The organism is Kitasatospora sp. NPDC096204 (assembly GCF_044763205.1).
In the GTDB taxonomy this organism is placed as follows: Bacteria; Actinomycetota; Actinomycetes; order Streptomycetales; family Streptomycetaceae; genus Kitasatospora.
In genome coordinates, this window is record NZ_JBIWFT010000014.1 from 147,207 (window position 1) to 203,776 (window position 56,570).

Here is a 56,570-nt window from a genome sequence, read left to right on the forward strand (position 1 = left end):
GGGTGCCGGACCCCTTCCGACTGTGGAGCGCCAGGCCCGGGTTGCACGGACTCTTCCTACTGAAAGTAGGACGTGCTCTGGTAGCACCGCTGACGCCTGACGAGAGATCATCTCTCTCGCGACATCAGGAACATTAGCAGGTCAGAGCCCGTGTGCCGAATCGGGGCTGTCAGGCGTCGAACTCGCCGGCGCGGATGGCGGCCACGAGGTCCCGCCACTCGCTGACATCGAGTTGGGCGATGGCCTCGGGGCGAAGGCTGCTGCGGACGTAGACGGCGTCGGAGGTGATGGATACCTCCGGGCAGTTGCCTGCGTTGGAGCATGCGCTGGGCCGGATCCAGGAGCGGTTCTCCATCGGCTATATCTCCTTCTTGATTTTCGCGATCAGATCGCGGGAGCCCTCAACCGAAAGAGACCTATCAGCCATCTGTTCAACGACCGCGCGGTACTCCTCCAGGTGGTCGGTCCGGTGGAGGAAGATCGGTCCCTCCATGGAGTCGTAACTGACGGTGTCGAGCCTGGGTACGGGCCCGTTCGCGTAGTAGATCGCCTGGCCAGGTCCCTTGAAGCCTCCAGCCCCGAAGCTGATCACCCGAAGCGTGACATGTGGCAGCTGGGACAACTCCAGCATCCAATCCAGTTGTTCCCGAGCCACGTCGCGTCCGCCGAACTGCATTCGGAGGGCCGCCTCGTGGACGATCGCCGTGTATGGATGGGTGCCTTTCGCCATCAACATCTCGGATCGCAGCATCCGCTGTTCGACACGCGTCTCCACCACACGCGGAGTCAGCTGAACCTGATTGTCCTGGAAGATGGCGCGACTGTAGCGCTCAGATTGCATCGGGCCTGGCGGATGACAGATCTGGTAGGAGTACATCCCCTTTGCGTGGTGCTCGAACTCGCAGATGTCGAGGAAGCCCTGCGGGACCGACCCGCGGTACTCCTCCCACCAGCCCTTGGTCTTGTCGCCGGCCATCGCCGCGAGCGCTTCGATGTACTCGGAGTCGGCTTCTCCGTACTTGTGAGCAAGCGCGACCACTCGTTCAGGAGGCACCGAGTAGCTCCCCTGCTCGATGAGAGTGATCTTCGTTCGATCCACGCCGAAGACTTTGGCTGCCTCTGTGGTGGTCGTACCGGAGGCATCGCGCATCTTCCTCAGCTCGATGCCAACCCGCTGCTTGCGTGCACTTTGGATCGGTGGCATGTGCTCAAGCATCCACCGGGGCGCTACAGCGAGTCCAGCCGCATTAGGGGTACATGTGTGAGAAGTGGTCGCACATGTACTGCCTCATGCCCTACAGTCTGTGATGCACCGATCACCGAACGGATCGTCAGTAACGCCGCTCGGGCACCGCAGAACACCCATGTCCAGTGGGTTCGTTCACGGCGACGCATCCGCCGGTCTCACCCATCCCCCTCCGGGAGACGCTGTGCGCAACCTCAACTCCCCCTCCCTCACCCTCTCCCGCGACGCCCTCCGCGACGGGATGGCCAGCGCCGGCTGGCCGCCCTCCCTCATCGCGGACGCCGAACTCGCGATGGTCGAACTCATCGTCAACGCCTGGCGCCACGGCGAGACGACCTCCCCGGTCATCCTGATCCACCACCGCGCCAACACCCTTCGCGTCGCGGTCTCCGACCGCAGTCCGCTCCCCCCGGAGAAGGGCCCCCTCTCCCTCCTCTCCGAGACCGGCCGGGGTCTCCAGCTCGTCGCCGGCCTCACCCACCGCTGGGGCGTCGACCCCCAGTACCTCGGCAAAACCGTCTGGTTCGAGCTTCACCAGGAGGGTGCTCTGTGAGCGCCCACCACCCCATCCACCCCGCCGACCCGGCGCTTCTCCACCTCACCTCGCGCCAGGTCACCGAGCTGATCGTCGAACTCCGCACCGAGGGCCGCGAGTTCGGCCTCCTCTGGCCCTCCGCGTCCCCAGGTGGAGCCAACCTCCACGGCCGCCCCCTCGTCGACATCGGCAACGTCCCGGCGAGCCAATGCCGCGGAGTTAGGGTTCGCGCAGGTCCGTCAAGAGAGTGATACCGGCCTGGACTGCATACATGAGGACGGGACCTCCCGTATAGCAAGTGATCGACCAAGATCTGTTTGCTGAAGAGGTCCCGTTGGCTCACCAGTCTGCCATCGCCCGGCCGGATTGCCTTGCAAGAGACAGAGATTCCGTTCTTGCGCCAGGTCATCTGGGCGAGCTCACCCGCTACCTTCCCGTCGAACTCGTTGACGCGGTGCTCGAAGAGAACCGCGTCGTGGAGCATCGCCGACGACTTCTGCCTTCTCGTGTCGGGGTGTACTTCGTGCTGGCCATGTCGCTGTTCCCCGCTCTGGGTTATCTGCGGGTCTGGGACAAGCTGACGGCCGGACCCGCTGGGCTGGGCGTCGCCCGCCCCAGCGAAAAGGCCTTGAGATGCCTGCGGCGGCGCATGGGCCCCGCCCCGTTCAAGGCATTGTTCGAGGTGGTTGCCGGACCGCTCGCCCAACCCACCACGCCCGGCGTGTGCTACCGGCGTTGGCGGACCGTGGCCTTCGACGGATGCGCCTCGGTGAAGGTGCCCGACTCTGAGCGCAATCGGACCTGGCTCGGCAGGATCCAGACACAGTGGGGCTTGGCCGGGTACCCGGTCCTGCGGCTGATGACGCTCTGCGAGACCGGTACCCGTGGCCTGCTCGGGGCGGTGTTCGGGCCAACGGCGGAGTATGAAACCGCCTACGCGCGGCGCCTCCTGCCGCTGGTGAACGCTGACATGCTCGTGCTTGCCGACCGGGGCTTCGACGGGGACGCCTTCCTGTCGGATATCGCAGCCACCGGGGCCCAGTTCGTCATCCGCGTCGGCGCCCACCGTCGCCCGGCCGTCCTCGCCCTGCTTACGGACGGCTCGTATCTCACCCGACTGGGCGGACTCAAGGTACGCGTCATCGACGCGATGATCACGATGACCGCCGACAACGGACAGGTGCTCCGCGAGCGCTACCGCATCGCGACCACCTTGCTCGATCCTCGCAGTGATCCCGCCGAAACGCTGGTCCGCCTCTACCACGAGCGCTGGGAGATCGAGTCCGCCTACTACGCACTACGACACACACTTCAGAACGGCCGCGTGCTCAGGTCACAGGACCGGACGGGCCTGGAACAGGAACTGTGGGCACAGTTGATCGTCTATCAACTTCTGCGGACCGCGATGGTCGACGCCGTGGAGTCGCGTCCGGGCACCGACCCGGACCGCGCCAGCTTCACCATTGCCCTGGAAACCGCACGTGACCAGATCGTCCTCGTCGGCACGACCACAGGAGAGGGCGCTCACGACGCACTGGTCGCCACCATCGGCCTGGCGGTGCTGGGCGGCCTCCTGCCGGCGAGACGGCCGCGCACCAGTGCCCGCTCGGCCAAGATCGGACGGACCCGATACGCGCACGGCTCGGCAGACCCCCGCCCGCGGCAACCCAAGACGATCACCAGCCTCGCCGTGACGCTCCGCCCGGCTCCGCGGACCCCGCCCCTGCCATCAGACGGCCACGAGAACCAGCGCAAGGCCGTCGCCGGGAGCGGGTCCACGCGCACCGGCCTGCGAAACCGAGTCCTCCAACTCATGGCAGCCGAGCCCGAACGATCCTGGCGGCCCCGCGAAGCGTCCACCGCTCTGGGCATCCAAAATCACGCGAGCTTCGCGAGCCAAATGACCATGTGGGCCAACGAAGGCCTCCTCAAGAAGATTGCCTACGGGACCTACACGCTCGCTGACGCATGGAAACAGACCACGTTGACAAGCATGGACAGCGCCTAACTCCGCGGCATTGCCCGGCGAGCACCCTGATCAACCTCCTCGCGCTCATCCGCGAGTTCAGGCGCAACCGCGACGTCCACCATCGGGCGGAGGCTACGTAGAGCCACCGACCGCACCCGGGCCTGCGACCTCGGATGGCCTCGCTCCCGGAAGGGTGCTTGCATGGAATTCGGGCGATCCGGACCCCGACGACTTCGGCGCGACCGAAGGGAACCGTTCCCATGGCCACGTACTCCAAGAGCTCCGGCCGTACGTCCGAGATCCTCTTCATCGGGAGCCTGGAGGTCATCGGTGATCTCAGGTGCTGGGTAAGTGACGGCCCGCTCAGGTCACCGGCCCGGCATAGGTGTTGAACCGCAGGTACAGCCCGATGTGCGCGGGAACCCCCGGCGCGATGGTGCGGTAGCTGCACAGCTCCTGCGCGCCGGTGTCGCCCTCCTCGGCTCCCGCCGCCAGCTGCCTCAGCGCCTCGGTGTGCGGGCGCGGGTCGATACCCTCGATCCGCATCAGCTCCGCGATCCGCGCGGCCGCCTCGGCATCGCTCCGGGCGTTCCCCGGCAGTCGCAGGTAGACGTTGGCCTCCTTGGGCCCCGTCCCGCCCTCGCGGAACGCCAGGCAGGTCATCGGCTCGTTGTCCACCGTGCCGCCGTCTCGCCCGTAGATCACGGCATGCGCCCGTGCTGCCCGCACCGGGTCGTGGCGGTGCGACAGCGCCGCCACCGTGTCCAACTCGTCCATCGTCATGGGAAGATGGCGGAAGTAGACCTTCACCCGGGAGGCGCTTCCGCCGTCCAGATCAAGTGCGAAGAACTCCATCTCGTGCCCGCGCAGCGCGAGTTCCTCGCACCGCCGCCCCACCGGCTCCCAGGCCTTCGCCAGGCCCAGTCGGTGCATGGCCTCCGCCATGACCTCGTGCGTCCGGTCCAGGCCGTGCGCCTGGGGGTTGAGGTAGACCTTGTAGTGCGGCCGCTCGCCGGGCTGCCAGGCCAGGGGGTGCCAGATGGTGGGCCGGTAGTGATCGGGAGTGGTCGTGACGAACAGGTCCTCGACGTCGAGGTACCGCTCGATGCTCACCCCGGTCGGTCGCGAAGCAGCGGGCTGGTCAATGGCCCGACTGGTTGGGCTCGTTCAGCTGGACCACGACCGACTGGTTGGGCTCGTTCAGCTGGCCGGCGACGGTGGTGACCGAGGTGCCGCCGAGCAGGGCCGCACCGGTGGCGATCCCAACTGCCAGCGCTGCCAATGCCGTACGCATCATTGCCCCTCTCCATGATCAATGATCAGATCGATCATAGTCACGAGATCATTGCCAAAGGTATGCACCTCTCGAACGTGCCTTTGGCTTGATCCACCCTCTGCCCCACCGCCGCAGCCCCGGGAGTCGCCATGTCCGCACCGCAGCAGCCCGCCGACCCGTACGCGGCGACCGGCGTCGTGGGTCCGGCCCCGGAAGGGGTGGTCCTGCCGCTGCCGCCGGTCTTCGACACCGTCGAGGAGGAACGCCAGTACCGGAAGGAGCAACTGGCCGCGGGCTTCCGCCTGTTCGGACGGTTCGGCTTCTCCGAGGGCGTCGCCGGGCACATCACCGTCCGCGACCCGGAGAACCCGAACTGGTTCTGGGTGAACCCGTTCGGCATGAGCTTCAACCAGATCAAGGCCTCCGACCTGGTCCTGGTCGACCACGACGGCGCTCTGCTGCACGGCACCCGGCCCGTGAACCGGGCCGCGTTCGCGATCCACTCCCAGGTGCACGCGGCCCGCCCGGACGCCGTCGCCGCCGCGCACTCCCACTCGCTGTACGGCAAGGCCTTCTCCAGCCTCGGCATCCTGCTCGACCCGATCACCCAGGACGCCTGCGCCTTCTTCGAGGACCACGGGCTGTACAGCGACTACCGGGGCGTGGTGACCGAGGCCGAGGAGGGCAAGCGGGTCGCCGCCGCGCTGGCCGACCACAAGGCCGTGATCCTGCAGAACCACGGCCTGCTGACGGTCGGCGGAACGGTGGCCGAGGCGGTCTGGTGGTTCATCACCATGGAGCGCTCCTGCCAGGCGCAGCTGCTCGCGATGGCGGCCGGCACGCCGAAGCTGATCGACCGGGAGACCGCGCTGAAGACCCGCGACCAGCTCGGGAGTTCGCTGGCCGGCTGGTTCCAGGCCCGCCCGCTGTGGGACCAGATCACCCTCTCCGACCCCGACCTCTTCGACTGACCGACCGGCCCCGCACCCCTCCTCGTCCTCGTCCTCGTCTTCGTGGCCGTCCTCGTCCTCGCTCTCGCTCTGGAGCCGCCCCGTGCCCATCGCCCCCGCCCAGCGCAGGCTCCGGATCGCCGTGTTCGGCGCCGGGTCCATCGGCTGCCACCTCGGCGGCATGCTCGCCTCGACCGCCGAGGTCACCCTGATCGGCCGCCCCGCCGCGATGGCGGCGATCGACGCGGACGGGCTGACCCTCACCGGCCCGGGCGAGGCCCGCCGCGAGGTACGGGAGCTGATCGCCGCCGCCGGCCCGGAGGCCGTGGCCGGCGCCGACTACGTCCTGGTCACGGTGAAGTCCGCCGACACCGAGACCGCCGCCCGGGACCTCGCCCCGCACCTGGGCCCCGACACGGTGGTGGTCAGCTTCCAGAACGGACTGCGCAACACCGAGGCGCTCGCGGCGGCGCTGCCGTCCCACCGGGTGCTGGCCGGCATGGTCCCTTACAACGTGGTGCGGACCGGCCCCGCCGCCTTCCACCAGGGCAGCGGCGGGTCGCTGATGCTGGCGGGGGAGGAGGGCGCGGACGCCCTCGCCGAGGTGGCCGGGGAGAGCGGTCTGCTGCTGGAGCTGCGGTCGGACATGCCGGCCGTCCAGGCGGCGAAGCTGCTGATGAACCTGAACAACGCCGTCAACGCGCTCTCCGGGCTGCCGCTGCGCGAGCAGGTCGGGCAGTTGGCGTACCGGCGGTGCGTGGCGTGCTGCCAGCTGGAGGCGCTGGCGGTGTTCCGGGCCGCCGGGGTGGAGCCGGCCCAGCTCGGCCCGGTGCCACCGGAGGTGATGCCGCAGGTGCTCGAACTGTCGGACGCGCAGTTCCACGAGCTGGCCGGGGCCAGCCTGCAGATCGACGCCACCGCCCGCTCCTCGATGTGGGAGGACCTCCAGCGCGGACGCCCCACCGAGATCGACTCGCTCCAGGGCGAGATCGTCGCTCTTGCCGAGCGACACGGCCTCACCGCCCCCGCCAACGCCCGCCTGATCACCCTCGTCCGCGAGGCCGAGGCGGCCGCCCCCGGCGCGGCACCCGGCTGGGCTGGCCCCGCCCTCCTCGCCGAAGTCGCCCCGGCCGGCTGACGGCCCCGGCCGCGCGGGCCACCGTGACGGCCGCCGGTCACCCCGCGAGGGGCCGGCCGGCGGTCGGACGTCGAAGGTGAGCCCGTCAGGTCAGCGGCCGGTAGAACGGGCGGTCCGGGGCGAAGTTGTGGGAGTGCGTGACGTCCTCGCCCCTGAGGTACGCCGGTATTCAGTCGCCGAACGTCGACTCGTAGGACACGAACTCCAGCGTGTCCGTCTCCAGCACGCCCACGCCCCACGGCATCGAGGGCTCTTCGGGCACCCGCGGGAAGACGAACTCGCCCGTGGTGGCCGTGGCGACCGGCAGCAGTTCGCCGGGGCCCGACCCCGCCGGGGCCGGAAGGGTCGAAGGCTACGGCCCGCCACTGACACGCGGGGTCGGCGCCCCGCGCGGGAAGTCGGCTGGGGCCGAATCCTGACGCGCGGCCTCGCGCTCCCGTCTAGGCTTCCATCCGCCCTGGCCGGGGGACGCGCCTCCGGTATGACCGGGCGTCAACCATCGCGAGGAGCCGTCGTGATACTGGAGCTGCGCACCTACCGCCTCAAGCCGGGCACGCGCGCCGACTTCGTCCGGGTGATGGGCGAGGAGGCCGTCCCGCTGCTGCGGGCGGCCGGCATCCGGGTCGTCGACCACGGGGCGTCGCTCGTGGACGAGGACGGGCACGAGGAGGCGTACCTGATCCGGGCGTTCGACTCGATCGAGCAGCACCGGGCGCAGGAGGACGCCTTCTACGGCAGCGAGGTCTGGCGGCAGGGCCCGCGGGAGGCGATCGTCTCCCGCATCGAGAGCCTGCACTCGATCGTGGTCGAGGTCGCCGACGACGCGGCCGAGGTCTTCAAGCGCTCCTGACCGCTCCTGGGCGGCGCTCCCGGGCGTCCCTGGCCGCTCCCGGCACCCTCAACCCCGGGGCCAGGGGCGGCCGTCGATCCGTTCGATGCCGGTGTTGAAGCGGCGCAGGTACGCCGCGAAGGTGGCTATGTCCTCCTCCGGCCAGTCCGCCATCACCAGGTCGAGCGCCCGGACGTGCGCCTCGCGCTCGTCGTCCAGTCGGCGCCGGCCCTCCTCGGTCAGGCGGAACTTCCGGGCGATGCCGCCGTCCGGGTCCGGGATGCGGTCGAGGAGCCCGGCGGAGGTGAGCGCCGCCGTCTGGCGGTTGAGCGTGGAGACGTCCAGCCCGAAGGCGTCGCTGAGCTGCCCGATCGACATGGGGCCCTGGGCCGCGACGCGGCTGAGCAGGATGTAGGCGCTGCGTTCGAGCTGGCTGCCCTCGGGGCGGCGGTCGTCGACCTGGTTGAGGTCGCGGTGCCGGGCGAACACCAGGAATTCGAGGGCTACCTCGTGTGTGGGGCCGGCCATGTCGAAGTCCCTTCATCACCGCGTTGACCTGCGGGTTCTTCGTCGATCGCGTCCAGTATGCCAGAGATGTGCGCATCTCACACGATGTGCACGGCGCACATCATGTGTAGCCTGAGCAGACTGTGCTATCTGCACATGGTGTGCGAACTGCACACACCTGCATCCCCCGAATGCCCGAGGAGGCCCGTCATCAACGGCCCCGCCCCCACCGCCCGCACCGGTCCGATCGTGGCGACGCTCGCCTTCACCGGCACCGTCGCCGCGATCATGCAGACCCTGGTCACCCCGCTGATCAGCGAACTCCCGCAACTCCTGCACACCACCGCGTCCAACGCCTCCTGGGTCATCACCGCGACCCTGCTCTCCGCCGCCGTCTTCGTCCCGATCAGCGGCCGCCTCGGCGACCTGCTGGGCAAGCGGACGATGCTCGTCGCCTCCTGCGTCCCGCTGCTGCTCGGCTCGGTGCTGTGCGCGGTGGCCGACTCCGTGCTGCCGATGATCACCGGCCGGGCGCTGCAGGGCATGGGCATGGGCCTGGTGCCGATCGGCATCAGCCTGCTGCGTGACGTCCTGCCGCCCGAGCGGCTCGGCTCGGCGATCGCGCTGGTCAGCGCCTCCATGGGGATCGGCGGCGGCCTCGGCCTGCCGATCGCGGCCGGCGTCGCCGACTACGCCAGCTGGCGCGTGCTGTTCTGGGGCACCGCCGTGCTGACCGTCGTCATCATCGGCATGCTCTGGACCGTCATCCCGGCCCCGGCGGCCTCGCCCACCGCGGACGGCCGAGCCGCGGACGGCCGAGCCGCCGGTGGCCGCTCCGTCGGCCGTCGGTTCGACTTCGTCGGCGCGATCGGCCTGAGCGTCGGCCTGGTCTGCCTGCTGCTGCCCGTCTCCAAGGGCGGCGACTGGGGCTGGGGCAGCACCCGCACCCTCGGCCTGTTCACCGCCTCCGCCGTGATCCTGATGCTCTGGGCCCGCTGGGAGCTGCGCGTGACCGAGCCGCTGGTCGACCTGCGGGTCACCGCGCGCCCGCGGGTGCTGCTGACCAACGCCGCCTCCGTGCTGGTCGGCTTCGGCATGTACGCCCAGGCGCTGATCATCCCGCAGCTGCTCCAGCTGCCGAAGGCCACCGGCTACGGGCTGGGGCAGTCGATGCTGGCGATGGGCCTGTGGATGGCACCCGGCGGGCTGATGATGATGGTCGTCTCCCCGCTCGGCGGCAAGCTGTCGGCCGCCCGCGGACCCAAGTTCACCCTGGTCGCCGGGGCGCTGACGATGGCCGTGGGGTACGGGCTGGCGCTGCCGCTGATGGGCTCCACCTGGGGCGTGCTGGTCGTGACGATCGTCTGCAACAGCGGTGTGGGCCTGGCCTACGGCGCGATGCCCGCGCTGATCATGAGCGCGGTGCCGCTCACCGCGACGGCCTCGGCGAACAGCTTCAACACCCTGATGCGCTCGCTGGGCACCTCGGTGTCCGCCGCCGTGATGGGCGTGGTGCTCTCGCAGCTGACCGTCACCCTCGGCGGGCACACCCTGCCCTCGGAGGGCGGCTTCCGGGTCGGCCTGGTGATCGGCTGCGCCGTCGCGCTGATCGCGGCCGCCGTCGCCGCCGTCATCCCCGCGCCGCCGGGGCCGCGGCTGCGCGCCGTCCCCGCCCAGGAGGCGGTGGGCGCCGATGCGGTGGGCACCGACGTGGTGGGCACCGACGTGGTGGGCACCGACGTGGGGAAGCCGGCCACCGCCTGAGCCCCGCCCTCGGGGGCCTGTCCGGGCCCGGCCGGGTCTCGGACGGCCTCGGTCGGGCCGCCTCCGCGCGGGCGGCCCACTCGGACGGGTCAGGAGCTGTCGCTGTGGAGCGGGATGTTGCCAAGCATGGGGACGTACGGGCCCCTCGGCCGCCGAACACCGACCAGGAGAGGGATCCTCGGTGCGTGAACTCCACAGTCCCCCCAGCCCCGGCCGAACCGGCCACCGTCCGCCGCCCGGCCGTCGCGCGGGCGGTGACGGGCGAGCGGGCCGGAGCTGGACACCGCAGCGCACGGTCGCGCTGATCGTGGCCGCGTCCGGCGCCGTCGTGCTCGCGGCCTGCGGCAGCAGCCCGTCAGGCACGACGGCCGGCTCGCCGACGGCCACCCCGTCCAACGCGAGCGCCTTCTCCGGCGAGCCGCACTCCGCCATCGCCTCCGCCGCGGAGTCGCTGCTGGCCTCGGCGTCGGCTGGGGCCGCCTCGGCCTCGGCGGCCGCCTCCGAGGCCGCCGCCTCGCTCTCCGCGAGGGCGTCCGCCTTCGGGGCGTCCGTGTCGGCCCAGCAGTCGGCGACCCAGGAGAAGGCCGCCTCGGTGCTCAGCGGGGTGACGGACGGCGGCAACGCGCAGGGCGACATCACCATCACCGGAGTCCCGCGGCAGAACACCGGGGGCCTGCACGCCGTGGTCGTCACGATCCAGAACCCGGGGCCCAACGCCGCCTCCTACGCGGTCCAGGTCGACTTCACCGACGCCAGTGGCAAGGCCGTGGACAGCGCCATCGTCGGAGCCGAGAACGTCCCCGCGAACGGCAAGGCCCAGCCCGTCGCCTTCAGCCGGCAGCCGGCCGACATGACCCTGATCCCGGTGGTGGTCAAGGCCGTCCGCTACTGAGGCGGGCCCGCCGGCCGTCCGCCGCGCGTCGTCCGCACCCGGCTGCGGTCGTCGCGCGGCGGACGACCGAGCACCTCCCGCACGGTGCCGGTCGCCCGCTCGGCGTCGAACACCCTCCAGTCGGACGCCCGCGATCCCGTCCACGCCTGCGATCCCGCCGCCCACGCCCGGGTTACGTCACGCCGTTGCCGGGTTACGTGACGCCGGCGGCCCGCTGCTCAGGTGACGCGTCCGCCTGTTCCCGCCGACGGGTCCGGTAGGCGCGGGAGCGGCAGCGGGGCGAGCAGTAGCGGGGCGGTCGGCCGCCCGGGTGCCGGCCGTCGGGGGAGGGGGCGGGCGCCGGCAGCGGTCCGTCGCAGGCGGGGCAGGCCGCCGTCGGTGCGGGCTCGGTCGGGCCGGGAGTCCCAGGTGCGGGCGTCTCCGGTGCGGGAGCCCCAGGTACGGGCGTCCCAGGTGCGGGCTCGTCGGTCCCGGCGGTGGGGGAGGCGGGCGCCGGGTGCGAGGTCAGGCCCAGTCGCTCCGCGACCACGCCGGCCTCGAAGCGGCTGTGGGCGCCGAGGCTGTCCAGCAGGTCCGAGACGTGGCGGCGGCAGGTGCGCAGGGAGATGCCGAGGCGGCGGGCGATGGACTCGTCCTTGAGGCCCTTCGCGAGCAGCACCAGGATGCTCTGCTTCATCGTCTTGGTGACGTCGTGCGCGGCCTGCGGGCCGCTGGCGAACGGGGTCGCGTTCTCCCAGTCCCGCTCGAAGACCGACAGCAGGTAGCTGATCAGGTCGGGCTCCCGGATGATCAGCGCGCCGCCGGAGCTGGCGGGCAGCAGGGCCAGCGTGCCGTCGACGATGATCAGCTGCGGCAGCACCTCCGGCAGCGTCCGGATCTCCGCGCCGGCCTCGATGAGCTGCTCCGCGTGCACCCGGGTGGGCTGGTCGAAGCGGGTCGCGTGCTGGTAGAGGCTCCGCATCCGGACGCCCCGGTCGAGCAGCTCCAGGTCGCGCGGCAGGGCCTCGCGCAGTGCGGCGGGGGAGAACGCGCCGCCGTGCTTGGAGACCAGCACCTCGCTGCGGCAGGAGTCGATCACGTCGGCGAGCATCGAGCGCACCGCGAACTTGTCCGGCAGTCGGTCGATGGTGCCCTGCGGAAAGGCGTGTTGGCGGGCCTGGAGGTAGACGGGCACCAGCGCCGCGAGGCCGTCGCGCTGCTGCTGGACGAGCCGCCGCTGCTCGCGCAGGGCCTCCTCCCGGGCGCGCAGGGCGGTGTCACGGGCGGAGAGCAGCTGCGCTGTCGCGGCCTGGGGGCTGACGGGCCGCCAGGCGATCGGGCCGCCGCAGGCGGGCGCCTCGCCCGAGGGGGCCCCGCCCGAGGGCGCCTCGCCCGCGGGGCCGTCGGGTGAGCGCAGCTCCTGGAAGAGGCAGGCCCCGGTGAGTTGCCGGACGGCCGCCTCGCACTCCGCCGGGCTCAGGTCGGTCTCCGATGCCGCCTGTGCCAGGGTCGCCGGGGTGAGCTGCCCGTTCACCACCGTCCAGCGGTAGAGGGTGACGGCGGTGCTGTCGAGTGCGGGTACGTCGACGGTCGGTTGGGGGCCGGTCTCGGGGTCCATCGCATGCCTCCTAAAGCTGCCAGGCAGGCTCATGATCCCTTGCGGGGGATGCCGTGGCCATCCGCCGCCTGGCAGGGTGGCGAGCACGGGCCGGGCGCTGCGGCGGGAACCGCGCAGAGGCCCGGAACGTGTGGAACTGTCCCCGAGGTGATGGGAGTTGTCGGCATGCGAGGAATCGTGACGCGGACTCTGGCCGTGGTCGCGCTGGGCGCCGCCGCCTGGTTGGGCGGGGTGTCCCCGGCCGGTGCCTCCGTGTTCGACGATGCGACGCCGACGGGCTCGGGTGCGAGCTACGGGCAGGGCGGCCACAGCTGCGTCGCGACGACGGCCTGGGGCGACGCCTGGTGCCCCGGCAAGCCGCTGAGCTGACCGGCCGCGGCGCGACTTCCGTCTCCTCGGCCCCTTCTCCTCGGTCCCTCCCTCCGGAAAGGAATCCTGTCATGCACATGGCCTTGAAGCGTTCCGTCCGTACCGCCACCACCGCCACCGGCCGGGCCGGCTCGGCTGCCTCCTCCGCCGCGTCCTCCGCCGCGTCCTCCGCCGGGCCCGCCGCCGGGGCGGCGAGCCGCTCCGGCCGCTGAGCCTCCCGGCGACGTGGCGCGCCCTGCACGGGAAGTCGGCAGAGTCGACTTCCCGTGCAGGGCGCGTTGCCGATTCCGGCGGTCCGTCCGTCCGTCCGTCCGCCTGCCTGCCTGCCGGCCCGCCTGCCCGCGCGCTCAGCGCAGTCGCGAGGAGGACAGGATCGACGCCAGGTGCGCGACCACCATGCCCCAGGTGATCACCGTGATGCCCGCGAGCGTCCACCGCGTTGCGTCCAGGTTGCCGAGCCCCGCGTCCACCACGGCCGCCGCCAGCAGCACCAGCGAGGCCTCGATGCCGTTCGTCACCCGGTGGATCTTGAACACCGAGGCGAGCCTGCGGGCCGTCGCGATGCCCTGGGAACGCGGCTGCGTCGACTCCTCGGTCGCCGGGAGCTGCCCGCTGCGGGCCCGGGCCACGTCCACCAGGTCGGTCGAGGCCTTGAGCAGCACCACGCCCAGCGCGGCCGCCAGCCCCGCCGACACCCACAGCTCAGAGCCGCCGCGCGCCGCCCGTACGCCCGCGCCGATCATCAGCGCGGCGTCCGCCAGGTAGGCGCCGAGCCGGTCCACGTACACCCCGGCCATGCTGAACTGGCGCTTCCAACGCGCCACTTCGCCGTCCACGCAGTCGAACAGCAGGAACAGCTGGAACAGCACGGCGGCCAGCACCGCACCGGTCAGGCCCGGGATCAGCAGGGCCGCGCCGCCGCCGACCCCGCACACCACCATCACCCAGGTGAGGGTGTTCGGCGACACCGAGGTGCGCACCAGCTGCCGGGTCGTCCGCAACGAGATCGCCCGCATGTACATCCGGCCCGCCCAGTGCTCGCCGTTGCGGCTCTGAAGCTTGGCCTGCGGCTGGCACACCTCGCGCAGCTCGGCGAGCGCCGGAGCAGCCACCATGACGACTTCCCTCCACCTGTCCTGAAACGATCACCACAGGCTACGGCCTCCGGGGGAACGCCCCGACCGGGTGGGGCGCCGGTGGTGGTACGGGAGGTGTCCGCCGGTGGAACGTCTGTCGCGGACGGCTGCCGGAGGGGGCGCGGGGCGGTCCGGGCGGCGGCCTGAACAGCGGCCTGAACAGCGGCCTGAACAGCGGTGTGTACGGCGGTCTGTACGGCGGTGAAAACCGGTGGGCCGCCCGGGCGGGCCGGGCTAGGCTGCGCGGGTTCGCCGGAACCCGAAGCCCCGGGACCGACCGCTCGCTCCCGACCGCCCGCGCCCGCATGCCCGCGCCCGCACACCGCAGCATGCCCGCATGCCCGCAGGCCGGTCGACGCGGTCCGCGCGGTCCCGGAGCAGAACGAGGAGCGCAGATCCATGGTGACCACGGGCGGCCCGTCCCAGAGCCCCGACCTGGCCCGACTGCTGGCGGACCACCGCCCGCACGGGCCGGTGGAGACCGCCGACCACGAGCGGGTCCGCCGGCTCCTCGACGTCGCCGACGCCTGGAACAGGGGTACCTTCCCGCTCCACTTCACCGCCTCCGCACTGATCGTCCACCCGCCCACCCGCCGCGTCCTGCTGCGCTGGCACGTCCGCCAGCAGGCCTGGCTGCACGTCGGCGGCCACGGTGACCCGGGGGAGACCCGGCCGCTGGACATCGCCCTGCGCGAGGGCCTGGAGGAGACCGGTCTGACCGACCTCACCCCCTGGCCCGGCCCGGCCCTCGTCCATCTCGCCGTGGTGCCCGTCCCCGCCTCGCCCGCCGAACCCGCGCATCACCACGCCGACCTGCGCTTCCTGCTGGCCACCGGCACCCCGGAGTCGGCCCGGCCGGAGAACCCGGCGTCCCCGCTGGAGTGGCTCACCGTCGAGGAGGCCGGGCGGCGGACCACCGAGGAGAACCTCCGTGAGACCCTCGACCGCGCCGCCCGCCTGCTGCCGCCCGCCTGACCGACTCCCGCCGCCGGCCGGCCCCCACCACCGGCCGGCCCCCGCCGCCCGAACGATCCTTGCTGCCGCCCGACCGACGTCCCCTGGAGACCACCGGATGCACACCGACCAGACCCTGATCTTCGACGCCGACGACACCCTCTGGGAGAACAACGTCCTCTTCGAGCGGGTCATCGACGGCTTCCTGGACTGGGTCGCCGCCCCGGCCGAGCATGTGCGCACCAGGGCCCTGCTGAACGAGATCGAGGCCGCGAACTCCGCCACCCTCGGCTACGGCGCCACCGTCTTCCGGCAGAGCCTCGCCGACTGCCTGCAGCAGCTCAACAGCCGTACCCCCACGGCCGACGAGCAGGCCCGCATCGACGACCTGCTCACCCCGCTGACCAGTCGCGACGTCGAACTGATCCCCGGCGTCGCCGACACCCTGGCCGCCCTCGCCGACCGCCACCACCTGCTCCTGCTCACCAAGGGCGACCAGGACGAACAGCGGCGCAAGGTGACCGAGTCCACCATCGACCACCACTTCTGGGGCATCCACATCGTCGCCGAGAAGTCGGTCGACACCTACCGGGAGCTCACCGTGGACCTCGGCCTCGATCCGGGCCGGACCTGGATGATCGGCAACTCGCCCAAGTCCGACATCGCCCCCGCCCGCCGGGCCGGCCTGCGCACCGTCTTCATTCCGCACGAGCACACCTGGGTGCTGGAGCACACGGAACTCGGCCCCGACGAGGCGACGCTGCAGCTCGGGACCTTCCCCGAGCTGCTGCGCCACTTCTGACGGAACGTCAGCTCATCATCGCGGCTGCCGGGACGGGCGTCCCGTCCCGGTACAGCCACGCCCGCTCGGCGGCCGACCAGACGCCGGTGGTCAACAGGTAGAGCACGGCGGCCACCGGCACCAGCGCCGCGAACAGCACCGACCCGAACGAAAGGTACGGCAGCAGCCCCGCCCCCGGCGGCACCGGAGCCTTCGCCGCCGGGGTCTTCGCCGTCGCCGTCGCCGTCGCCGTCGCCGTCGCCGCCGTCGCCGCCGTTGCCGCCGCCGCCGTCGCGGCCGCGCGCCGGGCCCGGCGGAAGTTGACGACCCCGACCGCCGCCAGCCCGGCGAACAGCACCCCGAACACCACCCACTGCCCGGCGCCGTGCGCACCCGTGACGTGCAGGCCCAGCGGCACGCCGAACAGGGTGCGGTCCAGCAGGTCGTTCGGGGTGGTGAACAGGCGGTACATCACCGAGAAGAACGGGATCTGCACCAGCAGCGGCAGGCACCCCGCGAACGGCGACACCTGCTCCTTGCGGTACATCTCGGCCAGTGCCTCCCGCAGCTTCTCCGGCCGGTCCCGGTGCTTGTGCTGCAGCGCGGCGACCTTCGGCGCCAGCCGCGCCCTGGCCTTTTCCCCGCGCGCCGCCGCCCGCGCCAGCGGATGCAGCGCCAGCCGGACGGCGACGGTGAACAGGACGATGGCCGACGCGGTCGGCACCAGGTGGGCGACGGCGGCGACGACGGCGTGCGCCACGGCGACGGCCGGGTCGAGAACGGCGAGTACGGACATGGTGAAGCGAGCCCTCCGGGGTCTCGGGACATGAGCGATCGGCGGAGGACGGCCACGAAGAACGTCTTGCGGTCTCACGGTCTTGCGGAAGACGTGCGGAAGACCGGTGGAAGAGGGTTTACGCGGCCGCCGGGGCCGCTCCCGGCGCCCTGGGGCGTCGCCTGCCCCGGGCGTCCGGATCGCGCTGTGGAAGGAACGCCGTACCGAATGCCCGACGCCGCAGCACCCCGCTGCGCACCGCCGCCGGCGCCCGCGCCCCCAGGAGCCGCGCCCCGGCCAGCGCCCCGGTGACCGCCCCGGCCACCAGCACCACGGCCGCCACGGCGGCAACCGACGCCAGCGTCCCGCTGTCGGCCACCAACTCCCCGGTCAACACCCGGAGCAGGCCCAGCAGCATCGCGACAACGGCCACGGCGCCCTCCCCCTCCCGGTGTCCCTCGGCTCCCTGACGTACCAGCACGACGATCCTACGAGCCCCGGGGTTCCCGCCCGTCGGGGATTTCCCCGGCGGCGCTTTCCCACCCGCGCCCGCGTCCGTCGCCGCCCCGTTTCCGTTCGTGATCGAAGGTGCCTTTCCCGGTCAGGGGTCGGGACGTGCAGGGGACGTGCAAGGAGCGTGCATGGGGTGTAGCCGGCGGGGCTACACGGGGCTACCGTGGAGGGGTGAAGACGATTACCCAGCGGGAGTTCCGGAACAACTCCGCCGCGGTGATGGACGCGGTGGAGGCGGGGGAGACCTTCCACATCACCAGGAACGGGGTCGAGGTCGCCGAGCTGCGGCCGGTGTCCGGGCGGCGACGGCTCACGGCGGAGGAGCTGGTGGCGCGGCACGTGAAGTTGCCGCGGGTGGACTACCAGCAGATGCGCAAGGAGGCCGAGGAGTACTTCGGGCCCGAGGAACTGGTGGGGGACGAGGGCGACGACCCGTTCGAGCGGCGGCGTGGCTGAGCGCCGCAGGGCGCCCCGGCGACGGCCGGCCGGGGTGCTGGACACCTGCGTGTACATCGACCTGGCACTGCTCAACCCCGCCGACCTGCCGGCCGTGCCGGAGCTGACCGCGATCACCTTCGCCGAGTTGCAGCAGGGCGTGTCGATGGCCAGGGACCCGGCCAGCCGGGCGGCCCGGCTGGAGGTGCTGGGCGCGGCGATGGCGGACTTCGACCCGCTGCCCTTCGACGCGGCCGCCGCCGCCCGCTACGGGACGCTGGTCACCCTCACCATCGCCGCGGGCCGGCAGCCGCGCCCGCGCCGGATAGACCTGATGATCGCCGCGGTGGCCTCGGCCCACGGGCTGCCGCTGTACACCCGCAACGTGGCGGATTTCCGGGGGCTGGGCTCGGCGGTGGAGGTCATCGGGGTGTGAGGGAGGCCGTCCCGCTGCGCTCCACCTCGTCCGCCACGGTCGTCGCGGCCTTGATCGCGGCCCGCCCCTCCCCCCGGGTGCTCATGGTGATCATCGTAGGAGTTCGGTTCAAGGGAGGGGGAAACGGGCCGGAGGAGAGGCCGTCCGTCAGCCCAGGCGGACCGCCGTCCCGGTCGCGGCGGAGGCACGGGCGGCCTCCAGGACGGCCAGGGCGGCCACCGCGTCGCGGGGGTCGACCGGGGGCGGGGTGCCCGGGGTCGCCAGGGTGGCGGCGACGCCCCGGTAGAAGGCGGGGTAGTCGCCCGGGTCGGTCGGCAGCGAGATCGCGGACTCGTCCGTGCCGAGCGTGCCGTAGTGCGAGGGCTGGTCGGCGCCCCAGGGGCGGGTGCCGTCCGGGCGCAGCCCCGCCCGCAGGTCGGCCTCCTGCGGGTCCATGCCGGGCTTGACGTAGCCGGCGGTGTCGCCGAGCACCCGCAGCCGCGGGCCGATCAGCGGGGTGATGGCGCTGGTCCACAGGTGGGAGCGGGTGCCGGAGGCGTGGGTGAGGGCGAGGAAAGCGTCGTCGTCCACCACCGCGCCGTCGCGCCGCACGTCGATCTCCGCGTACACCGTCTCGACCGGCCCGAACAGGGTGAGCGCCTGGTCGACCAGGTGGCTGCCCAGGTCGTACAGGGTGCCGCCGACCTCGGCCGGGTCGGCCAGCTCCCGCCAGCCCGGCTTGGGCTTGGGGCGGAAACGCTCGAACCGGGACTCGAAGCGGTGCACCCGGCCGAGCGCGCCGCCGCGCACCAGGCGGCTCGCGGTGAGGAAGTCGCCGTCCCAGCGCCGGTTGTGGAAGACGGAGAGCAGGACGCCCCGCTCCTCGGCGAGCCGGCACAGCTCCAGCGCCTCGGCGGCGGTGCCCGCCAGCGGCTTGTCCACCACGGTGGCCAGGCCGGCCCGCAGGGCGGCGCGGGCGAGCGGCGCGTGGGTGCGGTTGGGCGAGGCGATGACGACCAGGTCGAGTGCGTCCGGGTCGGCGAGCAGCTGCTCGGGCGTGTCCACGGCACGGGCGCCCGGGTGCTCACGCACCAGCTGGGCCCGCCGCTCGGGGTTGGCGGTCACCACGGCGTCCAGCCGCAGGCCCGGCGTGGTGGCGATCAGCGGCGCGTGGAACGCGGAGCCGGCCAGGCCGTAGCCGATCAGGCCGACGCGGAACGGACCGGAGCTCGTCTTCGGGTTCATGCGCCTACTCAATCACGAGGCGCCCGCTTGCTCCCGGTTTGGTGCACGGGCGCCGGGCAGCGCGGCCGGGCAGCGCCGGGGACGTTCCGGTGGGCGGGACGTTCTGTCCCCGGACACCCGGGCGGATTAGGCTGTGCCGCGTCAGGGCCCTCGTACTACGCATGACGTTGCAACACTTCGGGAGACACGCACGTGGCAGAGCGCAAGCCCATCGAGTCCTGGCTGACCGACATGGACGGGGTCCTCATCCACGAGGGCACTCCGATCCCCGGGGCGGAGGAGTTCCTGCGCAAGCTGCGGGAGTCCGGCAAGCCCTTCCTGGTCCTCACCAACAACTCCATCTACACCCCGCGCGACCTCAGCGCCCGGCTCGCCGGGATGGGACTGGAGGTGCCCGAGGAGTGCATCTGGACCTCCGCCCTGGCCACCGCCAAGTTCCTCAAGAGCCAGCGGCCGAACGGGACCGCGTACGTGATCGGCGAGGCGGGGCTGACCACCGCGCTGTACCAGGCCGGTTACGTGCTGACCGACAACAACCCCGACTACGTGGTGCTCGGCGAGACCCGCACCTACTCCTTCGAGGCGCTCACCAAGGCGATCCGCCTGATCAACCAGGGCGCCCGGTTCATCTGCACCAACCCGGACGAGACCGGCCCCTCCACCGAGGGCGTGCTGCCGGCCACCGGCTCGGTCGCGGCCCTGATCACCAAGGCGACCGGGGTCGAGCCGTACTTCGTCGGCAAGCCCAACCCGCTGATGATGCGCGAGGCGCTGAACACCGCCGGGGCCCACTCCGAGACGGCGGTGATGATCGGCGACCGGATGGACACCGACATCGTCGCGGGCATGGAGGCCGGTATGGAGACCATCCTGGTGCTCACCGGGCTGACCTCCGCCGCCGACGTGGAGCGCTTCCCGTACCGGCCGGGCCGCGTGGTCCAGTCGATCGCCGACCTGATCGAGCTGATCTAGGGGCGTCCTCGCTCCGGTCGCTCTCCGGCCGTGCCCGTCCGGGCGTGGCCCGGCTCGGCCGCTGCCGTTCTGTCGTGGGCCCCGTTCCGGCCGGTCGCCGGGGCGGGGCCGCTTCGTACCCGCGGGTAGGGGCGGGTGACGGTCGTCCCTCCGGGCCCGCAACCGGCTCCGGGAACGTGAGTTGTCGGTGGGGCTGTGTAGCGTTCGGGGTGAAAGAGGGCGTGCGGCGCAGCAGCCGCGGTGTGGGAGGTAGATGTCGTGACGGACACGGTCGAGGCGGGCGTGGTCGAGGCCGGCGCGGGCGGCGGGCTGGAGCTGCCCGAGTCCTGGCGCGAGGTGCTGGGCGCCGAGACGGAGAAGCCGTACTTCGCCGAGCTGGCGGCCTTCGTGGCGGCCCAGCGCGCGGAGCACGAGGTGTTCCCGCCGAGCGGCCAGGAGTTCGCCGCGCTGGAGGCCACCCCGTACGACAAGGTCCGGGTGCTGGTGCTCGGCCAGGACCCGTACCACGACAACGGCCAGGCCCACGGCATGAGCTTCTCGGTGCTGCCGGGCACCAAGACACCGCCGTCGCTGCGCAACATCTTCAAGGAGCTGGACGCCGACCTGGGCATCCCCGCCCCGGACAACGGCTACCTGATGCACTGGGCCGAGCAGGGCGTGCTGCTGCTCAACGCGGTGCTCACGGTCCGCGCGCACGAGGCCAACTCGCACAAGGCGAAGGGCTGGGAGAAGTTCACCGACGCGGTGATCAAGGCGGTGAGTGACCGCGAGGAGCCGGTCGTCTTCGTGCTGTGGGGCAACTACGCGAAGAAGAAGCTGCCGCTGATCGACACCGCCAAGCACGTGGTGGTGCAGGGGGCGCACCCGTCGCCGCTGTCCGCCAAGCTGTTCTTCGGCAGCCGCCCGTTCTCCCAGATCAACACCGCGCTGGACTCCTTCGGCGCCGAGGCGATCGACTGGCAGGTGCCGAACCTGAAGGAGGCGTGAGCACCTCGGTGTGAGCGCCTCGGTTCGAGTGCAGGTGGCCGTGGATCGGACGGGTTCGATGTCCCGTTCGTCCACGGCCACTTGGCGTTCAGCGGCGGTGGACGTCAGCCGGTACCGGGTGTGCTTAGCTGGTGCCGACCGGTCGCCGGACCGGTTCGGGGAGGGGCGTCACGTGCACGGGCTGGGGCGGACGGGGACGTTGCGGTGGGCCGTGGGCGCGCTGCTGGCCGGGGTGATGGCCGTCGTTTCCGGCTGTAGCGGGTCGGACGGCGGCAAGCCGGGCGCCGTCGCGAGTCCGGGCGGGGGGCTCGCCCAGCTCCCCGGACAGGCCTTCTACGTCTCCGACCGGACCAACGCCGCCCACCAGGTGACCGCGCTGCGCGGCCAGGGCCGGACGGCGGAGGCCGACGAGCTGCAGCGGATCGCCGCCCAGCCGTCCTCCCAGTGGCTCGGCGAGCAGGGCGCCCGGGAGATCGCCGAGCAGGTGAGCCGGCAGGCCACCGAGGCGGGCCGGACGGCGGTCTTCGTCGCGTACGACATCCCGCACCGCGACTGCGGCCAGTACTCGGCCGGCGGCGCCCCCGACGCGGCCGCCTACCGGGCCTGGATCACCGGCGTCGCGCAGGCCCTCGGGGACCGCAGGGCCTGGGTGGTGCTGGAGCCGGACGCCGTCGCGCACACCCTGGACGACTGCGGGATCAAGGGCGACCTCGCCGCCGAGCGGTACGGCCTGCTGGCCTTCGCCGTCCAGGAGTTGAAGAAGAACCCGAACGCGCGGGTCTACCTGGACGCCGGCAACCCGGGCTGGGCGCAGGACCCGGCGGAACTGGCCACCGCCCTGCGCAAGTCGGGCATCGCGGCGGCGGACGGCTTCGCCGTGAACGTCGCCAACTTCTACGACACCGACCGGAACGCGGCGTACGGCGCCAGGCTCTCCGCGGCCCTCGGCGGGAAGAACTTCGTCATCGACACCAGCCGCAGCGGCAACGGGGCGCTGGGCGGTGCCTCCTGGTGCAACCCGCCCGGGCGCGCGCTCGGCGAGCGGCCGACCACCGAGACCGGCCGGCCCGGGGTGGACGCCTACCTGTGGATCAAGAACCCGGGGGAGTCGGACGGCGACTGCGGCCGGGGCGAGCCCCGGGCGGGCGAGTTCTGGCTGCCGTACGCGCTCGGGCTGGCGCGGGCGGCGCGCTGAGGGTGCTCGTGCCGCCCGCTCTGCCCGTGCTGCCCGCGCCAGTCTCGGGTGTCAGCCGGTGACCTGGATCCAGCGGGCGACCGACGGGGTGCCGGCGGAGTCCGTCAGGAACAGCATGTACCAGCCCGGCGGCAGCAGGTCGGCGTTGCCGGGCAGGGCGAGCGAGACGCCGTCCGCCGTCCGCCCGGTGACGTCCAGGGCCACCGAGCGCTGCTCGACGTCCGTCACGTGGGTCACCGAACTCGGCCGGATCAGCTTGGCGGTGGCGACCGCCTCCGGCCGGGCGGTGCCGACCGTGACGGACCCGCCGAGCCTGGCCGTCCGCGGAACGGCACCGACCTGCGGGCGGTCACCGTGGTACAGGTACGGCGGGGTGTAGATCTCGATGCGCTGCTCGAAGCCGCCCGGCTGCGTCTCGGCCTTGTCGGCGAAGAGCGGGTTGGAGCCGAGCACGGCGACCCGGCCGTCCGGCAGCAGCAGCGCCTCGGAGTGGTAGTTGCGGCCGACGGTCGGCTCGGCGGCGGTGCTGAAGCTGTTCGAATCCGGGTGGTACACCTGCGCCTTGAGCAGGTCGCTGTCACCGCGGCCGCGGTAGCCGCTGGAGCCGCCGGTGGTGAAGACGGTGTCGTCCGGGAGGATCACGCTGTTGAGGTAGCGGGTGCCGCCGGCCGGCAGGTCCGGTCCCGGGGTGAAGACCGGCTTGGCGGAGGAGAGGTCCGCGATGTCGGTGCGGGCCGTGGACAGCGGGGACTCGCCGACGCCACCGCCGCCGAGCACCATCACCCGCTGCGCCTGCGCGGGCGGCAGCAGCACCGAGGAGGAGGTCTCGGTCAGGCCGGGGTCGCGCAGACCGGGGACGGGCTGGAAGGCCCCGTTCGAGAGGTCCCACAGGCCGGGCTCGCGGCCCTTGTCGCCGGGGCCGTAGCCGCCGTTGGAACCGGAGTAGAAGAGCCGGCCGGAGGCGGTGAGGAAGATCGCCGGGTAGGTCGGGAAGTAGTGGTCGGGCCCCTTGGACCAGGACTTGGTCTTCGGGTCGTAGATCTCGTTGTCGTTGCCGTTGAGGATCTCCCCGGTGTCGTCCAGCCCGGAGACGGTGACCACCCGGCCGTCGCCCAGCCCGGTCAGCGTCGGGTACCAGCGGGCGTGGGCCATGTCGGTGACCGGCTCGTACAGCTCGGTGTCCGGGTTGAACTCGAAGGCGGAGCGGATGCCCTGGTACTCCTGCTTGTCCAGGGTCAGCTTCTCGTTCTGCCCGTACAGGTTGTGGGCGTCCGCGCCGCTCAGGCCCCTGATCCGGTACTGGGCGGGAGAGTCGGAGGCGTAGTCCGGGCCCGGGCCGACCGCCTCCACGTACACGTGCTGCTCGCCGGCGGTCACCACGGTCTGCTTGCCGGAGCCGGTCTTGGTCGCGGCCGGGACGGTCACCGCGGCGGTGCTGGCGTACTCGTGGCCGTCCGGCGAGACGAAGACGGTGCCCTTGGGGAAGGTCCGGTCGTGCTCCGGGCTCTCGTTGCGCACCCGCATGACGCCCGCCGCCTTCTTCACGGCGCCGGCCAGCTTCTCGTAGCGCTGGGTGCCGCCGGCCACCAGGACGCGGCCGTCCGGCAGAGAGGTGTGGCCGCCGCAGAACATGTCGGCCGGCGTCGGGACCAGCTTGTAGGTGTTCTCGGCCGGGTCCCAGAGCAGGCTCTTGAAGGTGCCCGCGTTGAACTGCTTCTCGTCGTTGCCGGAGCCGGCCACGATCAGGACCTTGCCGGTGCGCAGCAGGGTGGCGTGCACGGCGTTGACCCGGAACTCGGCGGGCAGCGACAGGGTCTGCCAGTGGCCGTACTGCGCCTTGTACTCGGGGCGGTTGATCACGTAGTGGTGGTACTGCTCGGAGGCGAAGCCGAGGACGGCCGGCGCGTTCATCCCGGCCACGGTCAGTGCGACGGTGCTGCCGAGGGCGAGGCGCTTGGTGCGGCCGGCCTTGTGGATCTTCACGTGGGTGCTCCCCTCGGGAGGTCGTCAGTGGGTGGGTGTCAGGGGGTGTCCGGGCGGTACAGGGGTTCCGGGGGGTTCGGGAGTTCCGGGGGGTTCGGGGGTTCCGGGCGGAACGGGAGCTCCGGCGGGTACGGAGGCTGCGGGCGGTACAGAGGCTGCGCAGGCTCGGGGCGGTACGGAGGCTCGGGGAGTTCGGGGGTCGCGGGCGTGGCGCGGGCGGCGCTTCTCCAGGAGGACGCCCGGGGTCGAGGCCGGGCCGCCGGTGACCGTGAGGGTGGCGGTGGGGCGGGTCCGGCGGCGACGGACGGCGTCGCCGACCGTGATCAGGACCGGCAGGAGGGTGAGCAGGAGGGCGATCCAGGCCCAGGTGCGCATCGCGGCGTGGTCGTAGCCGGTGAAGTAGGAGGCGGTGATCGCGCCGCCGAACACCAGCGTCCAGAACAGGTGGAAGCGGAAGGCGCCGAGCCGGTCGGTACTGGCCGAGCGGCCCTTGGGCGTCACCACGAAGCGGCTGCGGCGGCGGACGAGTGCCTGGAGCAGCGAGGCCGCGTAGACCGGGCCGCAGAGCGCCGACATCACCATGCCGGCGACCCCGGAGGAGCCGGCCGGCTCGTGCGGGCTCACGTTGTGCTTGCGGTTCCAGGTGTAGAGCAGGAGTTGGAGCGCGGCGGCGTCGCTGTAGAGCATCATCCAGATCTCCGAGGAGACGTGCACACCGGAGGCGCCGAAGCCCAGGTAGAGCACGCTGGACAGGCCGCCGAGCAGCCAGGTGAGCGCCGCCATCGGGTAGAAGCCCACCATCAGCGAGTAGTTGAGCAGCCGGCCGGGCGACAGCTTCCACAGCACCCGCCAGTACTGGGTGAGCAGGGTCTCGTAGGTGCCCCGGCTCCAGCGCAGTTGCTGGGAGAAGAAGTCGGTCCAGGAGGACGGCCCTTCGCCGACCGCCAGCACGTCCGGGGTGTACACGGACTTCCAGCGCTCCCCGGTCTCCGGGTTCCGGCTGCGGTGGAACTCCAGGCCGGTCGCCATGTCCTCGGTGATGGAGTCGTACAACCCGCCGATCGACTGGAGCGCCCGGATTCTGACGGCGTTGTTGGTGCCCACGAACATCGGCGCGCCGTAACGGTTTCCGGCGCGCTGGATGAGGGCGTGGAAGAGGTACTGCTGACTCTCGGAGAACCTGGTGACGGCCGAGCCCGAGGTGCGGTAGTTCCCGTACACCTGGGGGCCGACCACGAATGCCACGTCAGGGTCGCGGAAGTAGCCGAGCATCCGCTCGCAGAAGTCCGGCAGCGGGACGTGGTCGGTGTCCACGGACACCCAGAACTCGTAGTCGTCGCCGTGGGCCTGGAGCCAGGCGTTGTAGTTGCCGTGCTTGGTCCCGGCGCGGAACCGACCCTTCGGCCGGTTCCAGTGCGGCCGGCCGGCACGGCTGAAGTGGCGCACGCCCAGCTCGGTGCAGAGCGCCTGCATTGCAGGATCGTTTCCCTCGTCCAACAACCAGACGTCGTACGGTCCGTTGTGTCGCACGGCCCGGGCCGCGGTCAGCGTGGCCCGGACCATCTCGGGCGGTTCCTTGCCCGGTACGCAGGTGGTGAGGAAGGCGACCCGGGTCCCGGCCTCCGGTGTCACCGGGACCGGGTCGCGGGCGACCAGCGTGGCGTGGGTGTTGGAGACGACGTTGACCAGCCGGAACACCTCGACCACGGCGATGATGCCGATCATCACCTTGTCGCCGAGGAGCACCAGGACGTTCGTCTCGTCCAGCCGCTCGGGCCAGTGCTCCGGCAGCAGCAACCAGACCAGCAGCACCGCCTCCACCACGGGGGCCGCCATCATCAGCAGGGCGGCGCGGATCCGGTGCGGCTCGCGGCGCAGCAGACTGCGGTACCGGACGCGGTAGGGGGGTGTGGGGGGCGGGGCGTAGTCGTACGAGGCGTAGTCGTGTGGGGCGTAGTCGTGTGGAGCGTAGTCGTGTGGGGCGGCGCCCGTCGGGGCGGGGTCGTAGCGGGCGGCCGGTTCGGGCCAGTAGACGCCGCCGCCGAGGTCGTCGTCCTCGTCCGGGTCGTACGCCGGGCCGGCCAGGCGACTGAAGTGGCCGTAGTCGTAAGGGGCTTCTGGAACGGGAACGGTGCTCAGGGCGGCCTCGTCCAGCTGCCCGGGACCTCGCCCGTGGGCCGTTCCGACGCCCTTTCGTCGTGAGAACGGCGGCGTGGTCATAGCTGCTCCCCCCGGAGTTCGCGCCTCGCTGGGCTCGCTCGGCTTCTGCGTGGGCTTGCCTCGACTCGGAGCCGTCCGGGTGGAAGTGGAACGGGGCGGAACGGGGCGGAACCGGTCGGCGTCGGCTCGAATCGGCTGGGCCGTCCAGCGCATTCGGCGTGTGCGATCGGTTCCGTGGTGCGTCGGTGCGGGCGGTGCGGCGGCTTCGAATTCGGGATCCCGATGCACTTTCCCGTTTCCCCTCCGGGCACGTCGGGACCCTTGGTCTCCTCAACTCTCCCTGAGCGCAACGGTGATCGCAACCAGTCCGGGAGATCGCCGCCGCCGAGGCATGAAGATGCCAGGGTTCCCGGCCGCAATGGCGGGGGTTGATGCTATTGCGGGGGAATTGGGTTCCGGGGTGGTTTGTGGGTGCTCCGCGAGTGGCCTGCGGATGGTTCGCGGGTGGTTCGCGGGTGGTCTGGGGGTGGTCTGGGGGTGGTCTGGGGGTGGTCTGGGGGTGGTTCGCGGGGTAGCGGAACGGCCGGACCGCCCCTCAGAGGCGACCCGGCCGGACGGACGGGATCGGACTGCTCAGAGCGGGGGCAGCAGGGTGGCGCCGGTCGCCGACCGGACCTCCGCGAAGTCCGCGCCCGGAGCCGTCTCCACCAACCGCAGACCCTCCGGGGTCACGTCGATCACGGCGAGGTCGGTGACGATCCGGTCGACAACTCCACGGCCGGTGGCCGGAAGTGACAGATCCTCGACGATCTTCGGCGAGCCGTCCCGGGCGGTGTGCTCCATCACCACGATCAGCCGACGGGCCCCGTGTACCAGGTCCATCGCGCCGCCCATGCCCTTGACCATCTTGCCGGGGATCATCCAGTTGGCGAGGTCCCCGGCGGCCGACACCTGCATCGCGCCGAGCACCGAGACGTCGATCCGCCCGGCCCGGATCATGCCGAAGGAGAATGCGGAGTCGAAGTACGAGGCGCCGGGGGCGACCGTCACCGTCTCCTTGCCGGCGTTGATCAGGTCGGCGTGCTCGGTGCCTTCCTCCGGGAACGGGCCGACGCCGAGGATGCCGTTCTCCGAGTGCAGCACCACCTCGACGCCCGGCGGGAGGTGGTTGGGGATCAGCGTCGGCAGGCCGATGCCCAGGTTCACGTACTGACCGTCGCGCAACTCGCGGGCGGCGCGGGCGGCCAGGGCGTTGCGCGGGTCGAGGGCGAGGGCGGGGGCGGGGGCGGCCGGGGTGCCCGTGACGGGGGCGGGGTCGGCAGTCTCGATGGGCATCGGGTCAGGCCTCCTGGAGTGCGGGGCGGACGGTGCGGCGCTCGATGCGGCGGTCCTCGGGGTCGGCGGCCACCACCCGGTCGACGTACACCCCGGGCAGGTGCACCGCGTCCGGCGGGAGCTCGCCCGGTTCGACGATCCGGTCCGCCTCGACCAGGGTGATCCGGCCCGCCATCGCGCAGAGCGGGTTGAAGTTCCGGGCGGCGGCGTGGAAGACGCAGTTGCCGTGCCGGTCCGCCACCTCGGCCCGGACCAGCGCGAAGTCCGCCGTGATCGCCTCCTCCATCAGGTACCGGCGGCCGCCGAACTCCCGGACCTCCTTCGGCGGGGAGGCCAGGGCCACCGAGCCGTCGGCCGCGTAGCGCCAGGGCAGCCCGCCCTCCTCGATCTGGGTGCCGACCCCGGCCGGGGTGAAGAACGCCGGGATGCCGGATCCGCCCGCCCGCAGCCGCTCGGCCAGCGTGCCCTGCGGGGTCAGCTCCACCTCCAGCTCGCCGGAGAGGTACTGCCGGGCGAACTCCTTGTTCTCCCCGACGTACGAGGAGGTCATCCGGGCGATCCGGCCCGCCCGCAGCAGCAGGCCCAGCCCCCAGTCGTCCACCCCGCAGTTGTTCGAGACCACCCGAAGTCCGGTGGTGCCGGAGTTCACCAGGGCGCCGATCAGCGTGCTCGGGATGCCGCAGAGGCCGAAGCCACCGACGGCCAGGACCGCGCCGTCGGGGATGTCCCCGACCGCGTCGGCGGGGGAGTCCAGGACCTTGTCCAAGGGGTCACCTCGTGAGGGAGTGGGAGGAGGGGAGGAACGGAGGGCGGAGGGCGGAGGCGGCGGGGAGGCGGCGGGGACGGGCAGGCGGCGGAGACGGAGGGGTAGACGGGGAGGGTGGCCGGCGGGCTCGGGAACCGCGCGGAGCCCACGGCCGTGCCAGACCGGGCTGGGGTCCTGCCTGGGCCTGACCGGGGCGGACGCGCCGCTGGGGTGGCTGCCGCCGGACGGGCTCCGCGCCCCTCCACCGTCACCGGGCGGGGGCCATCGCAGCCATGGCGGCCACCCCCATGGGTGAGAGCTGATCCGTGTCGGTGAGCCACATCTACGAGCCCAGGGACGGCGACCGGCCGACGGTATGTCGGTTGCCACCACATCCTGATGGGCTGATGCGTCGACCAGGCACATGTCGCTGCTCTCACCGCACACCTACGGTTCCCGCATCCACCCCGCCGCACCTCAGGAGTCGGTCACCATGCGCAGCTCGACAGCCCCCTCCAGGACCGCCTCCGGCGCCCGCCTGGCCGACTCCCTGACCGGCGGCCCGACCCGGAAGCTCGCTGCCCTCGCGGCCTGCGTCCTGCTCGCCTCGGGCTGCGCCAAGGCCGGCACAGCTGGGACGAGCGCGGCGGACGGTGGATCGAAGGGCCCGATCAAGGTCGGCCTGGTGTACTCCAAGACCGGACCGCTGGCCGCCTACGGCAAGCAGTACCTGGAGGGCTTCAAGGCCGGCCTGAGCTATGCGACCAAGGGCACCGGCGCGGTCGACGGACACAAGATCGAGTTCGAGGAGCAGGACGACGCCGGCGACCCGGCCAAGGCGGTGTCCGCCGCCAAGGACCTGATCGGCAAGGGCTACAAGGTGCTGGCCGGCTCCACCGCCTCCGGCGTGGCCCTCCAGGTCGGCCCGATCGCCGCCCAGAACAAGGTGCTCTTCATCAGCGGCCCCGCCGCGGCCGACAAGGCCACCGGGCTCAACAAGTACACCTTCCGTTCCGGCCGCCAGTCCTACCAGGACATCAAGACCGCGGCCTCGTTCGTCGGTGACGCCAAGGGCAAGAAGGTCACCGTGCTCGCTCAGGACAACGCCTTCGGCCAGGCCAACGTGGCCGCGGTGAAGGCGGTGCTCGGCGCCGAGGGCGCGACGGTCGACCAGGTGCTCGCCCCGCCGAGCGCCACCGACCTCACCCCCTTCGCCACCCAGGCCAAGACCGCCAAGCCCGACCTGCTGTTCGTCGCCTGGGCCGGCGACACCGCCTCGGCCCTGTGGACGGCGCTCAACCAGCAGGACGTGTTCGCCGACACCAAGGTCGTCACCGGCCTCGACCTGGCCGCCTCCTACCCGCTGTTCGGCCCGGCGGCCGAGAAGATCTCCTTCCTGAACCACTACTTCGACGGCGCCGCCGGCACCCCGGTGGAGAAGGCCATGACCGACGCCGTCACCGCCGCCGGGGGGAAGACGGACATCTTCACCCCGGACGGCTTCACCGCCGCCCAGATGATCGTGCACGCCGTCGAGTCCAACCACGGCTCCGCCGACGACACTTCGGCCCTGGTCAAGGCCCTCGAGGGCTGGAGCTTCGACGGGGTGAAGGGGAAGACCACGGTCCGCGCCGAGGACCACGCCCTGCTTCAGCCGATGTTCCAGGTGCGGCTGACCGGCAATGGCGCCGCCGCCAAGCCCTCGGTGGAGAAGACCCTGACCGCGGACGAGGCGGCACCTCCGGTCACCCCGATGGCGGGCTGATCCCGATGTCCGCCCGTACCACCTCCACTTCTTCCGGCTCCTCCGGCGCGTCCGTCGCGTCCACGTCGGCCGTGCGTTCCTCCGCGTCCTCCTCTCCGGTGCTGCGACTGGACGGGCTCGGCTGGGCCGTCCGCGGCGTGCCGATTGTCGAGGACGTCTCCTTCTCGGTCGGCGAAGGCGAGTTCATCGCCTTCATCGGGCCCAACGGCGCCGGCAAGACCTCCCTGTTCAACCTGATCTCGGGCATCTACCCGGCGACCCATGGCAGCCTCCACCTCGACGGTGCGGACATCACCGCCGAGGCGGTGCACGCCCGGGCCCGCCGCGGGCTCGGCCGCACCTTCCAGACCTCCTCCCTCTGGCCGGGGATGACCGTCGCCGACCATGTCCGCCTGGCCGCCCAGGCAGCGGCCGGGCCGCGTGCCTCGTACCGGCTCTGGCGCCGCGCCGACCGCTACGAGCAGCAGTTGGCCGACACCTTGGAACGCACCGATCTCACCCACCGTGCGGACACCCTGGCCAGTGCGCTCTCGCACGGGGAGAAGCGCAAGCTGGAGCTGGCCGTTCTGCTGGTCTCCGAGCCCCGGCTGATCCTGCTGGACGAGCCGATGGCCGGTGTCAGCGCGGAGGAGGTGCCCGCTCTCACCGAGCTGATCCGCTCCGTGCACCGCGACCTGGGCCGGACCGTCCTGATGGTCGAGCACCACATGGACGTCCTGCTCGGCCTGGCCGACCGGCTCGCGGTGATGCACCACGGCACCCTGCTTGCCCTGGACACCCCCGAGGCCGTGATGGCCGACCCGACCGTGCAACAGGCCTACCTGGGTGAGGCGTTGTGACCTCCTCTCCGTTCTCCGCTCAGCGCACCTCTCCTTCGGCGCGCTCCGCCTCCTCACCGTCGTCCGCTGCCGATCCCCTCCTCTCCGTTCGCGATCTGCGGGTGGGCATCGACGGGCTGCACATCCTGCACGGCGTCGACTTCGACGTGGCCCCCGCCGGGGTGACCGCGCTCCTGGGCCGCAACGGCGCCGGCAAGACCACCACCGTCAAGGCCGTCATGGGCCTGGTGCCGCGCACCGGAAGCATCCGGCTCGCCGGTGCCGAACTCTCCTCCCTTCCCACGCATCTGGTCGTTCGCCATGGCATCGGGTACGCACCCGAGGACCGGGGGATCTTCGCCGGCCTGACGGTCGCCGAGAACCTCCGCCTCGCCGAGCGCGCCGCCGGGAGCGGGGGCGAGGCCGGTGAGCCGAACTACCCGCTCGTCCACGAGCTCTTCCCCGAACTCAAGCAGCGGGCCGGCCAGTTGGCCGGGACGCTCTCCGGTGGCCAGCAGCAGATGGTGGCGATCGGTCGGACGCTGCTCAACCGCAACCGGTTGATCATCGCCGACGAGCCCACCAAGGGCCTGGCCCCGAAGATCGTCTCCGAGGTGGCCGAGGTGCTGGCGCGTGCGGCCGAGGCCGTGCCCGTCCTGCTGGTCGAGCAGAACCTCGCCCTCGTCCGCCGGCTGGCCGGTACCTGCGCCGTCCTGGCCGACGGCCGCACCGCCCACCGCGGTGACACCGCCGAGCTGTTGGCCGACGAGGAAGCCGCCCGCCGCCTGCTCGGCGTCGGCTCCCGCCACCCGCTCGCCGGCGGGCCCCGGCCCGCCTCCTCTCCGGCCGCCCCTGTCGTCACCGCCGAGGTGAAGCCCTGATGGACACCGTCGTCCTCCTTTTCTGTACCGGACTCGGTCTCGGTGCGCTGTACTTCCTGGTCGCCTCCGGTCTGTCGCTGATCTTCGGTCTGATGGACGTGCTCAACTTCGCGCACGGCGCCCTGCTCTCCATCGGCGCCTATGCCACCTGGTGGGCCGGCACCGAGGCCGGCTTCTCCTTCTGGCTCGCGGTGCCGTTCGGCACCCTGGTCGGAACGGCCGCCGCCGTCCTGCTGGAGCTCTTCCTGATCCGGCCCCTCTACAGCCGCCCACGCGACCAGATCCTCGCCACCGTCGGGGTCGGGCTCGCTGTGCCCGCCCTGCTGATGGGGATCTGGGGGGCGGACTCCCGCCCCTTCCCCCAGCCGGAGCTGCTTTCCGGCACCTGGCACGTGCTCGGTGCGACCGTCCCGGTCAACCGCTTCGTGCTGGTGGCCGCCGCCGCCCTGTTGCTGCTCGCTCTTCGGTTGTTCCTCGCCCGCACCCGCTACGGGCTGATCGTCCGGGCCGGCGTCGAGGACCGGGCGATGGTCACCGCGCTCGGCATCGACGTCCGGAAGGCGTTCACCCTCGTCTTCGCCCTCGGCGGGGCGGCCGCCGCCCTCGGTGGCGCCCTCGGGGGCCTCTACTTCGGTTCGGTCAACCCCGGCCAGGGGACCGGCCTGCTCATCTTTGCCTTCGTCGTCGTGGTCATGGGCGGCATGGGCTCCGTGACCGGAGCCGCCGTCGCCTCGGTGGGCGTCGGCCTCGTCCAGCAGTTCGCCAACTACTACACCGGCGCCGGGCTCGGCGACCTCTCGGTCGTCGTCCTGCTCGCCGTGCTGCTTCTCGTCCGACCCCGTGGACTCACCGGGAGGCTCGCGTGAGCGCCGAAACACCGATCACGAGCACCGGTGGTCCTGCGGCCGGCCGCAGCGCCACCCGTCCGACAGGGGGGACTGACACCAGCCCTGCCGTGACCACCATGCCGGCAGAGGGGACTGACACCAGCTCCGCCGACACCGCCACTGTGGCAAGGGGGACTGACACCGGCCTTGCCGAGACCCATTGTGAACACAAGGCCGAGTCCGGCGCCATCCCTCGAACAGGTGATTCGGTCACTATTCGTTGGACAGGAGCGCACAGAGCGCTACGCTGGTGGCCGATCGCTCTGCTGATCACGCTCCTTGTCGCCCCATATAGTGCGCTTCCCGTCCCGGGACTGCTCGACGGCCCGCTCGGCAGCCCCGGAAGCCTCCAGTTGATGGCCCTGTGCCTGCTCTACGGGGGCCTCGCCACCGGTTACGACCTCCTGCTCGGTCGGACCGGACTGCTCTCCTTCGGCCACGCGCTCTACTTCGCGACCGGCCTCTACGCCACCGACCTCGGCATGCTGGAGCTGCAACTGCCCTTCGCCGCCGCCGCGGTGTTCGGCGTCGCCTGCTCCGTGCTGCTGGCCCTGCTGCTCGGCTCGGTCAGCCTGCGCGTCACCGGCATCGGCTTCTCCATGGTCACCCTCGCCTTCGCCCAGGCCGGCTCGATCCTCGTCCAGCGCAACCCCGGTGGTGCCACCGGGGGCGAGGAGGGCCGCTCCGCCCCCGCCGAGCTGCTGCCCTCCGGTCTGCTCGGGATCGAGAACACCGCCAACCTCTACTGGATCGCCGTCGGTTACCTGGTGCTGACGGTCGCCGCGGTCCACTGGGCCGTCAAGTCGCCCATGGGCCGGGTCTGGGAGGGCATCAAGGAGAACGAGCGCCGGGTCGAGGTGCTCGGACTGCGGCCCTACGGCTACAAGTTGGTCGCCTTCGTGCTGTCCGGCGGGCTCGCCGGCCTGGGCGGGGTGGTCTACCTGCTGCTGACCGGTGGTGCCACCCCGCAGGCCGCCACCTCGGACGCCACGCTCGCGCTCCTGGTCATGGTCGTCCTCGGCGGCTCCGGCACCCGCTGGGGGCCACTGCTCGGTGGTGTGCTGTACACCTGGGCGAGCCACCGGCTCGGCGACCTCGCCAACTCGTCGACCGTGGCCGACCTGCCGGCGGTGCTGAAGGTGCCGCTCTCCCAACCCCTGTTCCTGCTGGGCGCCCTGTTCGTCGCCGTGGTCTACCTGCTGCCCGGCGGCCTGGCTAGACTGCCTGCCCGCATCCGGTCCGCCCGGGCCGCGCGCTCAGCCCCGGCGCCGACCGGCCTCGGAACCGCCCATCCCACCGGAGGTACCCCCGCGTGAGCCAGTCGCCGCTGAAGCCCGAGGAGTTGACCGTTCCCGTGCCCGGCGGGGACCTCGCCGTCCTGCGCTGGCCCGCCGACGACCCGCAGGCCCCGACGATCGTGGCGGTGCACGGCATCACCGCCAACGGCCTCGCCTGGTACGAGGTCGCCCGCCGGCTCGCCGGTCGGGTCACCCTGCTCGCGCCCGACCTGCGGGGCCGCGGCGCGAGCCGTTCGGTCGCCGGACCGTACGGGCTGGCCCGGCACGCCGACGACGTGGCCGCGCTGATCGGCGCCCTGGGCTCGGGGCCCGTCACGGTGGTCGGCCACTCGATGGGGGCCTGGGTCACCGCGCTGGCCGCCGTCCGGCACCCCGAGCTGGTCCGTCGCGTCCTGCTGGTCGACGGAGCGGTCACCTTCCCGCTGCCGCAGGGCGTCCGTGAGGAGGATGCCCTGGCCGCCGTGCTCGGCCCCGCGCTGGCCCGGCTGTCCACGACCTTCCCGGACCGGGACGCCTACCGGGAGTTCTGGCGCGGCCACCCCGCCTTCGCCGGCGAGTGGACCGAGGGGATAGACGCCTACACCCAGCGCGACCTCGTCGGCACGGAGCCCGAACTGCGCTCCTCCTGCGTGCTGGAGGCGGTGCAGACCGACGGCGCCCAGGTCCTGCTGGACGAGGACGCGGCAACCGCCGTGCACCGGCTGCCCTGCCCGGCCGACCTGCTCTGGGCCGAGCGCGGCCTGCTCGACGAGCCGCAGGGCCTCTACGACCACGAGCGGATCGGGCTGGCCCGGCTGGACCAGGAGCGGGTGTCCGTCGTGCCGGTGCCGGGCACCAACCACTACTCGATCCTCTGGGGTGAGGCCGGGGCGGACAGCATCGTCCGCATGCTGCTCGCGGACGTCCCCGCCGCGGGCCAGCCGCCCGCCGCCGGGTAGCCGTCCGGCCCCGGGAACCGACCGGGACGACAACGGCCGGCGGGGGTCGAACCCCCGCCGGCCGTTGTCGTCCCGGTCGGCGGCGCCAAGGGCGTCCGCCCCTCGGCGCGGTGCGTCAGCCCGCCGTGCCGAGGAAGCTCTCCCAGCCGCCGGCCGGCGCCTGGCCGACGTTGAGCGAGCGCAGCTTGCGCAGGGTGGACTGGTCCTGCACCTCCAGCCACTCGACCAGCTGCTTGAAGGAGACCAGCCGGACGTCGGGCTTGCCCGCGATGGCCTTGAGGGCCTCCTCGACGGCGTCCATGTAGATGCCGCCGTTCCACTGCTCGAAGTGGTTGCCGACGAAGAACGGCGCGCGGTTGCTGTTGTACGCCCGCTCGAAGCCCGCCAGGTAGGAGTTGGCGGCCTGGGTGCGCCACTCGCCGTACATGGCCGGGTCGCCCTTGGTGCTGCCCTTGGACTGGTTGGCCAGGATGTTGTAGTCCATCGACAGGACCTGGAAGGTGTGCCCGGGGAACGGGATGGACTGCAGCGGGAAGTCCCAGATCTTGCCGTCCTGCACCTTCTGCGGCCATATCTGGAGGCCGCCCGAGGAACTGGCGTCGTACTTCCAGCCCAGGTTGGCGATGGTCGGCAGTAGCGCCTTCTGGCCCTCCAGGCACGGGGTGCGGCCGCCGATGAGCTCCTTCTTGTAGTCGAAGGGGAGCGGGTCGACGTCGGTGAAGCCGGTGTTGGTCCGCCACTGGGTGACGAAGCCGATCGCCTGGTCGATCTCGCTCTGCCAGTCCTCGGGGGTCCACACGTTGACCCCGTTCTTGTCCGGACGGCTGGAGCAGAAGTGCCCGTTGAAGTGGGTGCCGATCTCGTGCCCGGCCAGCCAGGCCTGGCTGATGAGCTTGAGCGTGCTCTTCACCGCGCCGTCCGACAGGTACGGGATGTCGGAGGCGCCGACCGAGTGCTTCGGCGGGTGGTACAGGTCGGCCTTGCCCTTGGGCAGGGCGTAGATGCCCGAGAGGAAGAAGGTCATCGTGGCCTTGTACTGCTCCGCCAGCTTCAGGAAGCGGGGGAACTGGCCGTCCTCGGTGCCGCCCGCGCCGTCCCAGGAGAAGACCACGAACTGCGGCGGCCGCTCGCCCGGCTTGAGCTTCTCGGGCTTGGGCTGGTTCGGCTGCGGGCCGGTGTCCGCGTTGGAGCCGTCGCCGATCGGGGTGCCCTTGGGCACCACCGTCCGGGTCGGGTCGGAGGTGCCGCCCTGGGGCGCGCTCGCGCTGCCGGAATCCTGGGAGACGGAGGGGGAGCCCTTTCCGCCCGAACCGGCTCCGCCGCTGGAACAGGCTGTGACCGCGCCGAGGGCTGCGGTCGCCGCGGTCGCACTGAGCACCGTCCTGCGCGAGATGCTGGTCATGGTCTCCCCTGGGTGCCGACGCCGGTGGTGAGGGCGGCCCGCAGCCGCACCGGTCAAATCGGGCAATTGATGAGTATTCCGCCGTTAGCTTGTCATGTCGCCACAGCGGTCACCAAGGTCGCCGAGCGCTGACGACTCTCAACACGCCGGGCGTGACCGGCTGGGCTGCGGGGATGCGTCGACTGTTGCCGTCCTGTGACGCTTCCCACCCCTTGCGGCCCGGTCAGTACGGTACCGCCGGTCGGCCCGCACTTCGGTGGAGTTCGTCAGCGTTAGGCCCGGTTGGTCGCCCATTTGGGAAAACTTTTGCCCCTTGCTGGGCTGGGGCGGCCCGAGGCCCGCCAAGGGGCCCGCCAGGCGGGGCGGGCGGAACGGTGGGACGGGCGGAACGGGCGGAACGGTGGAGCGGATCGGCCGGAAAGGAGCGGGGCCGGCCGGAAGCGGACGGCCCGCCGGTCGGCGACGACTGCCGGGCGGACCGTCAGAGCGCGGCGAGCCGGCGGGTGCGGCGCACCATGCGCGCGATCGCCGTGCTGATGGCGGTGGCCGCCGCGCAGGAGACCACGAGGCTCAGCCAGGCGGTGTTGAACCAGTGGCTGTTCAGCCAGCCCAGCGTCACGATGTAGGCGGCCCAGACCATCGCCGCCAGCGCCGACCAGTGCAGGAACCGGTGCGGATGGGCGGGGGAGTGGCCGATGGCCAGGTCGAGGACGGTTCGCCCGGCCGGGACGAACCGCGCGATCACCACCATCGCGGCGGCCGCTCCGTGCGGGCGTTCGATCAGGGCCTCTTGGACCCGGGTCACGCTGGCCGCCAGTTTCGGGCGCCGGGCGAGCCGGCGGTGCAGCACCGGGGCGCCGCGCCGGGCCAGGTTGAGCAGCAGGAGGTCACCCAGGAAGGAGGCCAGCGCCACGCCCAGTCCGAGCATCAGAGGCGCGCCGTTGACCTGGGAGGTCTTGAGCACGGCCAGGATGACCAGCGTCCCGCTGGGGATGAACGGAAGGAGGGCGTCACCGAGCACGGCGACGAGCGCCAGCGCGCAGATCCACGAGGATCCGATCGCCGCCACGAAGTTCAAGGCCCTTTACTCCCTCCACGCCTCCCGGAGGAGCAGGTGGCTGCAGGGGTCAACGCTAGCGCCTCGACCTTTCATGGCATGAAGCACCCCGGTATGGGATGGATCACGGCTGTTGATTCCGGCCGCGTCGCGAGGTGGCGAACCGTGCGTGCGGGCCGTCCGGGGCGTGCGCCGCCCGGGCGGAGGAAGGCCGCCGGAACCCGAACGAGCCCCCGGGGCGGGGTGCCGCGCCGAGGGCTCGCAGTGATCGTCCGGTGCTGGTCCAGCCCGACGATCTTGCTGGTGGAGTGCGGATCCCGCTCCGGCGACCCGCTCCTGGTCCCCAGCCTGCCGGACATCGGCCGCCGCCGCGAGCGCCGACACTGGCGACTTCCGGCGCTGGCGGGAAGTCGCCAACCGTGTTCGCCCGCTGGCTCTGCGTCAGCCGGAGGATCAGTCGGACTTCGCGCGAAATGGCCGGAATCCACCTGGACCCTGGCCGGACGGCACCCCACGAGCGGGAACAGCGAGCCGCCGGCCGTGGTTGACCCCGGTCGGCGACAGCGACCGGCGGGCCCACCCGGGCCGCGCGGGTCGCCACGACGGCCGGCTCCAAGGCGGCCGGCTCAAGGACGGCAGCCAGAAGGGCGGACGGGATGACCACCGAGGACCAGCAGGAGCACGGAACCGGGCCGGCGGCCGGCGCGGCGATCCGGGGCACCGCCCGCGGAACGGCACCCGCTCCGCTCTCGATCCTCGACCTGGCCACCGTCGGCGTCGGCCACACGCCCGCCGAGGCCCTCGCCGCCACCACCGAACTGGCCCGCCGGGCCGAGCAGTGGGGCTACCACCGCTTCTGGGTGGCCGAGCACCACGGCATGCCCGGGGTGGCCAGCTCCACCCCGGCCGTCCTGCTCGCCCACCTCGGGGCCAACACCACGACGCTGCGGCTCGGCTCCGGCGGCGTCATGCTCCCCAACCACGCCCCGCTGGCCATCGCCGAGCAGTTCGGCCTGCTGGAGGCCCTGCACCCCGGACGGATCGACCTCGGACTCGGCCGCGCTCCGGGCACCGATCCGGCCACTGCCCGGGCGCTGCGCCGGGGCCTCACCGAAGGCGCGGACGACTTCCCCCAGCAGCTCGCCGAGCTGACCCACTTCCTCGACGGCGACTTCCCGGACGGCCACCCGTACGCCCGGCTGACCGCCGTCCCCAAGGGCGAGGGCCGCCCGCCGGTCTGGCTGCTCGGCTCCTCCGGCTTCAGCGCCCAGCTGGCGGGCCGCCTCGGCCTCCCGTTCGCCTTCGCCCATCACTTCAGCAGCGCCAACACCATCCCGGCGCTGGACCTCTACCGGTCGTCCTTCCGCCCCTCCGCCGTGCTCGCCGAGCCGTACGCGCTGATCGGTGTGAGCGCGGTCGCCGCCGACGACGAGCCCTCGGCCCGGCGCCTCGCCCGCTCCGCGGCCCTCGGCATGCTCCGCCTGCGGCGCGGAAACCCCGGCCCGATCCCCACCCCGGAGGAGGCCGAGGAGTACCCGTACAGCCCGGTCGAGGCGGACTTCATCGACAGCTGGCTCGACAACGTCGTGCTCGGCGACCCGGGCCGGGTCGCCGACGGACTGGAGGCGCTGCGCAAGCGGACCGGCGTGAACGAGCTGATGGTCACCTCGCACATCCACGGCCACGAGGCCCGCCAGCGCTCCTACGGCCTGATCGCCGAGGCGTACGGCCTGACGGCGACGGCCTGATCGCCGAGGGGTACCGCGTGACGGCGACGGCCTGACCGGACGGCGGGGCACGGTCCACCCGGCGGCGGTCCGCGCCACTCGGTCCGTCCCGCCCCAGCTCTCAGTCCCCAGCTCTCAGTCCCCGCGACTACCGGCGGGCTACCGGCGGCCCAGGGCGTGGCGGCCCTCGCGGAGTATGGCCGCGACCAGTTCGGCCTCGCCGGGGCGGGCGAAGTACCAGCCCTGGGCGGTGTCGCAGCCGGTCAGCCGCAGGCGCTCGGCCTGGGCGGCGCTCTCGATGCCCTCGGCGGTGACGGTCAGGCCGAGGGTGTGGGCGAGCTGCACCATCGCGCCGACGATCTGCTCGTCTGCGTCGCTGCGGCGGGCGCCGAGCTCCGGGCAACCGGGACGGTCCGTCGGGGAGGGTTCGCGGAAGCCCTCGATGAAGGTGCCGTCGAGCTTGAGCACGTGCACCGGCAGCCGGGAGAGGTAGGCCAGGTTGGAGTAGCCGGTGCCGAAGTCGTCGATCGCGATCCGCACGCCCATGTCGGCGAGCGCCTGGAGGGCCTGGAGCGGGCGGCCGCCGGGGCCGAGCAGGGCGCTCTCGGTGATCTCCAGCTGGAGGAGCCGGGCCGGCAGTCCGGTGCGTTCGAGGGCCCGGGCGACGTCGGCGACGATGTCGGAGTCCCAGATCTGGCGGGCGGCCAGGTTGACGCTCACGAAGGTCTCGGTCTCGGGGAACTCGGCGAGCCACTGCCGGGCCTGGCGGCAGGACTCCTCCAGCACCCAGGTCCCGAGCGGCACGATCGCGCCGGTCTCCTCGGCGAGCGGGATGAAGCGGTCCGGGGAGAGCGTCCCGTAACGGGGGTGGCGCCAGCGGACCAGCGCCTCGGCGCCGTGCACCGCGCCGTCGGCCAGGCCGACCAGCGGCTGGTACTCGATGGTGAACTCGCCGCGCTCCAGGGCCGGGCGCAGCGAGGTGGCGAGCAGTTGCCGGGTGAGCTGGTGGGCGCCGCGGTCCGGGTCGTAGAGGGTCCAGCGGGCGCGGCCGTCGGCCTTGGACCAGTAGAGCGTGGCGTCGGCGTCCTTGACCAGGTCGGTCGGGGTGGTCTCGTGCACGGACCGCTCGACCACGCCCACGCTGGCGGTGATCACCAGCCGGTGCCCGGCGACGTCGAAGGGACGTTCCAGCGCCTCCAGGATCCGGGCAGCCAGCTCGGTCAGCTGCTCGCTGCCCAGGCTGTCGGTGACCAGGACGGCGAACTCGTCGCCGCCCATCCGGGCCACCAGGTGGGTGTCGCGCCCGTCGAACCCGCGCCGCAGCCGGGTGGCGACGGCGATCAGCAGCTGGTCGCCGATGTGGTGGCCGAGCGCCTCGTTGATGGCCGCGAAGCCGTCGATGTCCAGGTAGCAGACCCCGACCCGGCGTTCGGCAGCGGCGGTGGCGGTGGCGGGGGCCGGGCCGGGCTGGTCGTTCGCTGGGAGGCAGGCGGCGTCGAGCCGCTTGAAGAAGTACGCCCGGTTGGGCAGCCGGGTCAGCGGGTCGTGCAGGGCCTGGTACTCCAGCCGGTCGCCGAGCCGGCGCTGCTCGGTGATGTCCTCCACCAGCGCGAGGGTGTAGAGCGGATCCCCGGCGCCGTCCCGGATCAGCGAGACGGTGACCTTGCTCCAGACGGTGTGGCCCTCACGGTGCTTGAGCAGCTTTTCCACGCGGAACCGTTCCCGCTCACCGCGGACGAGTTCGGCGAAGAGCCGGTCCGGCATGCCCTCCGGGTCGATGATCTCGTGCAGGTGGGTGCGGACCAGGTCGCCGACGCCCCGTCCGATCAGGGCGGCGAAGGCGGGGTTGACCTCGATGATGCGGTCCTCGGCGTCGATCAGGGCCATGCCGATGACGGCGTCGCAGAAGGCGGCCCGGAACCGGGACTCACTGGCCCGCAGCGCGGCCAGCAGCCGGTCGGCGCCGATGTCCTCCCGGCCGGTACCGATGCCCTCCCGGTCGGTACCGGTGTCAGCCCCACCGGTACCGCTGTCCTCCAGGCCGGTGCCGCCGCCCTCTCGGTCCGTACCGCCGTCGGCCCGGCCGGTGCCGCCGGTGAGCCACCGGTCCCGGTGGGTGTCGCCGGTGAGCGGGGCCGAGCAGGTGGGGCATAGCAGCAGGCCGGGTTCCGCCAGGGTCCCGCAGGTGGTGCCGGCTCCCGCCGGGGCACCCGCGGCTCCGGAGACGGGCCCGCCATGGGATCCGGCGGCCGGTTCCAGGACCGGTGAGGCGAGGTGGCGGTGGCGCGGTGATTCCGTGTGCCGCACGCCGGGGTGGTGTGCGTCGGCCCCCTCGTTCTGGCCCGGCACGGCATGCTCCCGTCCGCTGCTGACGCTTGACGATGGTCCGGCCGGCCAATCGGGACCCGGCGGTCGGCTCCGCACTCTGTCGTGGTCCTCGGAGTCGGTCCGCTGCGGGGGCCGCCCGTCGTGGGGTGGCGGCGCGCGGAGACCCGCCTGAAGGACAGGGCGCTGCGGCCGATCATAGGCCGGGATGGCAACACGCGGTGACCGCCGGCAGGGTGATTCGCCCGCTTTGTGATCATGAATGGCGGTACGTGCAGACGCCCCTGGTGTACATCACATGATGTGCACCAGGGGCGTGTGCGCCGAAGCCGCGCCCCTGGGCGCCGGTCGCGCGCCGGAAGTGGTCCGGAGCGGGACGGGAGTCGAGAGACAGGGGCCGAGGGGCGGGAGGGAAGAAAGAAGGGGAGAGAGGAGAAGAGGAGGGCGGAGAAGGGCGCGGCTCAGGCCAGGGAGGCCGAGAGGGTGATGGTGGTGCCGGCCAGGGCCTGGCTGACCGGGCAGTTGGCCTTGGCGTCCTCGGCGGCCTTCACGAAACCGGCTTCGTCCAGTCCGGGGACGTCGCCGACGACGGTCAGGTGGATGCCGGTGATGCCCGTGCCGGGCTGGAAGGTGACGTCGGCCCGGGTGTCCAGCTTGGTGGGCGGGGTGCCGGCGCCGGCCAGGCCGTGCGAGAGGGCCATCGAGAAGCAGGCGGAGTGGGCGGCCGCGATCAGCTCCTCGGGGCTGGTCTTGCCGTTGGGTGCCTCGGCGCGGGACGGCCAGGAGACGGGGTACTCGCCGATCCCGGACGAGGCGAAGGTCACCAGCCCCTTGCCGTCGAGGAGGTTGCCCTCCCACGCGGTGGTGGCGGTGCGGGTGGTTGCCACGATCGGTTCCTCCAGTGCTGAGGGAGTGTTCGAACGGTCACTTCCGGTCATGCGTGCCCCAGCCTACGGCCAGAGCCGCCCCGGTCCCGGCGCGTCACGCCGCAGCGGTCGGTCGCAGAGGGGTCGCAGCGGTCGGCCAGGGCAGTCGGTCGGGGCGGGCGGAGTGGTCCGTCGGGCACGGCGCCGGTGGCGGTCCCGGCCCGCTGTCCGGATCGTGGACGGTTCCGTCCGACGGTGCGGGGCCCGGGCGGGGGCCCTGTTAGATTTGCCCGGGCCCGAGCCCGGCCGCCGTACGGCCGGGCGCCCACTCCAGACACCGGGAGCCGCCCCGATGACGGACCACTCCACGACCCCCGACGCCGGCTCGCCCGAGGGGATCGACGACGCCGTACGGGCCGAGCTGACCAGCCTGCGCGAGAGCATCGACAACATCGACGCCGCGGTGGTCCACATGCTGGCCGAGCGCTTCAAGGCGACCCAGAAGGTCGGCCGGCTCAAGGCCGAGCACAAGCTGCCGCCGGCCGACCCGGCGCGCGAGCGGGACCAGATCAAGCGGCTGCGGGAGCTGGCGGCGGGTGCGAAGCTGGACCCTGTCTTCGCGGAGAAGTTCCTGAACTTCATCATCGCCGAGGTCATCCGCCACCACGAGGCCATCGCCCGCTCCTGAAACCCGGGCCCGAGCGGCTCCGGGACACCCGGAGATGTCGGCGGCGGCTAAATGACCGATTTCGTCAGGCTCCACGGTTGGCGTAGCGTGCAGGTTTCCCCAGCCGGAGAGGTGGAGCAGCGACGATGGCGGTGAACCTGCCCGAAACGCCCAGCGGAGCCGGAGCGCCCAGCGGTACCGCGTCGGACGCCCACGGGGTGTCCGGCGGCCGCGCCGAGGCCCGCCGGCGGGCGCGCGGTTCGCGTGGCGGTACGGCCCGCCGCCCGGGCCGACGGCCGCGGCCGTGGTGGATCGAGCTTCCGGTGATGGCGGCGGTCGGCCTGGCGGTCGCGCTGCTGATCAAGACCTGTCTGTTCCAGGTGTTCACCATCCCGTCCGGCTCGATGGAGAACACCCTGCGGATCGGCGACCGGGTCGGCGTGAACAAGCTGGCGCCGCTGACCGGCTGGGAGCCGGAGCAGGGGCAGCCGGTGGTGTTCAAGGACCCGGGGGGCTGGCTGCCGCCGCAGCCCGCCGACCCCAACCCGTTCACCAACACCATGAGCTCGGTGCTCAGCTTCGTCGGCCTGGTGCCGCCGAAGGACGACAACTACCTGGTCAAGCGGGTCATCGCGACCGGTGGTCAGACCGTGCAGTGCCAGGGCACCACGCTGACCGTCGACGGGCGGAAGCTCGACGAGCCGTACCTGCACCCCGGGGACGACTCCTGCGCCGGGATGGACTTCGGGCCGGTGAAGGTGCCCTCGGGTTACGTCTGGGTCGAGGGCGACCACCGCAGCGACTCCGCGGACTCCCGCTTCCACCAGCACGGCCCGGGTGGCGGCGCCGTGCCGGTGGACAACGTGGTCGGCCCGGTGTCGGCCGTCGTGTGGCCGCTCAATCACCTCGACTGGTTCGGCTGGGCCGGCCGCTGACCCCGCGCTCGGCGGTCACCCGGTCACCCGGTCACCCGGTCGCGGGCCCCGGCGGCGTCGGCCCCGGCGGCGTCAGCCCCCGAGTCGGTCCCCGAGCCGGTCCCCGAGTCAGCCCCCGCCTCCGCGGGCTTGCTCGCCTGCGCCGCGAAGGCGCCGGTCAGCACCAGCAGGCCACCCGCGATCTGCGGCAGTCCGAGGTGCTCGCCGAGCAGCACCCAGGCCGTCACGGTGGCGACCACCGCCTCCAGGTTGGCGACCACCCCGGCGATCGGCGGCGACAGGTAGCCGACCGAGATCACCCCGGTGAGGTAGGCGAGCACCGTCGCGATCAGGACCATCCACACGGCCGGGAGGAACGCGGGCAGGGTGTGCCCGTTCATCACCACCGACCCGCCGAGCTTGCTCCAGTCGGCCTGCCAGGGCCGGGTGAGGGCGGTGAGCAGCACGGCGCCGACGAGCAGCCCGAACGCGCTGACGGCGAGCGGGTCGACCGGCCGGTCGCCGTGCCGGCCGGCGTCGGCGAGTACGAAGTAGCCGACCTGGCAGAAGGCCGCGCCGAGGGCGAACAACACGCCCAGCGCGTCGAAGCTCAGACCGTTCCAGACCTCGACCACGCAGGCCAGCCCGGCCACCGCGACGCCGGCGCCGATGGCCGCGCCGCGGGTGATCGGCTTGCGCTGGACGAACTTGACGTAGCCGATCAGCAGCGGCGGCCCGAGGTACTCGATGAGCAGGGCGACGCCGACCGGGATGCGGGAGATCGCCGCGAAGTAGCAGGCCTGGACGCCGGCCACGGCGAGCAGGCCGAAGCCGAGCAGCAGGCCGGGGCGGCGCAGTACGGCGTCCCGGTGCCGGTAGGCGACCGGGAGGAGCGCCACCGCCGCACCGGTGACCCGGAGCCACACCACGTGCAGCGGGGAGAGCCCGGCCTCTATCAGAGGCTTGGCCGCGGTGCCGGAGCCGCCGAAGGCGATGGCGGAGACCAGCGCGAGGCTGAGGCCGAGGGTTCTGCCCGAAGGGAGGGTGGGCGAGGCCGTTGATCTGTGCACGGCCGCATTCTGACAGTCATACCGATGATCAGGTAAGGCGCCATTCCGTCATTCGGTCCTGCCCGCACCTGTGCGTCATGGCGCAATCACCCGATCCGACAAGACCCGGGGCTCCGAGGGCCCCGGAACGCCCACGGCCCAGGAACGCCCACGGCCCCGGAACGTCCAGGGCCCCGAGAGCCCCAAGGCTCCCGGGGCCCCAGGGCTCCGACGTGTCAGGACCCGTCCGTCAGCCCCTGGATCCGCCCGATGCCCCAGGCCCAGCCCCAGCCCCCGTCCCCGCGAGCGCGTCCGTCCCGCCGTTGGTCGGGGTGGTCGGCTGCGTGGTCGGGGCCGTGGTCGGCTGGGTGGTCGGCGTCGGCCGCGAGGTGGGCCGGGGCGGCCGGGTCGGCTGGGTGGTGGGCTCGGTCGGGGGAGGCGTCGGGGCGGTGCTCGCGCCGCCGTCCGTGCCGCCCGACGGGGTCGAGCCGTCGCCCGGCGCCGTGGTGGGGCCGGTGCTCGGAGCGCCGGTGGGGGCGCTCGTGGTCGGGGCGCTGCTCGGCGTGCTCGGGGCGGTCGGCAGGTCGGTGGCGCCCGAGGAGGCGCCGCCGGCCGGGATCGGGAAGTCGCCGACCGGCTGGCCCTTGAGCGCGGCCTTCATGTAGCTGGTCCAGATCTGGGCCGGGTACTGGCCGCCGGCCGCGCCGTCGATGCCGCCGACGCCGCTCAGGCTGACCTGGGAGCCGTTGCCCGGGTCCTGCCCGAACAGGGCGACCGAGGTGACCAGCTCGGGGGTGTAACCCACGAACCAGACCGACTTCTGGTCGTCGGTGGTGCCGGTCTTGCCCGCCACCGGTCGGCCGAGCGCCTTCGCCCGCCAGCCGGTGCCGCCCGGGTCGCTCACCACGCCCTGGAGCATCGAGGTGACCTCGTTGGCGGTGTCCTCGCTGATCGCCTGGGTGGTCTTGTGCGCGGGCAGCGCGACGTTCTCGCCCTCGCGGTCCACCGCCTGGACCAGCCACGGGGTGATCTGCCTGCCGCCGTTGTCCAGCGTGGCGTACACGCCCGCCATGTCGAGCACGCTCGGGGTGGCCGCGCCCAGCGGGATGGACGGCACCGGGTCGAGGCCCGGGGTGTTGCCGGGCAGGCCCAGTGCGACGGCGGTGTCCTTGACCTTCTGGAGCCCGGTGTCCTGCGCGAGCTGCGCGAAGGCCGAGTTGACCGACCAGTCGGTGGCCTGCTGGAGGCTGATCTGGCCGTAGCTCTTGTCGCCCTCGTTCGGCGGCGCGTACGGGGTGCCCTTGCCGCCGCGGACCTTCCGACCGCTGGTGCCGTCGTAGACCGTGTTCGGGGTGATGGTGCGGCCGTCCTGGGTCTTGGCGTCGTTCTCGAGGGCGGCGGCCAGCGCGATCGCCTTGAAGGTCGAGCCGGCCTGGTAGTCGCGCCGGGTGGCGTTGTCCACGTAGTGCTTCACGTAGTCGACGCCGCCGTACAGGGCGACGACCGCACCGGTCTTCGGGTCGACGGAGGCGGCGCCGGCCTGGGCGGCCGCGTCCTTCTTCCGCTTGTCCGGGTTCAGGGTGTCGTGCAGCTGGGCCTGGACGGAGTCCTGGAGGGCCTGCTGGCGGGCCGGGTCGATGCTCAGCTTGATCGTGTAGCCGCCCTTGGCCAGCTCGGTCTCGCTGATCACCCCGTTGGAGGTGAGGTACTGGGTGGCCGCGTCGACCAGGTAGCCGGCCTGGCCGGACAGACCCGGGTTGGGCTGCGGGTCCCGGACGTCGGGGAAGGTGGTCCCGGCCCGCTCCTCCGCGGAGAGCCAGCCCTCCTTGACCATGCCGTCGAGCACGTAGTTCCAGCGGTTGACGGCGTTCTGCTTGCCCGCCGCGGTCGCGGTGGCGACGTCGTAGGCGCTCGGGGCGTTCAGCAGGGTGGCCAGGTAGGCGCCCTGGGCGGCGTTGAGGGCGGACGCGTCGACGCCGAAGTACGCCTGGGCGGCGGCCTGGATGCCGTAGGCGCCGCGGCCGTAGTAGGAGGTGTTCAGGTAGCCGGAGAGGATGTCGTTCTTGTTCTCGGTGGCGTCCACCTTGATGGCGATGAAGAGTTCCTTCACCTTGCGGGTGATCGACTGCTTCTGGTTCAGGTACGTGTTCTTCACGTACTGCTGGGTGATGGTGGAGCCGCCCTGGGTGCCCTCGCCCTTGGCGGTGTTGATCGCGGCCCGGGCCAGGCCCTGGACGTTGACCGCGCCCTCGTTGTAGAAGTTCCGGTCCTCGGCGGCCAGCGCCGCGTGCTGGGCGGCGGGGGAGACCTTGTCCAGGCCGACGTTCTGCCGGTTGGTCTGGCCGGTGCGGGTGAGCACCGAACCGTCCGAGTAGAGCCAGGTGTTGCTCTGGGCGGTCGCGGCCGCGTGCGCGTCCGGCACCTTCACCAGGGCGATCCCCAGCGCGAACAGGCCGATGCCGAGCAGCAGCGCCGAGCCGAAGCCGAGCAGGGTCATCCGCCAGGTGGGTATCAGCCGGCGCCAGCCGGTGCGCTTGGGGCGGCGTGCCTTCTTGCCGCCGGACCCACCGGACCCACCGGACCCGCAGGACCCGCCGACCGGGCCGGTGGAGCGCTTGAACCGCTTGACCGGGCGGAGGCTGATCGACGGCGTGCGACGGCCGCTCTGGGCGTTTCTGGACAAAGCGCGGCCTTTCCTGCGGGTGCGTCGACGCAGCCGGCACGGACGGGGACATCGGCGGTTGGGGACCTTTGTCCCGATTCCGGTTCTACTGCCCTGGACGAGCAGACCGGGCCGGATGGCTCCGGCGGATCGCCAATCGAGACCGACATCACACGCAAATCGGACGTCGGAGGCCAAAAAATCGGGGAGCCCCTCGCTGTTGCGAGAGGCTCCCCAACTGTCTGTGCGCCGCCAGGGACTCGAACCCCGGACCCGCTGATTAAGAGTCAGCTGCTCTAACCAACTGAGCTAGCGGCGCCTGCTGACCTGGAAAACAATACACGCTTCCGAGGAGTGCCTCGAACCGGCCCGGCGGCCCGCGCCCGATCCGCACCTTTCCTTCCGGTTGGTGTGGAGTTCGCCGCTCGTTAGGGTGGAACGGTGCCCAGCCCCCAGCCAGGACACCGAGCCGCGCGGACGACGGTCGCCACCCTGCTGCTGCTCAGCGCCGTGGCGTACACCGCCTGGGTGCTGGAGGTCGTGCTGAGCACCGGGCTCGACCCGGTGCAGGCGTACATCAGCGAACTCGCCGCCGAGGACCAGCCGCTGGGCGGCCTGTTCCGGGCCACCGACCTCGCCGCCGGGCTCTGCCTGCTCGCCGCCGCCGGCACCGCCCTCGCCACCGGGCAGGCCGGGGCCTCCCGGCGGCACCGCTGGGCGCTGGCCGGCTGGTCCGCGCTGGCCCTGTTCGGCGCCGCGACCGTCGCCGACTCCCGGCTGCCGCTCAGCTGCGCCCCCACCAGCGACGAGATGTGCGCCGCCCGGGAGACCGCCGGGCTCGTCCCCGCCACCCACACCGCGCACGCCGTCACCAGCAGCCTCGCCATGGCCGGGGCGCTCACCGCGCTCGTCTCGGTCACCGTGGCCGCCCGGCGCTACCGCTGGTGGCCGCCGGTGCGCCGGTTCGGGCCCTGGCTGCTGGGCGCCGAGCTGCTCGCCACCGGCTGGAGCCTCGCCTCGATCGCCGCCTTCCAGGCCGGGCGCGGCACCTGGGCGCTCGGGGCCGGGCAGCGGCTGCAGGTGCTGCTGGTCGCGCTCTGGCTCGGGCTGCTGGCCCTGGGCCTCGCCCGCTCCGCCCCTACGGACGCCCCGGACGGGCCGGACGCTCCGGACGGGCCGCATGCGTCGGACGCTCCGGACGGGCCGCATGCGTCGGACGCGCCACACGCCCCGGGCGCGCCGGACCCCTCCGGCGGGACGCACGAGGACGCCGGGCCGCGGCACCGCCCGGCCGGGCCGCCCCGGGGTCGGAGGCCGGCATGAGCGCCCCCGGAGCGCGGACCGGCGACCGGGCACGCTTCCTGCGCGTCGACGGCGTCCCGCTGCACGTCCGCACCGAGGGCAGCGGCCCGGTCTGCCTGCTCTCCGGCGGCCTCGGCAGCAGCTGGTTCGACTGGGACCTGGTCGTCCCCTTCCTCACGCCCTACCGCACCGTGGTCCGCTTCGACCGGCCCGGTTACGGGCTGAGCGCCGCCGAACCCGCCACCGGGCGGCCCGCCCCGACGGCGGCCGGCGAGGCCGGGCGCATACGGGCGGTGCTGGACGGCCTCGGGCTGCGGGAGCCCTGCACGGTGGTCGGGCACTCGCTCGGGGGCTTCCACGTCGAGGCCTTCGCCCGGCTGCACCCCGAGCGCACCGCGGGACTCGTGTTGGTGGACGGCAGCATGGAGGCGCGGCCCCGGCCGTACCCGGCGCCCGGCGCGCGCGACCTGGCGGCCCGGGCGGTCGCCGGCGTGGCCACCGCCCTCGCCGTGCCCTACCTGCTGGGCCCGACCGTCCGACGGACCACGGCCCGGCTGTCCACCGTCCGCCGCGAGGACCTCGCCCCGGCGCCACTGGTCCGGCACTGCTACCGCACCGGGCGGGCCCTGCGCGCGATGCTGCGGGAGAACGTCCGCTACCTCGACACGGCCGCCGAACTGGACGGGCTGCGGCGCGCCCGGCCGCTGGCCGAGGACCTGCCGATCACCGTGCTGGCCGCCGACGACGGCTGCCGGACCCGCCGCACCGAGGACTGGCTGGCCCGGCAGCGGGAGCTGGCGGCCCTGCTCGGGGCGGACTTCCGCACCACCGCCCCGGCCGGGCACCTGGTGATGTTCGACCGCCCGGACGCGGTCGCCTCGGCGGTGCTCGACACCCGCTGAGGCGCCGCCGCAGGGGGTGGCCCCCGGGCCGGAAAACGCCTCAGGCCGCCCACCGGAGTGGACGGCCTGAGACCTTGCCATGTGCGCCGCCAGGGACTCGAACCCCGGACCCGCTGATTAAGAGTCAGCTGCTCTAACCAACTGAGCTAGCGGCGCTTGCTGACGTCGAAGACATTACACGGCGCCGACCGGATCCGCCGAATCGTGTTCGAGTGGTCACTCCGTGTGGCCGATTCCGGGTTCCGGGAAGTGGCAGGCCACCTGCTGGTCCGCGCCCGGGGTGCCGCCGACCAGGGCGGGACGCTCCCGCTCGCAGCGGGCCCGGTCCGCCGGGGCCGTGAGCGCGGCGTAGCGCGGGCACCGGCTGCGGAAGACGCAGCCGGTGCGGCGCTCGGTGGGCGGGGGAGGGTCACCGGCCAGCAGGATGCGGTCGCGGGCGCGCTCGGCGGCGGGGTCGGGGAGCGGGACGGCGGAGAGCAGGGCGCGGGTGTACGGGTGGCGGGGGTGGTCGAAGACGGCGGAGACCTCGCCCTGCTCGACCGTCCGGCCGAGGTACATCACGCTGACCCGGTCGGCGAGGTGCCGGATCACCGAGAGGTCGTGCGAGACGAACAGGTAGGACAGGCCCAGCTCGGCCTTGAGGCTCTGCAGCAGGTTGAGCACCCCGGCCTGGATGGAGACGTCCAGCGCGGAGACCGGTTCGTCCAGCACCAGCAGCCTGGGCCGTACGGCGAGCGCCCGGGCGATCGAGACGCGCTGGCGCTGGCCGCCCGAGAACTGGTGCGGGTAGCGGATGGCGTGCTCCGGGTCGAGGCCGACCTGGCGCAGCAGCTCGGGCACCCGGCGGGCGATCTCCTCGCGCGGGGCGCGCTGGGCCAGCAGTGGTTCGGCGACGATGTCGCCGATCGGCATCCGGGGGTCGAGGCTGGCCATCGGGTCCTGGAAGACGATCTGCAGCTGGGCGCGGAGCCGGTGGGCCTCGGCCCGGGTGAGGGCGGCGGTGTCCCGGCCGAGCAGTTCGATCCGGCCGGTCTCGGGGGCACCGAGCCGCAGCAGTTCGAACAGCGTGGTGGACTTGCCGGAGCCGGACTCCCCGACCAGGCCGAGGGTCTCGCCCTCCCGCAGGTCCAGGTCGACGCCGTCCACCGCGTACACCTCGCCGACCTTGCGCTTGAACACCGTGCCCTTGAGGAGCGGGAACGTTTTTCCGAGGCCGCTCACCGACAGCACCGGGGTACGGGCGGAGCGCTCGCCGGGGCCGGCGGGGCCGGCGGGCACCTCCGGCACGGGGTAGACCTCGGCCGGTGCGGGCCGCCGCTCGGCGAGTTCCGCCGAGCGCACGCACGCCGACAGGTGGCCGTCGGCCCCTTCCAGGGCGGGCTCGGCCGCGGCGCAGCGCTCCTGCGCCAGCGGGCAGCGCGCCGCGAACGGGCAGCCCGGGGGCAGTTCGGCCATCGGCGCCGGGGTGCCGGGGATCGGCACGAGCGGACCACCGCGTCCGTCCAGCCGGGGCAGCGCGCCGATCAGGCCGAGCGAGTAGGGGTGACGCGGGGCCGCGAACAGCTCGTCCACCGCGGCCGTCTCGACCACCCGGCCGGCGTACATCACCGCGACCCGGTCGGCGGTTCCGGCGATCACCCCGAGGTCGTGGCTGACCAGGACGAGTGCCGCGCCGGTCTCCCGCTGGGCGGTGCGCAGCACGTCCAGCACCTGGGCCTGGATGGTGACGTCGAGCGCGGTGGTGGGCTCGTCGGCGAGCAGGATGTCGGGTTCGTTGGCGACCGCCATGGCGATCATGGCGCGCTGGCGCATGCCGCCGGAGAACTCGTGGGGGAAGCTGTCCAGGGCCCGGTCGGGCGCCGGGATGCCGACCAGGTCGAGGAGTTCGGCGGCCCGGCGGCGCGCGGCGGCCTTGTCCACCCGCTGGTGGATGCGGACCGCCTCGGCGATCTGGTCGCCGATCCGGTAGACCGGGGTGAAGGCGGAGAGCGGGTCCTGGAAGACCATGGCGATCCGGCGGCCGCGGATCGCGGCGAGCTCCCGGCCGGGCAGTCCGACCAGTTCCCGTCCGTCCAGGCGCACCGAGCCGCTGACGCGCGCCGTGCCGGGCAGCAGTCCGAGCACGGACAGCGCGGTGACGGACTTCCCGGAGCCGGACTCGCCGACGATGCCGAGGGTCTCGCCGCGCCGCAGGGTGAGGTCCACCCCGCGGACGGCGGGGACCGGGCCGTCGGGCCCGGCGAAGTCCACCCGCAGGTCCCGGACGGCGAGCAGCGGGGTTTCGACGGTGGTGGTCACGGGTGCTTCCTACGGCCGGCGGAGCGACGGGTACGGGGTGAACGACCGGTGCGGCGTGAACGGCGGGGCGCGGCCTCGGAGGTGGGGTCGAGGGCGTCGCGCAGCCCGTCCCCGATCAGGTTGACGGCGAGGACGAACAGCACCAGCAGCGCGGCGGCGAAGTAGAACAGCCAGGGGAACACCGGGGCTTCGCCGGTTCCGGCGGCGAGCAGGGTGCCGAGCGAGACGTCCGGCGGCTTGACCCCGAAGCCGAAGTAGGAGAGCGCGGTCTCGCTCATCACGGCGCCGCCGACCGCGATGGTGGCGTCGATGATGAGGAAGGAGGCGACGTTGGGCAGGATGTGCCGACTGATGATCCGCAGTGGACGCACCCCCATGAACCGTGCGGCGCGGACGAATTCGCGCTCGCGCAGGGAGATGGTCATCGAGCGGACCACCCGGGCGGTGATCATCCAGTTGAACAGCGCGAGCAGCAGGACGAAGGCGATCCAGCCGGCGCCCTTCAGCCGGGCCGAGACGATGGTGATGATCAGGAAGGCCGGGAAGACCAGCAGCAGGTCCACCAGGAACATCAGCGCCCGGTCCGTCCAGCCGCCGAAGTAGCCGGCGCAGGCGCCGACCACCGAGGCCAGCACGGTGGAGAACAGTGCCACCAGCAGGCCGATGACCAGCGACTTCTGCAGGCCGCGGACGGTCTGCGCGAAGACGTCCTGGCCGACCCCGTTGGTGCCGAACAGGTGCTCGGCGGACGGGGGCTGGTGCAGCGCGGAGAAGTCGGGGGTGGCGTAGTCCCAGGGCGTCAGGTACGGCCCGCCGAAGGCGAGCGCGAACAGCAGCAGCACCACGACGGCGCCGACCACGGCCCCGCGGGCGGCGAGCAGCCGGGACAGGACGAGCCGGCCGCGTCCGGCGGCCCGGGGCGGTCCGGAGGGTGGGCCGGGCTCGACGGGCCCGGCCGGTTCGGCCGGTTCGGCGGTGGTGACGGTGGTCATCTCGGCTCTCCTCCGGTCAGGACCGCACGCGCGGGTCGAGGGCGGCGTGCAGGGTGTCGGCGAGGAAGCCGGAGACGAGCACGACGACGGCGGTGAACAGGTTGATCGCGACCACCGAGTTGACGTCCTGTTCGTTGATCGACTTGATCAGCCACTCGCCCATGCCGTGCCAGCCGAAGATCGTCTCGGTGAAGATCGCGCCGGTGAAGATGCCCAGGAAGCTGTAGGCGAACATGGTCGACATGGGGATCACCGCGGTCCGCAGTCCGTGCCTGAGCAGCGCCCGGCCACGGGTCAGGCCCTTGGCCTCGGCGGTGCGCAGGTAGTCGGAGCCGAGCACGTCGAGCATGGTGCCGCGCTGGTAGCGGCTGTAGGTGGCGAGGCCGCCGAGGGCCAGCGAGACGGTGGGCAGCAGCAGGTGCAGCGCCCAGTCGGCGAGGTGGGTGCCGAGGCCGCCGGTGAGTCCGGGGGTCTCGTAGCCGGTGAACGGGATCACCTCGTGGCCGGCCGCGTCCTTGGCGGCGATGGCGCCGTTCTTGAGGAACAGCGCGACCAGGAAGACGGGGGTGGAGAGCAGCACGAAGGACAGCACGGTGAGCAGCCGGTCGGAGATCCGGTACTGGCGCACCGCGCTCCACGCCCCGACGGCGACGCCGAGGACCATGCCCAGCAGGCTGCCGAGCAGCAGCAGCCGCAGCGAGACCCAGACCCGGCGGCCGAAGTCGTCGGTGACCGGGGTGTCGTGGATGGTCCGGCCGAGGTCGCCGTCGAGCAGTCCGCCGGCCCAGTGGCCGAAGCGCTCGACCACCGGGGTGCGGTCGTTCAGGTTGAGCGCGGTGAGCTGGCGCTCCACCGACTCGACGGACGGCCGGGGGACCTTGGCCTCGAAGTAGGTGCGCGGCTGCAGCGCGGTGGCGGAGATCGCGTACGCCAGGAAGACGGCGGCGATCAGCAGCACCGCGTAGTAGCTCAACCGCTTCGCCAGGTAGCGGAGCATCAACGGCCGCCCGTCGCGGTGCGGGTGGGGCCGACGCGTCTGGTGGGCATCGGGTGTGGCCTTCGGTCCGGGCCCCGGTCGGGGCGTCAGTTCGCTGGAATCACAAGCAGGTTGGGAAAGCGCAGGTCAGAGTGAAGCACCGGTGCGCTGAGGCGGTGTTGCGGCCGTGTTGCCGCCTGTGACTTCTGGATCAGGTGTGCGCTCCTCCCCCTGGTGGCGGATCTGATCCGCTGTTACGTTCTGCTCGCTCGGTGCCGAATTGGCTGCCCACGCTCAAGCCCCGTCACACCTCGCGAGCCCCAACTCCCGTCATCGATCCCAGGGGGACCCTCATGGACGCTTCCCGTACGGCCCGCCGTCTCGGCCGGGCGGCCGCCCTCGCCGTCGCCGTCGCCGTCGCGCTCGCGGTCACCGCGTGCACCTCGGGCGGAGGAGGGGCGGCCGACGGCGTGGCCAAGAGCGAGCCGCCGAGACAGGACTCCCAGGACGTCAACGCCAAGCCGCTGGAGCAGATCAGGGACGGCGGGGAGGTGCGCTTCCAGCTGGACCAGTGGATCACCCAGTGGAACCCGCTCCAGGTGGACGGCGGCTCCTACACCGACACGGTGAACCTGATCCGGGCCGTGGAGCCCTCGCTCTTCCGCACCGACGCCTCCGGCGCCTTCCAGGCGGACCCGGACTACCTGGTGGAGGCCAAGGTCACCTCGGCCTCGCCGCAGGTGGTCACGTACAAGCTGAACCCCAAGGCCAAGTGGTCCGACGGCAAGCCGCTGAGCTACCTGGACTTCAAGGCCGACTGGCAGGCGGGCAACGGCAAGGACCCGGCGTACAACATCTACGACCCCTCCGGCTACGAGCTGATCTCCGCCGTCGAGCAGGGCGCCGACCCGAGCGAGGTCAAGGTCAGCTTCTCGGAGCCGTACGCGGACTGGCAGAACCTGTTCCGCCCGCTGATCCCGGCGGCCGGCATCGCCACCCCGGACGACTTCAACAAGGGCTGGGTGGAGAAGGTCCCGATCACCGCGGGCCCGCTGAAGATCGGCGTGGCGGACAAGACCGCGCAGACCATCAGCCTGGTGCCGGACCCGGCCTGGTGGGGCACCCGGCCCAAGCTCGACAAGATCACCTTCCGGGTGATGGACAAGGCCGCCAGCATCCAGGCGTTCCTCAACAACGAGATCGACTTCGCCTCGGCCGGCACCGCCACCGCGTACGGGCAGCTCAAGAACGCCAAGGACACCGTGATCCGGGCCGCCAGCCCGTGGGACGAGGTGCACATCTCCTTCGGCGGCACCGGCGCGCTGGCGGACCGGAAGGTCCGGCAGGCGCTCGGCAGGGCGCTCGACCGCTCGGCGCTGATCAAGATCGCCAACAACGGGGTGCCGGTGGAGTTCAAGCCGCTCGGCAACCACATCATCATGCCCAACCAGGCCGGCTACCAGGACAACTCCGGCGAGTGGGCGAAGTTCGACCTGGCCGCGGCCAAGGGCCTGCTGGACGAGGCCGGGTGGAAGGAGTCCGGCAGCGGCCAGCCGCGCACCAAGGACGGCAAGCCGCTGGAACTGCACTGGGTGCTCAGCGACGGGACCCAGCAGGCCCAGGTCGACCTCGCCACCGCGGCGGCGGCGATGTGGCAGGCGGTGGGGGTCAAGATCGACCTGGACAAGGTGGCGGCCAACGACTACTTCGCCAAGTACGTCACCCCGGGCAAGTTCGACATCGCGAGCTGGCGCAACACCGACTCGTTCCCGAACTCCAAGAGCCTGGCCAACTTCCGCCTGCCGGTGGGGGACAACACCTTCAGCAACCCCTCGCGGCTGGGCACCCCGGAGATCGACGCCCTACTGAAGAAGGCGGCCGGGACGGTCGACCCGGCGGAGGCGGCGAAGCTCTACAACCAGGCCGACGCGAAGATCTGGGAGCTCGGCCACACCGTGGAGCTCTACCAGCGGCCCGCCGTGGTGGCGACCCGCAAGGGGCTGGCCAACTACGGTGCCTTCGGCCTCGCCCAGGAGGACTACAGCAAGGTCGGCTGGGAGAAGTAGCCGCCGCCGGAACGGGTCCGGCCGCCGCACGGCAGGCGCTGGCGAGCAGCGCGGTGATCACGAGGCCGGTGGAGC

At 72.4% G+C, this 56,570-nt stretch carries 50 protein-coding genes, 2 tRNA genes and 1 pseudogene; 28 read left to right on the forward strand and 25 right to left on the reverse strand.

Translation table 11 applies throughout. The annotated features are described in order from the left end of the window. Positions 1–169: 169 nt before the first annotated feature. Positions 170–355, reverse strand: a complete 186-nt coding sequence (locus ACIQ87_RS17790) for a DUF397 domain-containing protein (RefSeq protein WP_402407216.1) — start codon at positions 353–355, stop codon at positions 170–172. Between the two features lie 3 nt (positions 356–358). Next, positions 359–1,216, reverse strand: a complete 858-nt coding sequence (locus ACIQ87_RS17795) for a helix-turn-helix domain-containing protein (RefSeq protein ID WP_402407218.1) — start codon at positions 1,214–1,216, stop codon at positions 359–361. 214 nt (positions 1,217–1,430) lie between these two features. Between ACIQ87_RS17795 and ACIQ87_RS17800 the strand changes: the two genes are divergently transcribed. Then, on the forward strand, positions 1,431–1,799 hold the full coding sequence (locus tag ACIQ87_RS17800) for an ATP-binding protein (RefSeq protein WP_402407221.1): 369 nt from the start codon (positions 1,431–1,433) through the stop codon (positions 1,797–1,799). Positions 1,800–2,079: 280 nt separating this feature from the next. Continuing rightward, entirely contained in the window at positions 2,080–3,789 is a 1,710-nt protein-coding gene (locus ACIQ87_RS17805; RefSeq protein ID WP_402407224.1) for an IS4 family transposase, read from the forward strand. 324 nt (positions 3,790–4,113) lie between these two features. On the opposite strand, the gene ACIQ87_RS17810 is transcribed toward ACIQ87_RS17805, so the two are convergent. Continuing rightward, positions 4,114–4,863 (reverse strand): tryptophan dimethylallyltransferase family protein, encoded by a 750-nt coding sequence (locus ACIQ87_RS17810; RefSeq protein WP_402407227.1) that lies wholly within the window; start codon positions 4,861–4,863, stop codon positions 4,114–4,116. A gap of 28 nt (positions 4,864–4,891) precedes the next feature. Continuing rightward, the gene (locus tag ACIQ87_RS17815; RefSeq protein ID WP_402407230.1) at positions 4,892–5,047 is read right to left on the reverse strand and encodes a hypothetical protein; all 156 of its coding nucleotides are present in this window, start codon (positions 5,045–5,047) and stop codon (positions 4,892–4,894) included. Positions 5,048–5,175: 128 nt separating this feature from the next. Between ACIQ87_RS17815 and ACIQ87_RS17820 the strand changes: the two genes are divergently transcribed. From ACIQ87_RS17820 to ACIQ87_RS17830, 3 genes are all read left to right on the forward strand, one after another. Then, positions 5,176–5,997, forward strand: coding sequence for a class II aldolase/adducin family protein (locus ACIQ87_RS17820; protein ID WP_402407233.1), 822 nt, complete (start codon positions 5,176–5,178; stop codon positions 5,995–5,997). An 82-nt stretch (positions 5,998–6,079) separates the two neighbouring features. Further along, the gene (locus tag ACIQ87_RS17825; protein ID WP_402407236.1) at positions 6,080–7,114 is read left to right on the forward strand and encodes a 2-dehydropantoate 2-reductase; all 1,035 of its coding nucleotides are present in this window, start codon (positions 6,080–6,082) and stop codon (positions 7,112–7,114) included. A gap of 514 nt (positions 7,115–7,628) precedes the next feature. Next, complete coding sequence (locus tag ACIQ87_RS17830; protein WP_392881121.1) at positions 7,629–7,964, forward strand: NIPSNAP family protein; 336 nt, start codon at positions 7,629–7,631, stop codon at positions 7,962–7,964. A 48-nt stretch (positions 7,965–8,012) separates the two neighbouring features. Here the strand turns inward: ACIQ87_RS17830 and ACIQ87_RS17835 are convergent, their stop codons facing one another. Continuing rightward, positions 8,013–8,471 carry a MarR family winged helix-turn-helix transcriptional regulator gene (locus ACIQ87_RS17835; RefSeq protein WP_402407239.1) on the reverse strand — a complete coding sequence of 153 codons (459 nt, stop codon included), beginning with the start codon at positions 8,469–8,471 and terminating at the stop codon, positions 8,013–8,015. A gap of 189 nt (positions 8,472–8,660) precedes the next feature. Here ACIQ87_RS17835 and ACIQ87_RS17840 point away from each other — a divergent pair, with 189 nt between their 5' ends. Both ACIQ87_RS17840 and ACIQ87_RS17845 read left to right on the forward strand, forming a co-directional pair. Beyond that, complete coding sequence (locus ACIQ87_RS17840; protein ID WP_402407358.1) at positions 8,661–10,214, forward strand: MFS transporter; 1,554 nt, start codon at positions 8,661–8,663, stop codon at positions 10,212–10,214. Positions 10,215–10,521: 307 nt separating this feature from the next. After that, the gene (locus ACIQ87_RS17845; RefSeq protein ID WP_402407242.1) at positions 10,522–11,106 is read left to right on the forward strand and encodes a hypothetical protein; all 585 of its coding nucleotides are present in this window, start codon (positions 10,522–10,524) and stop codon (positions 11,104–11,106) included. Positions 11,107–11,299: 193 nt separating this feature from the next. Here the strand turns inward: ACIQ87_RS17845 and ACIQ87_RS17850 are convergent, their stop codons facing one another. Then, complete coding sequence (locus ACIQ87_RS17850; RefSeq protein WP_402407245.1) at positions 11,300–12,703, reverse strand: LuxR C-terminal-related transcriptional regulator; 1,404 nt, start codon at positions 12,701–12,703, stop codon at positions 11,300–11,302. A gap of 177 nt (positions 12,704–12,880) precedes the next feature. On the opposite strand from ACIQ87_RS17850, the gene ACIQ87_RS17855 reads away from it, so the two are divergent. Next, positions 12,881–13,072: a hypothetical protein gene (locus ACIQ87_RS17855; protein ID WP_402407248.1), complete on the forward strand. Its 192-nt coding sequence runs from the start codon at positions 12,881–12,883 to the stop codon at positions 13,070–13,072. 71 nt (positions 13,073–13,143) lie between these two features. Next, positions 13,144–13,284: a hypothetical protein gene (locus ACIQ87_RS17860; protein ID WP_402407251.1), complete on the forward strand. Its 141-nt coding sequence runs from the start codon at positions 13,144–13,146 to the stop codon at positions 13,282–13,284. Between the two features lie 135 nt (positions 13,285–13,419). Here the strand turns inward: ACIQ87_RS17860 and ACIQ87_RS17865 are convergent, their stop codons facing one another. After that, positions 13,420–14,187: a CDP-alcohol phosphatidyltransferase family protein gene (locus ACIQ87_RS17865; RefSeq protein ID WP_402407254.1), complete on the reverse strand. Its 768-nt coding sequence runs from the start codon at positions 14,185–14,187 to the stop codon at positions 13,420–13,422. A gap of 420 nt (positions 14,188–14,607) precedes the next feature. Here ACIQ87_RS17865 and ACIQ87_RS17870 point away from each other — a divergent pair, with 420 nt between their 5' ends. After that, positions 14,608–15,183 (forward strand): NUDIX hydrolase, encoded by a 576-nt coding sequence (locus tag ACIQ87_RS17870; RefSeq protein WP_402407256.1) that lies wholly within the window; start codon positions 14,608–14,610, stop codon positions 15,181–15,183. Between the two features lie 97 nt (positions 15,184–15,280). After that, positions 15,281–15,964: an HAD family hydrolase gene (locus tag ACIQ87_RS17875; protein ID WP_402407258.1), complete on the forward strand. Its 684-nt coding sequence runs from the start codon at positions 15,281–15,283 to the stop codon at positions 15,962–15,964. A gap of 7 nt (positions 15,965–15,971) precedes the next feature. On the opposite strand, the gene ACIQ87_RS17880 is transcribed toward ACIQ87_RS17875, so the two are convergent. Both ACIQ87_RS17880 and ACIQ87_RS17885 read right to left on the reverse strand, forming a co-directional pair. Beyond that, positions 15,972–16,739 carry a YidC/Oxa1 family membrane protein insertase gene (locus tag ACIQ87_RS17880; protein ID WP_402407259.1) on the reverse strand — a complete coding sequence of 256 codons (768 nt, stop codon included), beginning with the start codon at positions 16,737–16,739 and terminating at the stop codon, positions 15,972–15,974. A 118-nt stretch (positions 16,740–16,857) separates the two neighbouring features. Then, positions 16,858–17,151, reverse strand: a complete 294-nt coding sequence (locus ACIQ87_RS17885; protein ID WP_402407262.1) for a DUF6412 domain-containing protein — start codon at positions 17,149–17,151, stop codon at positions 16,858–16,860. A 251-nt stretch (positions 17,152–17,402) separates the two neighbouring features. Here ACIQ87_RS17885 and ACIQ87_RS17890 point away from each other — a divergent pair, with 251 nt between their 5' ends. Beyond that, the gene (locus tag ACIQ87_RS17890) at positions 17,403–17,687 is read left to right on the forward strand and encodes a type II toxin-antitoxin system Phd/YefM family antitoxin (protein WP_063349249.1); all 285 of its coding nucleotides are present in this window, start codon (positions 17,403–17,405) and stop codon (positions 17,685–17,687) included. Further along, complete coding sequence (locus tag ACIQ87_RS17895) at positions 17,680–18,102, forward strand: type II toxin-antitoxin system VapC family toxin (RefSeq protein ID WP_355265894.1); 423 nt, start codon at positions 17,680–17,682, stop codon at positions 18,100–18,102. Before ACIQ87_RS17890 ends, ACIQ87_RS17895 begins: the two co-directional genes overlap by 8 nt. A 147-nt stretch (positions 18,103–18,249) precedes the next feature. On the opposite strand, the gene ACIQ87_RS17900 is transcribed toward ACIQ87_RS17895, so the two are convergent. Then, on the reverse strand, positions 18,250–19,326 hold the full coding sequence (locus ACIQ87_RS17900) for a Gfo/Idh/MocA family oxidoreductase (RefSeq protein WP_402407265.1): 1,077 nt from the start codon (positions 19,324–19,326) through the stop codon (positions 18,250–18,252). 192 nt (positions 19,327–19,518) lie between these two features. On the opposite strand from ACIQ87_RS17900, the gene ACIQ87_RS17905 reads away from it, so the two are divergent. The 3 genes from ACIQ87_RS17905 (at position 19,519) to ACIQ87_RS17915 (ending at position 22,480) form a co-directional block, all read left to right on the forward strand. Beyond that, positions 19,519–20,298 carry an HAD-IIA family hydrolase gene (locus ACIQ87_RS17905; RefSeq protein ID WP_402407268.1) on the forward strand — a complete coding sequence of 260 codons (780 nt, stop codon included), beginning with the start codon at positions 19,519–19,521 and terminating at the stop codon, positions 20,296–20,298. 258 nt (positions 20,299–20,556) lie between these two features. After that, the gene (locus ACIQ87_RS17910; protein ID WP_402407271.1) at positions 20,557–21,285 is read left to right on the forward strand and encodes a uracil-DNA glycosylase; all 729 of its coding nucleotides are present in this window, start codon (positions 20,557–20,559) and stop codon (positions 21,283–21,285) included. A gap of 199 nt (positions 21,286–21,484) precedes the next feature. Next, on the forward strand, positions 21,485–22,480 hold the full coding sequence (locus tag ACIQ87_RS17915) for a glycoside hydrolase family 6 protein (RefSeq protein ID WP_402407273.1): 996 nt from the start codon (positions 21,485–21,487) through the stop codon (positions 22,478–22,480). 51 nt (positions 22,481–22,531) lie between these two features. Here ACIQ87_RS17915 and ACIQ87_RS17920 read toward each other — a convergent pair whose 3' ends face one another. The 4 genes from ACIQ87_RS17920 to ACIQ87_RS17935 all read right to left on the reverse strand — a co-directional run bounded on the left by ACIQ87_RS17920 (position 22,532) and on the right by ACIQ87_RS17935 (position 28,724). Next, the gene (locus ACIQ87_RS17920) at positions 22,532–24,463 is read right to left on the reverse strand and encodes a galactose oxidase-like domain-containing protein (protein WP_402407275.1); all 1,932 of its coding nucleotides are present in this window, start codon (positions 24,461–24,463) and stop codon (positions 22,532–22,534) included. 24 nt (positions 24,464–24,487) lie between these two features. Continuing rightward, complete coding sequence (locus tag ACIQ87_RS17925; protein WP_402407278.1) at positions 24,488–26,683, reverse strand: glycosyltransferase family 2 protein; 2,196 nt, start codon at positions 26,681–26,683, stop codon at positions 24,488–24,490. 573 nt (positions 26,684–27,256) lie between these two features. Continuing rightward, complete coding sequence (locus ACIQ87_RS17930) at positions 27,257–27,958, reverse strand: 3-oxoacid CoA-transferase subunit B (RefSeq protein ID WP_402407281.1); 702 nt, start codon at positions 27,956–27,958, stop codon at positions 27,257–27,259. 4 nt (positions 27,959–27,962) lie between these two features. Next, positions 27,963–28,724, reverse strand: coding sequence for a CoA transferase subunit A (locus ACIQ87_RS17935; RefSeq protein WP_402407284.1), 762 nt, complete (start codon positions 28,722–28,724; stop codon positions 27,963–27,965). 472 nt (positions 28,725–29,196) lie between these two features. Here ACIQ87_RS17935 and ACIQ87_RS17940 point away from each other — a divergent pair, with 472 nt between their 5' ends. The 6 genes from ACIQ87_RS17940 to ACIQ87_RS17965 all read left to right on the forward strand — a co-directional run bounded on the left by ACIQ87_RS17940 (position 29,197) and on the right by ACIQ87_RS17965 (position 35,290). Beyond that, entirely contained in the window at positions 29,197–30,468 is a 1,272-nt protein-coding gene (locus ACIQ87_RS17940; RefSeq protein WP_402407287.1) for a substrate-binding domain-containing protein, read from the forward strand. Between the two features lie 5 nt (positions 30,469–30,473). Further along, entirely contained in the window at positions 30,474–31,307 is an 834-nt protein-coding gene (locus tag ACIQ87_RS17945; RefSeq protein ID WP_402407290.1) for an ABC transporter ATP-binding protein, read from the forward strand. A gap of 101 nt (positions 31,308–31,408) precedes the next feature. After that, complete coding sequence (locus ACIQ87_RS17950; protein WP_402407293.1) at positions 31,409–32,167, forward strand: ABC transporter ATP-binding protein; 759 nt, start codon at positions 31,409–31,411, stop codon at positions 32,165–32,167. Continuing rightward, on the forward strand, positions 32,167–33,033 hold the full coding sequence (locus ACIQ87_RS17955; protein WP_402407295.1) for a branched-chain amino acid ABC transporter permease: 867 nt from the start codon (positions 32,167–32,169) through the stop codon (positions 33,031–33,033). Before ACIQ87_RS17950 ends, ACIQ87_RS17955 begins: the two co-directional genes overlap by 1 nt. Before the next feature lie 236 nt (positions 33,034–33,269). Continuing rightward, on the forward strand, positions 33,270–34,370 hold the full coding sequence (locus tag ACIQ87_RS17960; protein WP_402407360.1) for a branched-chain amino acid ABC transporter permease: 1,101 nt from the start codon (positions 33,270–33,272) through the stop codon (positions 34,368–34,370). Continuing rightward, positions 34,367–35,290 carry an alpha/beta fold hydrolase gene (locus ACIQ87_RS17965; RefSeq protein ID WP_402407298.1) on the forward strand — a complete coding sequence of 308 codons (924 nt, stop codon included), beginning with the start codon at positions 34,367–34,369 and terminating at the stop codon, positions 35,288–35,290. Before ACIQ87_RS17960 ends, ACIQ87_RS17965 begins: the two co-directional genes overlap by 4 nt. A gap of 115 nt (positions 35,291–35,405) precedes the next feature. On the opposite strand, the gene ACIQ87_RS17970 is transcribed toward ACIQ87_RS17965, so the two are convergent. After that, positions 35,406–36,692 (reverse strand): hypothetical protein, encoded by a 1,287-nt coding sequence (locus ACIQ87_RS17970; protein WP_402407301.1) that lies wholly within the window; start codon positions 36,690–36,692, stop codon positions 35,406–35,408. A gap of 481 nt (positions 36,693–37,173) precedes the next feature. Then, positions 37,174–37,761, reverse strand: coding sequence for a DedA family protein (locus ACIQ87_RS17975; protein WP_402407363.1), 588 nt, complete (start codon positions 37,759–37,761; stop codon positions 37,174–37,176). Between the two features lie 644 nt (positions 37,762–38,405). Between ACIQ87_RS17975 and ACIQ87_RS17980 the strand changes: the two genes are divergently transcribed. Further along, on the forward strand, positions 38,406–39,497 hold the full coding sequence (locus tag ACIQ87_RS17980) for an LLM class flavin-dependent oxidoreductase (RefSeq protein WP_402407304.1): 1,092 nt from the start codon (positions 38,406–38,408) through the stop codon (positions 39,495–39,497). A 138-nt stretch (positions 39,498–39,635) separates the two neighbouring features. Here the strand turns inward: ACIQ87_RS17980 and ACIQ87_RS17985 are convergent, their stop codons facing one another. Together ACIQ87_RS17985 and ACIQ87_RS17990 are read right to left on the reverse strand one after the other, a co-directional pair. Beyond that, positions 39,636–41,783 carry a putative bifunctional diguanylate cyclase/phosphodiesterase gene (locus tag ACIQ87_RS17985; RefSeq protein ID WP_402407306.1) on the reverse strand — a complete coding sequence of 716 codons (2,148 nt, stop codon included), beginning with the start codon at positions 41,781–41,783 and terminating at the stop codon, positions 39,636–39,638. A 479-nt stretch (positions 41,784–42,262) separates the two neighbouring features. Continuing rightward, positions 42,263–42,688 carry an OsmC family protein gene (locus tag ACIQ87_RS17990; RefSeq protein WP_402407308.1) on the reverse strand — a complete coding sequence of 142 codons (426 nt, stop codon included), beginning with the start codon at positions 42,686–42,688 and terminating at the stop codon, positions 42,263–42,265. Positions 42,689–43,019: 331 nt separating this feature from the next. Between ACIQ87_RS17990 and ACIQ87_RS17995 the strand changes: the two genes are divergently transcribed. Both ACIQ87_RS17995 and lepB read left to right on the forward strand, forming a co-directional pair. After that, a complete protein-coding gene (locus ACIQ87_RS17995) occupies positions 43,020–43,355 on the forward strand; it encodes a chorismate mutase (protein WP_402407311.1) in 336 nt (111 codons plus the stop codon). Between the two features lie 125 nt (positions 43,356–43,480). After that, positions 43,481–44,269: a signal peptidase I gene (gene lepB / locus ACIQ87_RS18000; protein WP_402407313.1), complete on the forward strand. Its 789-nt coding sequence runs from the start codon at positions 43,481–43,483 to the stop codon at positions 44,267–44,269. 23 nt (positions 44,270–44,292) lie between these two features. On the opposite strand, the gene ACIQ87_RS18005 is transcribed toward lepB, so the two are convergent. The 3 genes from ACIQ87_RS18005 to ACIQ87_RS18015 all read right to left on the reverse strand — a co-directional run bounded on the left by ACIQ87_RS18005 (position 44,293) and on the right by ACIQ87_RS18015 (position 48,278). Next, on the reverse strand, positions 44,293–45,318 hold the full coding sequence (locus ACIQ87_RS18005; protein WP_402407315.1) for an EamA family transporter: 1,026 nt from the start codon (positions 45,316–45,318) through the stop codon (positions 44,293–44,295). Between the two features lie 229 nt (positions 45,319–45,547). Next, positions 45,548–47,980: a transglycosylase domain-containing protein gene (locus tag ACIQ87_RS18010; RefSeq protein ID WP_402407318.1), complete on the reverse strand. Its 2,433-nt coding sequence runs from the start codon at positions 47,978–47,980 to the stop codon at positions 45,548–45,550. Between the two features lie 224 nt (positions 47,981–48,204). Then, positions 48,205–48,278 (reverse strand) — tRNA-Lys (locus ACIQ87_RS18015). Between the two features lie 122 nt (positions 48,279–48,400). Here ACIQ87_RS18015 and ACIQ87_RS18020 point away from each other — a divergent pair. Beyond that, positions 48,401–49,111 (forward strand): annotated as a pseudogene (locus ACIQ87_RS18020) (DUF998 domain-containing protein); the annotation flags it as partial. Between the two features lie 167 nt (positions 49,112–49,278). Continuing rightward, entirely contained in the window at positions 49,279–50,163 is an 885-nt protein-coding gene (locus ACIQ87_RS18025) for an alpha/beta fold hydrolase (RefSeq protein ID WP_402407320.1), read from the forward strand. Between the two features lie 82 nt (positions 50,164–50,245). On the opposite strand, the gene ACIQ87_RS18030 is transcribed toward ACIQ87_RS18025, so the two are convergent. The 4 genes from ACIQ87_RS18030 to ACIQ87_RS18045 form a co-directional block, all read right to left on the reverse strand. Continuing rightward, positions 50,246–50,319: transfer RNA gene (locus ACIQ87_RS18030), tRNA-Lys, on the reverse strand. 60 nt (positions 50,320–50,379) lie between these two features. After that, on the reverse strand, positions 50,380–52,461 hold the full coding sequence (locus tag ACIQ87_RS18035; protein WP_402407323.1) for a dipeptide ABC transporter ATP-binding protein: 2,082 nt from the start codon (positions 52,459–52,461) through the stop codon (positions 50,380–50,382). Then, positions 52,458–53,453: an ABC transporter permease gene (locus ACIQ87_RS18040; protein ID WP_402407325.1), complete on the reverse strand. Its 996-nt coding sequence runs from the start codon at positions 53,451–53,453 to the stop codon at positions 52,458–52,460. The genes ACIQ87_RS18035 and ACIQ87_RS18040 overlap by 4 nt, the downstream gene beginning before the upstream one ends. 16 nt (positions 53,454–53,469) lie before the next feature. Next, on the reverse strand, positions 53,470–54,450 hold the full coding sequence (locus ACIQ87_RS18045) for an ABC transporter permease (RefSeq protein WP_402407328.1): 981 nt from the start codon (positions 54,448–54,450) through the stop codon (positions 53,470–53,472). 332 nt (positions 54,451–54,782) lie between these two features. Here ACIQ87_RS18045 and ACIQ87_RS18050 point away from each other — a divergent pair, with 332 nt between their 5' ends. Then, positions 54,783–56,495, forward strand: a complete 1,713-nt coding sequence (locus ACIQ87_RS18050) for an ABC transporter family substrate-binding protein (protein WP_402407330.1) — start codon at positions 54,783–54,785, stop codon at positions 56,493–56,495. The last annotated feature ends 75 nt before the right edge of the window (positions 56,496–56,570 follow it).

What these genes read in the sequence shown, in the direction of transcription:
- ACIQ87_RS17790 (WP_402407216.1), bottom strand. Translation starts at nt 355, where the DNA reads ATGGAGAACCGCTCCTGGATCCGGCCCAGCGCATGCTCCAACGCAGGC.
- ACIQ87_RS17795 (WP_402407218.1), bottom strand. Translation starts at nt 1,216, where the DNA reads ATGCTTGAGCACATGCCACCGATCCAAAGTGCACGCAAGCAGCGGGTT.
- ACIQ87_RS17815 (WP_402407230.1), bottom strand. Translation starts at nt 5,047, where the DNA reads ATGATGCGTACGGCATTGGCAGCGCTGGCAGTTGGGATCGCCACCGGT.
- ACIQ87_RS17820 (WP_402407233.1), top strand. Translation starts at nt 5,176, where the DNA reads ATGTCCGCACCGCAGCAGCCCGCCGACCCGTACGCGGCGACCGGCGTC.
- ACIQ87_RS17835 (WP_402407239.1), bottom strand. Translation starts at nt 8,471, where the DNA reads ATGGCCGGCCCCACACACGAGGTAGCCCTCGAATTCCTGGTGTTCGCC.
- ACIQ87_RS17850 (WP_402407245.1), bottom strand. Translation starts at nt 12,703, where the DNA reads ATGGACCCCGAGACCGGCCCCCAACCGACCGTCGACGTACCCGCACTC.
- ACIQ87_RS17860 (WP_402407251.1), top strand. Translation starts at nt 13,144, where the DNA reads ATGCACATGGCCTTGAAGCGTTCCGTCCGTACCGCCACCACCGCCACC.
- ACIQ87_RS17865 (WP_402407254.1), bottom strand. Translation starts at nt 14,187, where the DNA reads ATGGTGGCTGCTCCGGCGCTCGCCGAGCTGCGCGAGGTGTGCCAGCCG.
- ACIQ87_RS17870 (WP_402407256.1), top strand. Translation starts at nt 14,608, where the DNA reads ATGGTGACCACGGGCGGCCCGTCCCAGAGCCCCGACCTGGCCCGACTG.
- ACIQ87_RS17875 (WP_402407258.1), top strand. Translation starts at nt 15,281, where the DNA reads ATGCACACCGACCAGACCCTGATCTTCGACGCCGACGACACCCTCTGG.
- ACIQ87_RS17880 (WP_402407259.1), bottom strand. Translation starts at nt 16,739, where the DNA reads ATGTCCGTACTCGCCGTTCTCGACCCGGCCGTCGCCGTGGCGCACGCC.
- ACIQ87_RS17900 (WP_402407265.1), bottom strand. Translation starts at nt 19,326, where the DNA reads ATGAACCCGAAGACGAGCTCCGGTCCGTTCCGCGTCGGCCTGATCGGC.
- ACIQ87_RS17925 (WP_402407278.1), bottom strand. Translation starts at nt 26,683, where the DNA reads ATGACCACGCCGCCGTTCTCACGACGAAAGGGCGTCGGAACGGCCCAC.
- ACIQ87_RS17930 (WP_402407281.1), bottom strand. Translation starts at nt 27,958, where the DNA reads ATGCCCATCGAGACTGCCGACCCCGCCCCCGTCACGGGCACCCCGGCC.
- ACIQ87_RS17940 (WP_402407287.1), top strand. Translation starts at nt 29,197, where the DNA reads ATGCGCAGCTCGACAGCCCCCTCCAGGACCGCCTCCGGCGCCCGCCTG.
- ACIQ87_RS17945 (WP_402407290.1), top strand. Translation starts at nt 30,474, where the DNA reads ATGTCCGCCCGTACCACCTCCACTTCTTCCGGCTCCTCCGGCGCGTCC.
- ACIQ87_RS17955 (WP_402407295.1), top strand. Translation starts at nt 32,167, where the DNA reads ATGGACACCGTCGTCCTCCTTTTCTGTACCGGACTCGGTCTCGGTGCG.
- ACIQ87_RS17970 (WP_402407301.1), bottom strand. Translation starts at nt 36,692, where the DNA reads ATGACCAGCATCTCGCGCAGGACGGTGCTCAGTGCGACCGCGGCGACC.
- ACIQ87_RS17980 (WP_402407304.1), top strand. Translation starts at nt 38,406, where the DNA reads ATGACCACCGAGGACCAGCAGGAGCACGGAACCGGGCCGGCGGCCGGC.
- ACIQ87_RS17995 (WP_402407311.1), top strand. Translation starts at nt 43,020, where the DNA reads ATGACGGACCACTCCACGACCCCCGACGCCGGCTCGCCCGAGGGGATC.
- lepB (WP_402407313.1), top strand. Translation starts at nt 43,481, where the DNA reads ATGGCGGTGAACCTGCCCGAAACGCCCAGCGGAGCCGGAGCGCCCAGC.
- ACIQ87_RS18025 (WP_402407320.1), top strand. Translation starts at nt 49,279, where the DNA reads ATGAGCGCCCCCGGAGCGCGGACCGGCGACCGGGCACGCTTCCTGCGC.
- ACIQ87_RS18040 (WP_402407325.1), bottom strand. Translation starts at nt 53,453, where the DNA reads ATGACCACCGTCACCACCGCCGAACCGGCCGAACCGGCCGGGCCCGTC.
- ACIQ87_RS18045 (WP_402407328.1), bottom strand. Translation starts at nt 54,450, where the DNA reads ATGCTCCGCTACCTGGCGAAGCGGTTGAGCTACTACGCGGTGCTGCTG.
- ACIQ87_RS18050 (WP_402407330.1), top strand. Translation starts at nt 54,783, where the DNA reads ATGGACGCTTCCCGTACGGCCCGCCGTCTCGGCCGGGCGGCCGCCCTC.